At 60.9% G+C, this 57,671-nt stretch carries 47 protein-coding genes, 2 tRNA genes and 1 pseudogene (1 of these 50 only partly in view); 22 read left to right on the top strand and 28 right to left on the bottom strand.

All coding sequences use genetic code 11. The annotated features are described in order from the left end of the window. Positions 1-1,829, bottom strand: the 5' portion of a protein-coding gene (uvrA, locus tag HMPREF2690_RS11215) for an excinuclease ABC subunit UvrA (protein ID WP_070820934.1). 1,030 nt of this gene lie to the left of the window's left edge; the window shows 1,829 of its 2,859 coding nt (coding positions 1-1,829); the start codon lies at positions 1,827-1,829; its stop codon lies off the left edge, out of view. An 83-nt stretch (positions 1,830-1,912) separates the two neighbouring features. On the opposite strand from uvrA, the gene HMPREF2690_RS11210 reads away from it, so the two are divergent. The 3 genes from HMPREF2690_RS11210 (at position 1,913) to HMPREF2690_RS11200 (ending at position 5,906) form a co-directional block, all read left to right on the top strand. Beyond that, complete coding sequence (locus tag HMPREF2690_RS11210; protein ID WP_070820913.1) at positions 1,913-2,515, top strand: MBL fold metallo-hydrolase; 603 nt, start codon at positions 1,913-1,915, stop codon at positions 2,513-2,515. Positions 2,516-2,612: 97 nt separating this feature from the next. Next, positions 2,613-3,641, top strand: coding sequence for a DoxX family protein (locus HMPREF2690_RS11205; protein WP_070422920.1), 1,029 nt, complete (start codon positions 2,613-2,615; stop codon positions 3,639-3,641). Between the two features lie 75 nt (positions 3,642-3,716). Next, positions 3,717-5,906: a HelD family protein gene (locus tag HMPREF2690_RS11200; protein ID WP_070422921.1), complete on the top strand. Its 2,190-nt coding sequence runs from the start codon at positions 3,717-3,719 to the stop codon at positions 5,904-5,906. 12 nt (positions 5,907-5,918) lie between these two features. Here HMPREF2690_RS11200 and HMPREF2690_RS11195 read toward each other — a convergent pair whose 3' ends face one another. Genes HMPREF2690_RS11195 through uvrB form a run of 3 tightly spaced genes read right to left on the bottom strand, consistent with a single transcriptional unit; the run spans position 5,919 to position 9,002 of the window. Continuing rightward, positions 5,919-6,365, bottom strand: coding sequence for a universal stress protein (locus tag HMPREF2690_RS11195; RefSeq protein ID WP_070422922.1), 447 nt, complete (start codon positions 6,363-6,365; stop codon positions 5,919-5,921). 60 nt (positions 6,366-6,425) lie between these two features. Further along, complete coding sequence (locus HMPREF2690_RS11190; protein ID WP_070422923.1) at positions 6,426-6,884, bottom strand: universal stress protein; 459 nt, start codon at positions 6,882-6,884, stop codon at positions 6,426-6,428. A gap of 18 nt (positions 6,885-6,902) precedes the next feature. Next, positions 6,903-9,002 (bottom strand): excinuclease ABC subunit UvrB, encoded by a 2,100-nt coding sequence (uvrB, locus tag HMPREF2690_RS11185; protein WP_070820912.1) that lies wholly within the window; start codon positions 9,000-9,002, stop codon positions 6,903-6,905. Positions 9,003-9,150: 148 nt separating this feature from the next. On the opposite strand from uvrB, the gene HMPREF2690_RS11180 reads away from it, so the two are divergent. From HMPREF2690_RS11180 to HMPREF2690_RS11160, 5 genes are read left to right on the top strand one after another with little or no spacing between them, the layout of a single operon-like run. Then, the gene (locus HMPREF2690_RS11180) at positions 9,151-10,695 is read left to right on the top strand and encodes an ABC transporter substrate-binding protein (protein WP_246815387.1); all 1,545 of its coding nucleotides are present in this window, start codon (positions 9,151-9,153) and stop codon (positions 10,693-10,695) included. A gap of 6 nt (positions 10,696-10,701) precedes the next feature. Then, entirely contained in the window at positions 10,702-11,649 is a 948-nt protein-coding gene (locus tag HMPREF2690_RS11175) for an ABC transporter permease (RefSeq protein ID WP_070422926.1), read from the top strand. Beyond that, positions 11,649-12,638, top strand: a complete 990-nt coding sequence (locus tag HMPREF2690_RS11170; RefSeq protein ID WP_070422927.1) for an ABC transporter permease — start codon at positions 11,649-11,651, stop codon at positions 12,636-12,638. Before HMPREF2690_RS11175 ends, HMPREF2690_RS11170 begins: the two co-directional genes overlap by 1 nt. 19 nt (positions 12,639-12,657) lie before the next feature. Next, complete coding sequence (locus tag HMPREF2690_RS11165) at positions 12,658-14,307, top strand: ABC transporter ATP-binding protein (protein ID WP_070820911.1); 1,650 nt, start codon at positions 12,658-12,660, stop codon at positions 14,305-14,307. Between the two features lie 24 nt (positions 14,308-14,331). Next, complete coding sequence (locus tag HMPREF2690_RS11160; RefSeq protein WP_083320386.1) at positions 14,332-16,068, top strand: choline/carnitine O-acyltransferase; 1,737 nt, start codon at positions 14,332-14,334, stop codon at positions 16,066-16,068. Positions 16,069-16,074: 6 nt separating this feature from the next. On the opposite strand, the gene HMPREF2690_RS11155 is transcribed toward HMPREF2690_RS11160, so the two are convergent. The 3 genes from HMPREF2690_RS11155 to rpsA form a co-directional block, all read right to left on the bottom strand. After that, positions 16,075-16,428 carry a DUF4259 domain-containing protein gene (locus HMPREF2690_RS11155; protein WP_070483611.1) on the bottom strand — a complete coding sequence of 118 codons (354 nt, stop codon included), beginning with the start codon at positions 16,426-16,428 and terminating at the stop codon, positions 16,075-16,077. 77 nt (positions 16,429-16,505) lie between these two features. Further along, entirely contained in the window at positions 16,506-17,099 is a 594-nt protein-coding gene (gene coaE, locus HMPREF2690_RS11150) for a dephospho-CoA kinase (protein WP_070820910.1), read from the bottom strand. A 100-nt stretch (positions 17,100-17,199) separates the two neighbouring features. Beyond that, positions 17,200-18,663, bottom strand: a complete 1,464-nt coding sequence (rpsA, locus tag HMPREF2690_RS11145; protein WP_070422931.1) for a 30S ribosomal protein S1 — start codon at positions 18,661-18,663, stop codon at positions 17,200-17,202. A gap of 290 nt (positions 18,664-18,953) precedes the next feature. Between rpsA and HMPREF2690_RS11140 the strand changes: the two genes are divergently transcribed. Further along, positions 18,954-20,186, top strand: a complete 1,233-nt coding sequence (locus HMPREF2690_RS11140) for a YkvI family membrane protein (protein ID WP_070820909.1) — start codon at positions 18,954-18,956, stop codon at positions 20,184-20,186. A 435-nt stretch (positions 20,187-20,621) separates the two neighbouring features. Here the strand turns inward: HMPREF2690_RS11140 and polA are convergent, their stop codons facing one another. After that, complete coding sequence (gene polA, locus HMPREF2690_RS11135) at positions 20,622-23,225, bottom strand: DNA polymerase I (protein ID WP_070820932.1); 2,604 nt, start codon at positions 23,223-23,225, stop codon at positions 20,622-20,624. A 152-nt stretch (positions 23,226-23,377) separates the two neighbouring features. Here polA and HMPREF2690_RS11130 point away from each other — a divergent pair. Next, a tRNA-Leu gene (locus tag HMPREF2690_RS11130) sits at positions 23,378-23,454 on the top strand. 558 nt (positions 23,455-24,012) lie between these two features. On the opposite strand, the gene HMPREF2690_RS11120 is transcribed toward HMPREF2690_RS11130, so the two are convergent. Together HMPREF2690_RS11120 and HMPREF2690_RS11115 are read right to left on the bottom strand one after the other, a co-directional pair. Continuing rightward, complete coding sequence (locus tag HMPREF2690_RS11120; RefSeq protein WP_070820907.1) at positions 24,013-24,444, bottom strand: hypothetical protein; 432 nt, start codon at positions 24,442-24,444, stop codon at positions 24,013-24,015. Between the two features lie 91 nt (positions 24,445-24,535). Continuing rightward, positions 24,536-26,158 carry an SWIM zinc finger family protein gene (locus tag HMPREF2690_RS11115; protein ID WP_141761248.1) on the bottom strand — a complete coding sequence of 541 codons (1,623 nt, stop codon included), beginning with the start codon at positions 26,156-26,158 and terminating at the stop codon, positions 24,536-24,538. A gap of 70 nt (positions 26,159-26,228) precedes the next feature. Between HMPREF2690_RS11115 and HMPREF2690_RS11110 the strand changes: the two genes are divergently transcribed. The 4 genes from HMPREF2690_RS11110 (at position 26,229) to HMPREF2690_RS11095 (ending at position 29,592) form a co-directional block, all read left to right on the top strand. Further along, entirely contained in the window at positions 26,229-26,852 is a 624-nt protein-coding gene (locus tag HMPREF2690_RS11110; protein ID WP_070422942.1) for a hypothetical protein, read from the top strand. Between the two features lie 90 nt (positions 26,853-26,942). Then, positions 26,943-27,851 carry an ABC transporter substrate-binding protein gene (locus HMPREF2690_RS11105; protein ID WP_070422943.1) on the top strand — a complete coding sequence of 303 codons (909 nt, stop codon included), beginning with the start codon at positions 26,943-26,945 and terminating at the stop codon, positions 27,849-27,851. Between the two features lie 2 nt (positions 27,852-27,853). Continuing rightward, the gene (locus tag HMPREF2690_RS11100) at positions 27,854-28,819 is read left to right on the top strand and encodes an amino acid ABC transporter permease (RefSeq protein ID WP_070422944.1); all 966 of its coding nucleotides are present in this window, start codon (positions 27,854-27,856) and stop codon (positions 28,817-28,819) included. Positions 28,820-28,839: 20 nt separating this feature from the next. Then, positions 28,840-29,592: an amino acid ABC transporter ATP-binding protein gene (locus HMPREF2690_RS11095; protein ID WP_101733305.1), complete on the top strand. Its 753-nt coding sequence runs from the start codon at positions 28,840-28,842 to the stop codon at positions 29,590-29,592. Positions 29,593-29,642: 50 nt separating this feature from the next. Here the strand turns inward: HMPREF2690_RS11095 and HMPREF2690_RS11090 are convergent, their stop codons facing one another. From HMPREF2690_RS11090 to HMPREF2690_RS11060, 7 genes are read right to left on the bottom strand one after another with little or no spacing between them, the layout of a single operon-like run. Next, positions 29,643-30,386, bottom strand: coding sequence for a sulfite exporter TauE/SafE family protein (locus HMPREF2690_RS11090; protein WP_371326036.1), 744 nt, complete (start codon positions 30,384-30,386; stop codon positions 29,643-29,645). A gap of 2 nt (positions 30,387-30,388) precedes the next feature. Beyond that, on the bottom strand, positions 30,389-30,868 hold the full coding sequence (gene coaD, locus HMPREF2690_RS11085; protein WP_070820904.1) for a pantetheine-phosphate adenylyltransferase: 480 nt from the start codon (positions 30,866-30,868) through the stop codon (positions 30,389-30,391). A gap of 1 nt (position 30,869) precedes the next feature. Then, entirely contained in the window at positions 30,870-31,451 is a 582-nt protein-coding gene (gene rsmD, locus HMPREF2690_RS11080) for a 16S rRNA (guanine(966)-N(2))-methyltransferase RsmD (RefSeq protein ID WP_180949979.1), read from the bottom strand. An 18-nt stretch (positions 31,452-31,469) separates the two neighbouring features. Beyond that, positions 31,470-33,572: an ATP-dependent DNA helicase RecG gene (locus HMPREF2690_RS11075; RefSeq protein ID WP_070569253.1), complete on the bottom strand. Its 2,103-nt coding sequence runs from the start codon at positions 33,570-33,572 to the stop codon at positions 31,470-31,472. After that, entirely contained in the window at positions 33,573-35,225 is a 1,653-nt protein-coding gene (locus HMPREF2690_RS11070) for a DAK2 domain-containing protein (protein WP_083279494.1), read from the bottom strand. It lies immediately after the preceding gene. A 24-nt stretch (positions 35,226-35,249) separates the two neighbouring features. Further along, the gene (locus HMPREF2690_RS11065) at positions 35,250-35,891 is read right to left on the bottom strand and encodes a uracil-DNA glycosylase (RefSeq protein ID WP_070422949.1); all 642 of its coding nucleotides are present in this window, start codon (positions 35,889-35,891) and stop codon (positions 35,250-35,252) included. Continuing rightward, a complete protein-coding gene (locus HMPREF2690_RS11060; RefSeq protein WP_070820903.1) occupies positions 35,892-36,854 on the bottom strand; it encodes a thiamine-phosphate kinase in 963 nt (320 codons plus the stop codon). It abuts the gene before it with no gap. A gap of 34 nt (positions 36,855-36,888) precedes the next feature. On the opposite strand from HMPREF2690_RS11060, the gene HMPREF2690_RS11055 reads away from it, so the two are divergent. Further along, entirely contained in the window at positions 36,889-37,815 is a 927-nt protein-coding gene (locus HMPREF2690_RS11055) for a DUF3515 domain-containing protein (protein WP_070820930.1), read from the top strand. A gap of 35 nt (positions 37,816-37,850) precedes the next feature. Here the strand turns inward: HMPREF2690_RS11055 and HMPREF2690_RS11050 are convergent, their stop codons facing one another. Then, positions 37,851-38,900, bottom strand: coding sequence for a D-alanine--D-alanine ligase family protein (locus tag HMPREF2690_RS11050; protein WP_167594520.1), 1,050 nt, complete (start codon positions 38,898-38,900; stop codon positions 37,851-37,853). A gap of 25 nt (positions 38,901-38,925) precedes the next feature. After that, on the bottom strand, positions 38,926-39,924 hold the full coding sequence (locus HMPREF2690_RS11045; protein ID WP_070820902.1) for an NAD(P)H-dependent glycerol-3-phosphate dehydrogenase: 999 nt from the start codon (positions 39,922-39,924) through the stop codon (positions 38,926-38,928). A gap of 104 nt (positions 39,925-40,028) precedes the next feature. Here HMPREF2690_RS11045 and HMPREF2690_RS11040 point away from each other — a divergent pair, with 104 nt between their 5' ends. From HMPREF2690_RS11040 to HMPREF2690_RS11030, 3 genes are read left to right on the top strand one after another with little or no spacing between them, the layout of a single operon-like run. Beyond that, positions 40,029-41,060: an NUDIX hydrolase gene (locus HMPREF2690_RS11040; RefSeq protein ID WP_092102430.1), complete on the top strand. Its 1,032-nt coding sequence runs from the start codon at positions 40,029-40,031 to the stop codon at positions 41,058-41,060. A 26-nt stretch (positions 41,061-41,086) separates the two neighbouring features. Beyond that, the gene (locus tag HMPREF2690_RS11035) at positions 41,087-41,581 is read left to right on the top strand and encodes a YbjN domain-containing protein (RefSeq protein WP_070450041.1); all 495 of its coding nucleotides are present in this window, start codon (positions 41,087-41,089) and stop codon (positions 41,579-41,581) included. Between the two features lie 3 nt (positions 41,582-41,584). Then, positions 41,585-42,031: a hypothetical protein gene (locus tag HMPREF2690_RS11030; protein ID WP_070450044.1), complete on the top strand. Its 447-nt coding sequence runs from the start codon at positions 41,585-41,587 to the stop codon at positions 42,029-42,031. Positions 42,032-42,062: 31 nt separating this feature from the next. Here the strand turns inward: HMPREF2690_RS11030 and leuD are convergent, their stop codons facing one another. Next, positions 42,063-42,656: a 3-isopropylmalate dehydratase small subunit gene (gene leuD, locus HMPREF2690_RS11025; protein ID WP_070820901.1), complete on the bottom strand. Its 594-nt coding sequence runs from the start codon at positions 42,654-42,656 to the stop codon at positions 42,063-42,065. 12 nt (positions 42,657-42,668) lie between these two features. After that, complete coding sequence (gene leuC / locus HMPREF2690_RS11020; RefSeq protein WP_070484211.1) at positions 42,669-44,090, bottom strand: 3-isopropylmalate dehydratase large subunit; 1,422 nt, start codon at positions 44,088-44,090, stop codon at positions 42,669-42,671. Positions 44,091-44,150: 60 nt separating this feature from the next. Here leuC and HMPREF2690_RS11015 point away from each other — a divergent pair, with 60 nt between their 5' ends. After that, positions 44,151-44,837, top strand: coding sequence for an IclR family transcriptional regulator (locus HMPREF2690_RS11015; RefSeq protein ID WP_070450053.1), 687 nt, complete (start codon positions 44,151-44,153; stop codon positions 44,835-44,837). 74 nt (positions 44,838-44,911) lie between these two features. Here HMPREF2690_RS11015 and HMPREF2690_RS11800 read toward each other — a convergent pair. Continuing rightward, a pseudogene (locus tag HMPREF2690_RS11800) lies at positions 44,912-45,267 on the bottom strand (diaminopimelate decarboxylase); the annotation flags it as partial. Positions 45,268-45,418: 151 nt separating this feature from the next. On the opposite strand from HMPREF2690_RS11800, the gene HMPREF2690_RS11005 reads away from it, so the two are divergent. Both HMPREF2690_RS11005 and HMPREF2690_RS11000 read left to right on the top strand, forming a co-directional pair. Next, positions 45,419-48,010, top strand: coding sequence for a YhgE/Pip domain-containing protein (locus HMPREF2690_RS11005; RefSeq protein ID WP_168167300.1), 2,592 nt, complete (start codon positions 45,419-45,421; stop codon positions 48,008-48,010). Beyond that, positions 48,007-50,196 carry a YhgE/Pip domain-containing protein gene (locus HMPREF2690_RS11000; RefSeq protein WP_070820899.1) on the top strand — a complete coding sequence of 730 codons (2,190 nt, stop codon included), beginning with the start codon at positions 48,007-48,009 and terminating at the stop codon, positions 50,194-50,196. The genes HMPREF2690_RS11005 and HMPREF2690_RS11000 overlap by 4 nt, the downstream gene beginning before the upstream one ends. Before the next feature lie 85 nt (positions 50,197-50,281). Here HMPREF2690_RS11000 and HMPREF2690_RS10995 read toward each other — a convergent pair whose 3' ends face one another. Further along, positions 50,282-51,976, bottom strand: coding sequence for an alkaline phosphatase D family protein (locus HMPREF2690_RS10995; RefSeq protein ID WP_070820898.1), 1,695 nt, complete (start codon positions 51,974-51,976; stop codon positions 50,282-50,284). Between the two features lie 136 nt (positions 51,977-52,112). On the opposite strand from HMPREF2690_RS10995, the gene HMPREF2690_RS10990 reads away from it, so the two are divergent. Next, on the top strand, positions 52,113-53,891 hold the full coding sequence (locus HMPREF2690_RS10990; protein WP_141761247.1) for a purple acid phosphatase family protein: 1,779 nt from the start codon (positions 52,113-52,115) through the stop codon (positions 53,889-53,891). A gap of 3 nt (positions 53,892-53,894) precedes the next feature. Here the strand turns inward: HMPREF2690_RS10990 and HMPREF2690_RS10985 are convergent, their stop codons facing one another. The 5 genes from HMPREF2690_RS10985 to HMPREF2690_RS10965 form a co-directional block, all read right to left on the bottom strand. Then, positions 53,895-55,319, bottom strand: coding sequence for an FAD/NAD(P)-binding protein (locus HMPREF2690_RS10985; protein WP_070820896.1), 1,425 nt, complete (start codon positions 55,317-55,319; stop codon positions 53,895-53,897). A gap of 120 nt (positions 55,320-55,439) precedes the next feature. Then, a complete protein-coding gene (locus HMPREF2690_RS10980; RefSeq protein WP_070820895.1) occupies positions 55,440-56,018 on the bottom strand; it encodes an HD domain-containing protein in 579 nt (192 codons plus the stop codon). A gap of 81 nt (positions 56,019-56,099) precedes the next feature. Beyond that, positions 56,100-56,921 carry a PhzF family phenazine biosynthesis protein gene (locus HMPREF2690_RS10975; protein WP_070820894.1) on the bottom strand — a complete coding sequence of 274 codons (822 nt, stop codon included), beginning with the start codon at positions 56,919-56,921 and terminating at the stop codon, positions 56,100-56,102. Between the two features lie 63 nt (positions 56,922-56,984). After that, a tRNA-Glu gene (locus HMPREF2690_RS10970) sits at positions 56,985-57,057 on the bottom strand. Between the two features lie 77 nt (positions 57,058-57,134). After that, positions 57,135-57,671: alpha/beta hydrolase-fold protein (locus HMPREF2690_RS10965; protein ID WP_246818872.1), on the bottom strand; the 537-nt coding region annotated here is incomplete at its 5' end.

The following is a 57,671-nucleotide window of genomic DNA, read 5'->3' as shown; positions in this document are numbered from 1 at the left end:
ACCTCAATCTTCTTACGTCCCGCCAGGTAATCACCAGTGAGCGAGTCCTTCGCCTTCAGGATGCCCGCCGGATCTCCCTGGTAGACCACCTCACCGCCATACTCGCCAGCCTTGGGTCCGATATCGACGAGCCAGTCGGCCTCACGGATCGTGTCCTCGTCGTGCTCGACAACAACGAGCGTGTTGCCGAGGTCGCGCAGCTTCTTCAGCGTTGCGATCAGGCGCTGGTTGTCTCGCTGGTGCAGTCCAATGGACGGCTCGTCAAGCACGTACAGGACGCCGGCCAAACCGGAACCGATTTGCGTCGCCAAGCGAATGCGCTGTGCTTCACCACCGGACAGCGTGCCGGCAGAGCGCGCGAGCGTCAGATAGTTCAGGCCGACGTCGAGCAGGAAGTGCAAGCGCGCCTGGATTTCTCGCAGCACTGCGCCAGCAATCATTTCCTCGCGGTAGCCCAACACCAGGTTGTCCAGGTACTCGGACGCATCCTCGATGGACAATTCCGTCAGCCCTGCGATGGACTTCTCCCCGTGCGTCGTTGATGCGAGACGCACTGCGAGGATCTCCGGCTTCAGGCGGGCACCCTTACAGGTCGGGCACGGCACCTCGCGGGTAAACGCAAGGAGGCGCTCTTTTTGCGTATCCGATTCGGCCTGTTCAAGCTTGCGCTCGATGTAGCCCACAATGCCCTCGTAGGCGGCGGTGTAGGAACGTTGACGGCCGAAGCGGTTCTTGTACCGGACGTTGATCTTGGTCGACGAGCCGTGAATCAGGTGTTTTTGCTGCGTCTTGGTCAGCGAGCTCAGCGGTGCGTTCGCATCAAAACCTTCTTCCTTCGCCAGCGCTTCGATGAGTTTGGTGAAGTACTTCTTGTTCGGGCTCGAGTTCCACGGCTGGAACGCGTCAACCGCAGGCGCATCTGGGTCGGGAATAATCAGGTCAACGTCGATCTCCTTGCGCATACCGAGACCGTCGCAGGCCGGGCAAGCGCCGAAAGGCGAGTTGAACGAGAAGGCACGTGGCTCATACTCCTCCACGTTGAGCTTGTGCCCGTTCGGGCAGGCCATCTTCTCGGAGAAGATCTGCACGCGCTCCGGATCGTCGGCGTCAAGATCGACAAAGTCGAACCCTACAAGGCCGTCCGCCAGCTTCAGCGCTGTCTCCACGGAGTCAGTGAGACGCTGCTTTTGGCTCGCCTTGACCATCAAGCGGTCCACCACAACGTCGATGTTGTGCTTGATCTGCTTTTCCAATTTCGGCGGGTCGGTGAGTTGGTAGGTCTCCCCGTCCACGTTCACACGCGCATAACCCTGGGCGGCGAGGTCTGCAAACAGGTCCTGGAACTCACCCTTACGCTTGCGCACGATCGGCGCAAGCACCTGGAATTTCGTGCGCTCTTCGTACTCCAGGATCCGGTCAACGATCTGCTGTGGGGTCTGTCGCTCAATCACAGCGTCACATTCCGGACAGTGGGCGGTACCCGCACGCGAGTACAGCAAACGCAGGTAGTCGTAGATCTCAGTAATCGTGCCTACCGTCGAGCGCGGGTTGCGGTTGGTTGACTTCTGGTCAATGGACACCGCTGGGCTTAACCCATCGATGTAGTCGACGTCGGGCTTGTCCATCTGCCCCAGGAACATGCGGGCATAGGACGACAGCGACTCAACGTAGCGGCGCTGGCCTTCGGCGAAGATGGTATCGAAGGCCAGCGAGGACTTGCCCGAGCCCGACAGTCCGGTGAACACCGCCATTTTGTCGCGGGGCAACTCGACATCTACGCCCTTGAGGTTGTGTTCCCGAGCACCACGCACAATAAGTTTGTCGGCCACGTCTTCGCCTTTCGTCGATTCGTACTCCCAAGAAACTACCAACGTCGCGCGCTATACAAACATTCCTTACTACTGTGGCGGGCATGAGTACTTCGCTGAAGCTGCACCAGGTTTCCGTATCCGCCATGGACAACAACTGCTACCTTCTCTCTTCCGGGGAGCAAGGTTTGCTTATCGACGCCGCCGATGAGCCCGACACCCTCCACGCCATGGCCCGCGACGCCAGCGTGGAAATTACCGCGGTTCTCACAACACACCGCCACCACGACCACACCCGCGCTCTGGAAGCAGTGCTGGAGGCAACCGGCGCCACACACTACGCACCGTTTTTGGATGCCCCGGCACTTCCCGTCGCCCCCGATGTGGAACTGCGCGACGGTGACACCATCGAGTTCGCCGGCCATCGCATTCCTGTGGGTATCTTGCGCGGGCACACTCCCGGCGGCGCATTTATCGCGATAGACATCGACGGCACCCCGAACCTTTTCGTGGGCGACTCCCTATTCCCGGGGGGCTTGGGCAAAACCCAGTCCGAGGGTGATTTCGTGCGACTCTTCAACGATGTGAAACAGAAGCTTTTCGACGCCTTCCCCGACGACGCAATCGTTCGCCCTGGCCACGGAAAACCCACCACGCTGGGCGCAGAACGGCCGCACCTTGACGAGTGGTGGGAGCGTCGCTGGTAAGTGGCGTTGTGCAATAGGACACAGCTGGCCTGGCGCAAAATCGCTACACTCGGTGGGAGCACAATCAGCTACAAAACGTAAGGATTTGGGTACATATATGATTCGCAAAATCGCACGCCCAATGCTGGCATCGGTCTACGTGATCGACGGCGTTGAGACGTTGTTGAACCCGGCAGCCCACAAGGACTCCGCAAATACTGTCCTGAAGAAGCTGCGCACCGCTGTTCCAGCCGAGTACCGCGGCTTCGTTCCGGAGGATCCGGAATCCGCCGCAAAGATTGTCGGCGGCGTTAAGGCTGGCGCTGGCTCCCTGTTCGCAATCGGCAAGTTCCCGCGCCTGTCCGCCACCCTGCTGGCTGCAACCGCGATCCCGACGGTGATTGGCCGCCACGCATTCTGGGAGGCCGACAGCGAGGAAGAGAAGGCTCGTCGTCGCAGTGGCGCCCTGACCGACCTCGGTCTTGCTGGTGGCGTGCTGCTGGCAACTGTTGATACGGCTGGCAAGCCGAACATGAAGTGGCGTGCACAGAACGCCGCTTCCGTTGCGCAGAAGAACATCAAGCAGGCGCTGCCGACCAAGTCTGAGACCGAGAAGGCCTTTGACAAGGCTGGTGACTGGTTCTCTGACCGCACCGACCAGGTTGCCGATTACATCGACGACAACAAGGGCGACTGGAAGAAGGCCGCTTCCAAGGCCGGCGATACCGCTAGCGACTGGTTCGACGACGCTAAGAAGCAGGCTTCGAGCTTCCTTTCCGACGCTGGTGACTGGCTCGATGACGCTGCAGACAAGGCAGAGGGCAAGGTCGATGACCTGAAGCCGTCGAAGATCCAGCAGTTCAAGGCGAAGCGCAAGGTCAACAGCGTTGTTGGTGACCTGCAGGATCAGCTCAACGATCTGCAGCCGTCTACTCTGGACAAGTTCAAGGCGAAGCGCAAGGTCAACAAAGCAACCGCGAAGGCTCAGGACAAGGCGCAGGGTGCCATCGACAAGCTGGAGAAGGCTTGGGACAAGCTCGATGCTGACCCGTCCTGGATCACCAAGCTGAAGTGGAAGCGTAAGGCCAAGAAGGCTGAGAAGCGCGCGAAGAAGCTGGTGAAGAAGGCTCAGAAGAAGCTCAGCTAAGCACTGAACTTAGTTGAACGTTACGGCCCCGAGGCGTTGGGAATATTTCCCGCCTCGGGGTTGTTTGTTTTGGGGATGCAGGATTTACAGCACAATCTTTCACCTGACCCCGTCGCCGACGAGCAGTCTCACGCGGATACGTTGTTCGCACACCTCGACGCCGAGGTGGCTCGTGCCCGTGCGAGGCTCGAAGAGGTTCAGCGTGATGTTGACCCGGACAACCCGGATTCGGACGCTCTTGTGCGGCGAGAAACTGAGTACCACGGCCTCAATGCCAAATTGGACACGCTTGGCGTTGCTGAAGCCGGGCTTGTCTTTGGGCGCATTGACGTTGCAGACGATGAGCCCGAAAATCCAGTGCCGGGGCGTGAGGATTTGGACCGGCGCTACATTGGTCGACTCGGCATTGACGACCGCGAGGATAACTACCGCACGTTGTTGCTCGATTGGCGTGCCCCGCTCGCACGCCCCTTCTACCTTGCGACGACCGCCCACCCAGAGGGCGTGGAGACGCGCCGAAATATCCGCATGCGGGGGCGCAAGGTTACTGCGGTAGATGACGAGGTGCTGTCCGGCGACAACGCAGACACATCGGTGGCCGGGGTTGGCTCTGAGGCTGCGCTTCGCCGTGCGATGAATGAAGCGCGCACGGGTCATATGCGCTCAATCGTGGAGACGATCCAGCGCGAGCAGGACGAGATCATCCGCGATCCAACCCGCGGCGTGATGGTTGTACAGGGCGGTCCGGGTACGGGCAAGACTGCGGTTGCCCTGCACCGTATTGCCTATTTGATGTACACGTGGCGCGAGCAGCTCAGCCGCACCGGCGTGCTTATCGTGGGTCCGAACCCGGCGTTTTTGGAGTACATCTCCCGTGTGTTGCCGGAGCTCGGCGAGACTGGCGTAGTGCTTTCCACTGCTGATCAACTCGTCCCTGGGTTTACGCCTACGGGCAGCGATTCGATCGCGGCTCGGGAGGTGAAGGGGTCGGAGGAGATGGTGACGATTCTCAAGCGCGCCGTGCAAGCCTACGAAACTGTTCCCGACAAGCCGGTCGTGCTGACGATTGATTCAGTAGCCATTGAGGCCACGCCCGCCATGATCAAGGCCGCGCGCACTCGCGCACGTCGCTCCCGCCGGCCGCACAATCAGGCGCGTCCGTTCTTCGCAGAACACCTCACCCAATCGCTGGCGGAGGCTTTGGCCCAAAAGATTGGTGAAGATCCCCTCGGTGGTGCCAACCTGCTGTCTGCTGCAGACGTAGATCAGCTCCACGATGACCTCGCCGATGAGCCACAGGTGCTAGCGCTTATCGACGAGCACTTCCCCGAGCTCGACCCCACCGACCTACTCGGTGAGTTCCTCACCGATGAGGATGCGATTGCGCACGCTGCTTACGACTACGACGACTACACACGTGCGGCGCTGCTGCGCTCCCCGGAGGAGGACTTCTCCCCCGCCGATACTGCACTTGTGGACGAACTGGCGGTGCTGATCGGCACCGTCGATCCGGAAGAAGCCCGCCGCAAGGAAGAAGCCGAGTGGCGCGAACTCGTGGAGGAGGCCGAAGACGCGCTGGATATCCTTGCCTCGTCCGAGTCCACCGATAACGATGACGACCAGTTTGAGGCGGAGATTCTTTCTGCGGCTGACGTGATCGACGCAGAGACGCTCGCTGCTCGTCAGCGGGTCACTGATAATCGTTCTACCGCGCAGCGCGCCAGTGCGGATCAAACATGGGCCTATGGACACATCATCGTCGACGAGGCGCAGGAGTTATCCCCAATGGAATGGCGCATGGTGTTTCGCCGGTGCCCGGCAAGGTGGATGACCCTTGTCGGAGATACCGCGCAGACTTCCTCGCCAGCGGGCGTGGACGATTGGACCGCAGCACTCGAACGCTTTGTGGGTCAGCGCTTCCGTCTCCACGAGCTGACGGTGAACTACCGCACGCCGAAGGAAATCTCAGATTATGCGGCGGAAGTTCTGACACAAATTGATCCGGAGGCGACTGCACCGACGGCAATCCGATCCACCGGCATTCCGGTTGATTTTCTTCCGGCAGGTGCGGAGGTCGTCGACAAGCGGGATGGGTTGCATGCGGTGATCGATGTGCACAACGTCGACGAGATGAAAGGCCTCGAATTCGACCACGTCACCGTGGTGGAGCCACAAAAAATCGTAGAGGCCTCGCCACAAGGGTGGCAAGACCTCTACGTCGCTGTCACCCGCGCCACGCAGACGCTGACGGTGATCGGGAACTAAGCGGGAAACCGCTTAGTTCACGGTGTGGACGATCATGACGTCGCAGTTGGACTGACGCGCGACATCAGCCGGCACCGAACCGAGCAGACGGCCGGTCAGCGAGTTGATGCCACGGTTACCGACGATGAGCAGGTCAGCGTTGTTGTCGTTGACGATCGCCATGAGCGCCTCAACCGGGGTACCCGGACGGGTCGCGGTCTGGACGTCGGGTGCACCGAAGGAACGTGCGTGCTCAGCGGCACCCTCAAGGTTCTCTAGAGCCTTCTGGTCACCGAGGATGGTCACGGAGTCCTGGCGCAGGGCCTTGGCAGCCTCATCCTCGTTCTCGTAGTAGGCGGTGCCGATAACGAGGGTGGAGCCGAATGCAGCAGCCAACTTAGCGGCACGCTCTACGGCCAGGAGGGACGACTTGGACCCGTCGGAGCCAACAACAATGGTCTTGTACGGGGAATCGGCCATGTGGAAATCACCTTTCAAGATTACGGCGCGGATATCGGGGACATTCTACCCACGAAGGATTTAATTGTGTCCCTCAGACCGGGTATCGACGAGCATGACATCCACCGGCGCCTTCTTCGCCACGTTGCCCGGGATATTGCCGAAGATCCGGCCCGCCATGGAACGCATGCCCTTGTTACCTACAACGAGCAGATCAACGTCATATTCCTGCACCGATTCCACCAGCACGGTCGCGGGTTGGCCGCCTGAGGAGACCAGGTTGATTTCCTTCGCCTGCTCCTCTTCAGCAATCTTCTTTGCCTCAGCCAAAATGTTGCGCGCGTTCGTCTCCGTCACGATGTCGACACGGCTGAGCTCCGCGTTGGTGGAGTTCAGCATCGACCCAGACGCCGTGTAGTGCGCGCAGATAATCGTGAGTTTCGCGTCGTACACGCGTGCAAGGCTTGCGGCGGCACGCACGGCGACCATGGAAGTCGGTGAACCGTCAGTACCGACGGCGATAGAAGTGTAGGTGTGCATGAGGATTCTGTCCTTTCGCTAATTTCCTGTGTCTTTAATACCACGCAGTTCGCGTTTGAGGTCAGCGATCTCATCCCTGAGGCGTCCCGCCAGCTCAAACTTCAGTTCCCGAGCGGCGTCGCGCATCTGGACGGTGAGGTCGTCGATAAGCTTTTGCACCTCGTCAGAGGCCATGTTCGCCACATCTGGCTTCTCCACGACAGCGGTGTCTGAACTCAGCGACGCTGGCGCGTCCGCATCCGCGTTCTCGTAGACCTGATCCAAAATGTCGGCGATAGCCTTGCGCAGTGGCTGCGGGTCGATGCCGTGTTCCTTGTTATATGCGATTTGTTTTTCGCGGCGACGCTCGGTCTCGTCGATTGCTTCCTGCATCGATTCGGTGATCTGGTCCGCGTACATGATGACCTCGCCGGAGACGTTTCGGGCTGCACGACCGATCGTCTGGATGAGCGACTTCGTCGACCGCAGGAAACCTTCCTTATCGGCGTCGAGGATGGCGACGAGCGAAACTTCAGGCAGGTCGAGGCCCTCACGCAGGAGGTTAATGCCGACCAAGACGTCGAACTCGCCAAGGCGCAGCTGGCGTAGCAGTTCGACACGCTGCAGGGTATCAATGTCCGAGTGCAGGTAGCGGACCTTGATGCCGTTATCCAGCAGGTAATCGGTGAGATCCTCGGCCATGCGCTTTGTCAGTGTGGTCACAAGCACGCGTTCGTTTTTGTCCGTGCGGCCGCGGATTTCGTCGATAAGGTCATCGATCTGTCCCTTCGTCGGCTTCACGGTGACCTTCGGGTCTACCAGGCCAGTCGGGCGGATGACCTGCTCGACGAACTCGCCTTGCGCTGCCTCAAGCTCGTAGTCGCCCGGGGTCGCGGACATGTAGACCGTCTGGCCGACGCGCGCTTCGAACTCATCAAACGTCAGCGGGCGGTTATCCACCGCGGACGGCAAACGGAACCCGAACTCCACCAGGTTACGCTTTCGCGACATATCACCCTCGAACATGCCACCGATCTGTGGGACGGTGACGTGCGACTCGTCGATAATGGTGAGGAAGTCTTCCGGGAAGTAGTCGATCAGTGTCGCCGGCGCAGAGCCCGCGGGGCGACCATCCATGTGGCGCGAGTAGTTCTCAATGCCGGAGCAGAACCCGACCTGCTGGATCATCTCCAGGTCATACTCAGTGCGCATACGCAGGCGCTGAGCCTCCAACAACTTTCCTTTGTTCTCCAACTCCTCGAGGCGGTCTGCAAGCTCTTCTTTAATCGCCTCGATCGCCTTTTCCATGCGCTCGTCAGTGGCCACATAGTGCGTTGCCGGGAAGATCCGGACCTCGTCTTCCTGGCTGAGCACATCGCCCGTCAACGGGTGGATGTAGTAAAGCGAATCCACTTCGTCGCCAAAGAACTCCACACGCACCGCGACTTCTTCGTAGGCCGGAATAATGTCCACGGTGTCGCCTTTGACGCGGAAGGTACCGCGCTTGAAGTCGATGTCGTTGCGTTCATATTGGACGTCGACAAGCAGGCGGAGGAAGCGATCACGTTCCACCTCTTCCCCGACGCGCAGGACAACGGAGCGATCCAGGTACGACTGCGGGGTACCCAAGCCATAGATGCAGGACACCGAGGACACCACGACGACGTCGCGGCGCGACAACAATGCGGAGGTTGCGGAGTGACGGAGGCGCTCGACGTCGTCGTTAATGGACGAATCCTTTTCAATGTAGGTATCCGTCTGCGCGATGTAGGCCTCCGGTTGGTAGTAGTCGTAGTACGACACGAAGTACTCCACCGCATTGTTCGGCAGCAGTTGGCGAAGCTCGTTGGCCAACTGCGCAGCCAACGTCTTGTTCGGCGCCATCACAAGGGTGGGGCGCTGTTGCTTTTCGATCAGCCATGCCGCAGTTGCGGACTTACCGGTACCGGTCGCACCCAGTAGCACGACATCGCGCTCGCCGCGGTTGAGGCGTTCATCCAACTCGGCAATGGCGCGCGGCTGGTCGCCAGAGGGTTGGAACTCTGACACCACCTCGAATGGTTTTTCGCGCCGCTCAATCTCACCGACAGGGCGAAACTCGGACTGCGCGAGGACTGGATGTTCAGCAGCAAAAGCCATGCTCGCCAGTGTATCGACGAAACCAAAAACTGGATCTATAAGTAAATCTGCTTGCAGGCAATCACTAAAGACAATACCTTTGTACTTATAGATTTAACAGCGCACTACCAGCGCACGTCGGAAAGTACAGGTGAAGCGTTCTATGCAGATGACTCGAAGACAGATGCTGCGGGCGACCGTGCTGGGTGGAGCGACCCTTGCCTTGGCGTCGTGTACCACCGCCCCCGTCGAGGAGATAAACACCTCTGGTCCACCTCGTCGCGGCGGCAGGCTCCGGGTGGGGCTCGTCGGAGGTTCTTCCACCGACACCGTAGATGCGCACATTCCAACGAGTGCTTCTGACGGCACGCGTTTGATCAACATGTACGACTCGCTCGTACGCTACGACTCCAACTACGACCTGCAGTACCGCCTCGCCACGGCTATTGAGCCAAACGACGACGCGACGGTGTGGACCATCACGCTGCGCGATGGTGTGCAGTTCTCAGACGGTCGACCGGTGCGCCCTGAGGACGTCATATTCTCCTACGACCGTATTCGCGATCCCGACAACCCGAAGTCCGGTGCTGCATCGATCAACCACATCGAATCGATGGAGGTCACCGGACCGAATGAGTTGCGCATCTACCTCAATGCCCCGGACGCGACGCTCATTGACAGTCTTGCCGAGTATCAAATGGGCATCGTGCCGGAGGACTACGATCCCAAGAACCCGATCGGCAGCGGCCCTTTCAAGCTTGAGCACTTCTCCCCCGGCCAGTCGACGAAGATGGTGCGCAACGAGAACTTCTGGGGAGAGACTCCCTACCTAGACAGCGTTGTCATCATCGACTTCCAGGAGGAGGACGCCATGCTCAACGCATTGCTGTCTTCCCAGGTTGACGCAATCGGCAGCCTGAACCACTCGCTTGCACGTGTGATCGATGCAGACCCGCGCTTGGACACCCTCATTTCGCAGACCGGCATGTGGTTGCCGCTGACGATGCGCGTGGACGTTGCACCGTTTGATGATGTCCGCGTGCGCCGCGCCATGCGCCTTGCCGCGGACCGCCCGCAATTGGTGGACCAGGTCTACTCCGGCGAAGGTCAAGTGGGCAACGACATGTTCAGCCCGTACGACCCCGCCTACCCGGAGGACATTCCCCAGCGTGGGCAGAATATCGAGGAGGCCAAGCGTCTTCTCGCGGAGGCGGGCTACCCGGACGGTATCGATGTCACCCTCAACGCCGCTGAAATCCAGACCGGCGCGTTACGTAGCGCCCAGGTATACGCAGAGCAGGTCCGTCCTGCTGGCATCAACGTAACTATTAACCAGGTTGATTCCTCGACATTCTTCGCCGACGGCAACTACCTGGAGTACCCGTTCGCGTTGTCGTTCTACTACACGCGAAACTTCCTCCAGCAGGTCAACCAGTGTGCAACGGCGGATTCACCGTTTAACGAGACCCACTGGGTGGACCCGGAGTTCACTGCGTTGGCCAACAAGGCCCGAACGATTGTCGACGACGAAAAACGCAGCGAAATGATCCACGAGCTGCAGCAGCGTCTCTACGACGACGGCGGCTACATCATCTGGGGCTTTGCCAACCAGATTGACGCGTACCACAAATACGTGGTGGGGCTTCAAACCCACCCCGGCGGTATGCCGCTGGGCCAGGCCATGTTCGAGCGAGTTTGGATTGCGGAGGCATAAGCACACATGGGCAAGTTCATTCTTCGCAGGCTCGGGGTGAGTGTCTTCATCCTGTTCGCTGTATCCGTCATCATTTTCTGCGCGACGTTGCTTCTGCCTGGCTCGCCGGCTACGGCAATTTTGGGCCAGCAGGCAACGCCGGAACGTATCGCGGCGCTCGAGGCAGAAATGAATCTCGACCAGCCTCCGGTCACCCGCTACTTGCTGTGGCTGGGAGGCATTTTCACCGGTGACTTGGGCACATCGACGTCCACCGGTGGCCCAGTTTCTGAACTGCTTGGCGAGCCACTGGTGAATTCGCTGGTACTCATGCTGCTCGCCGCGGCAATTTCGATCCCTGTCGGCGTGCTCCTGGGTGTGTATGCGGCGTGGTGGCGCGGTTACAAGCGCGATTCGGCGATCACCTGGGTGACGTTGATTCTCGCTGCGCTGCCGGAGTTCGTCATCGGTATCGCACTGGTCACGTTGTTCGCTACCTCGGTGTTCCAAATTTTGCCGGCAGTGACCATGTCACCTCCGGGCAGTCGTGTGTGGGAGTTCCCAATGCAGCTGGTGTTGCCAACCTTGACTCTCGCGTTCGTCGTCACGCCTTATGTGGCGCGTATGACTCGCGCAACGATGATCGAGGCACTGGAATCGGGCTACGTCGAGATGGCGCGACTGAAAGGCGTGCCCGAGCGTCGCGTGGTGTTCCGTCATGCGCTGCCCCACGCGGTCGGGCCCATTGCACAGGTCGTCGCAATCCAGCTCGCGTGGCTGGCTGGCGGCATTGTGGTCGTCGAGTATCTGTTCCGCTACCCCGGCCTCGGCGTCGCGCTCATCGATGCGGTGAACTACCGCGACGTACAAGTTGTTCAGGCTGTCTCACTGCTGATCGCCGCGGTATATGTCGTGGTCAACCTACTGGCGGATCTTGTCAGCATTGCGGCTAACCCGAAGTTGAGGAGTAACTGATGTCTGCACCAGTACACCCCCAAGAACCAGGGAAAACCCCGAAACCCGTGGTCGACGATTCTGAACTGAAAACGTCGGTGTCCAAGCCGGAACCATTGCTGTCCCGAATTTGGGCACAGTCCGAAGGCAAGGTCGGACTCGTCTTGACGGGGCTTGTCATCGCGTTGGCGGTCGTCGGGTATTTCTTCGCCGAGCAGATCACCGGTCGCAGCACAACGGAGTTCATCGGCCTGCCATTTACGGACATCGGAGTGTTTGGCACCGATAACCTTGGCCGTTCGGTGCTGTCTCGCTTCGTTGCCGGTGGCCTCATCCTGTTGGTGACCGCGTTTTTGGCCACGGTCCTCGGCATGGTTGTCGGCACCATCATCGGCATGATTGCGGGATACGCAGGTGGCAAAGTCGATTCGGTGCTGATGCGGCTCAACGACGTGATTTTGGCGTTCCCACAGCTAATTTTTGCCATGTTGGCCATCGTTATTTTTGGCCCCTCAGCAACCGTGCTCGTCCTGGTCATTGGTTTGACGCACGCGCCTCGCATTGCCCGTGTGGCACGTGCTGCGACGATGTCCGTGACAAACGAGGACTACATCCGCGCCGCCCAGATGTATTCGGTGCCGCACTGGAGAATTCTCATCCAGGAGATCGCGCCCAACATCACCGGCCCGCTGGCTGTGGAGGCGGGTCTGCGTCTGACCTACTCCATTGGTTCGATTGCCTCGCTGTCCTTCCTTGGCCTTGGCATCCAGCCGCCGGCTGCGGACTGGGGTTTGATGATCAACGAGAACCGCATCGCACTATCGCTGCAGCCGTGGGGCGTGCTTCTGCCGGTGGCTGCGGTTGCTGTGCTGACTATCGGCACCAACATGTTGGCCGACGCCACAGCGCGCGCCACCGCAACCACTGCTACACCGCCAAAGCGCGGCCGCAACCAGACCATCGACCCGGAACGGGTGCCGAAGCACGAGCCCATCCGCCACAACGGATAGCAGCAAAGGGGAATGACGAATGACTACCGCGATATCCGCGAACCAAGACGGCAACACCAAGTCGTCAGATGATTCTGTGCTCAGCGTGAGCGACCTTCGCCTGGGCACGTTGGAAGGCGCTGAGATCCTCCACGGTGTGGACTACACGCTGAAACGGGGCGAGATTGTCTGTCTAGTCGGCGAGTCCGGCTCGGGCAAAACTACTGCCGGTTTGGCTGCTATGGGTCATCTTCGCCCGGGACTGATGCTTTTCGACGGCACCGTGACCCTCCATTCCGCAAACGGAACCGACTATGACGTCCTCAACCTCAGCGAAGCTGATCTGCGGGAACTTCGCGGCAGCCGCATCGCGTATGTGCCGCAGGATCCGGCACTGAGTTTGAACCCGACGATGCGTATCGGTGAACAGATCCGTGAAGTGCTCGACGTGCACTCCTTCGATGGCGATGCTGGTGCTCGTGTCCGCGAAGTCATGCGCGACGTGGATTTGCCGGACACCGACGAATACTTGGCCCGTTGGCCGCACCAGCTCTCTGGTGGCCAACAGCAGCGCGTCGGTATCGCAATGGCGTTCGCCATGTACCCGGACGTGCTGATTCTCGACGAGCCTACGACCGGCCTCGACGTATCCACCCAAGCCCACGTGCTGGACACCGTGCGCGAGATGACGCACAAGAACGACATCGCTTCGTTGTACATCACGCACGATCTTGCAGTGGTGGCTGAGTTGGCGGACCGTGTCGTGGTTATGCTGCGCGGTGACATCGTCGAAGAAGGCCCTGCGCAGGCGGTGCTGTACAACCCACAGCACCCGTATACTCAAAAGCTTCTCGCCGCGATTCCAGATTTGCCGGGTCGAAAGAACATCACCGGCCACGGCATCGCCTCTGCCGTCCAGGTTGAGGAGCGCGATAGCGCTGCCCCGCTGCTGCAGGTGAACAATCTGGAGATGGCCTACGGCGACAACAAGGTCCTCCACGGCATTGATCTCACGCTCGAGGAGGGTGAGTCGATTCTTCTGCTCGGCGAGTCTGGCTCCGGCAAGACAACGTTGGCTCGATCAATCGCAGGTCTCAACCCTGGCTACACCGGAGAGGTGCGCCTGCGGGGCGAACTGCTTGAGCACGGCAGCCGCGAGCGCACCGTGGATCAGCGTCAGTACGTTCAGTACATCTTCCAGTCGCCGTTTTCCTCGTTGAACCCGCGGCGCACGATCGGTGAGTCGCTGAGCGTGCCACTTGTCATGTCGGGCAAGTTGTCGCGGAAGGAGCACCGCAGGGTCGTCGAGGACGTCTTGGAAGCTGTCCAGCTCGACCGGAGTTTCTACGACCGTCGCCCGGGTGATCTGTCCGGTGGTGAGCGCCAACGCGCTGCGATTGGGCGTGCGCTCGTGAATGCTCCTGACGTGTTGGTGTGCGACGAGATCACGTCGGCTCTCGATGTGTCGGTCCAGGCATCGATCCTCGAGCTTCTTGCAGACCTTCGCGCAGAGCGCGGTCTATCGATGCTGTTTGTCACCCATAACATTGCGCTGGCACGTCACACCGCCACGCGTATTGCGGTGCTGAACAAGGGCGTTATCGTGGACGAAGGGCCAGTCGATGATGTTCTTGAGCGGCCAACGCACGAGTACACCAAGTCCTTGTTAGCAAATATCCCGGAACTTTAACTCTCTTTGAAGAAAGGCTTTTAAGTGCCCATTACTCCGCACCCGTTGACGCGCGATCTGAAAGCTTTGCCAGTTCCGGATCTTTCGTCCACGCTCGAGGCTTACATTCATGCGCTTGAGGCGGTTCTCGACGAGACCGAGCTTGCAGAAGCGAAGGCGATCGTCGCTGACTTCGCGCAGTCGCAAGCCCCGCGTCTCGACGAGGCACTGCGGCAGCGCGCAGCAACCCGTGAGGCCGAAGGCACGAACTGGCTTTCCGACGAGTGGTATTCGAGCTACCTGGCAACCCGTGGGCCACTGACACTGACGACGAACGTGGGTTTTCAGCTGGCGCTGCCATCTGAGGAGACTGGCTTGGACCGTGTGGTTGACGGCATCCGGCGAGCGCTGGTTGTTCACTTCCAAGCTGCGGGAGATGACTTGCCGGACTACGTGGACGCGCGCGGCAACCGCATTACCCAAGACCAGTGGTTTGTCTTTGGCGGAGGGCTGCGCCACCCGAGTGCCGGTGAGGATGAGATCATCGTCGCCACCGCAGGCACTGCCAACCGCGAGATCGGCGTGTTTGTCGATGGGCACCTTTACGCAGTACCCGTGACCGACGAGGCTGGCGAGCCGATTGCAGCTCCGAACCTGCGAAACGCGCTTGAGACGGTTCTGGACGCCCCGCGCAAGCAGAGCGTGGACTTCAACGCGGCATCGCTGCTCGGCTCCGAAACGCTTGCAGAAGTACTGCCGGACATGTTGGCACAGGGCGACAACGGCGATGTGTACAAACGTCTGCAGGAGTTCCTCTTCACCGTCGACCTGATCGACTACGGAGTAACCACACACGCTTCCGACGAGGAGCGGATCAACGAACTGACCTTCCTCCCCCGTGGTGCATGGACGTACAAGCCGCTGAGCTACCAGTTCAGCCTGACAGATCCCTGGAGTGCAGTGCACGTTGAGCACTCGTGCCAGGACGGCGGAACCCTCGTTACCGCGATCACGCGCATGCAAGAAGCGGAGATCGGTGTCGGCGCAGATTTCGTCGCAAAGCCGCAGGAACTGCGCTGGGATCTCGATAACGCGCTCACCACGCGCATCGAGAAGAGCGTTGCCGAGGTTGCGGGCGCGGCGGAGAAATTGCGTACCCGCATCGTGCACGTGCCGTTTGACCAGCCTGCGGACCTGCCGTTGAAGTTCAGCCGCGATGCTTCAGCGCAGTTAATGATGACTATCGCGCAGCAACTGACCTACGGCCGAGTACGCGCGGCATATGAGGCCGTTGACATGCGTGAGTTCCGTGCCGGACGCACGGAGTGCTTGCGCGCCGCCACACCCGAGGCTGCTGCTTTTGCGCGAGCGCTTGTGGAGGGTACGGCTGAACAGGCTGGCCTCGAGGACGCCATCAACGCGCATCGGGCATGGGTGAAGCGGTGCAAGTCTGGCAACGGCTTCGACCGACATATCCAGATGATGGCGACTATCGACGACACTCACGCATTCTTCAACGACACGCGTGTAACCGCTGCTCGTCGCGATTTCTTATCCACGACCTCGATCGGCGGCGCTGCTCAGATCGTTCGCTACTGCTTCGCACCGGCGTTGCCAGAAGGGTTCGGCATCGCGTATACCCCGCTGCACGACGATACGGAGTATTGCGTCTCCTGGAACGCAGCGACTGCCGAACAGCCGGAAGAGTTCCTGGCCAACCTGACAAAGGCCGGCGAGTTGCTCTGGCAGTTCTGCGCTACGTTGAGCACAAACGCTGAGTAGGGACAGTCAGACGGCGTACTTTCGCACTTCGGCAAGCCACTGGTCAAGTTCGCCTGCGTCCTCCCACATGGAGTAGAGCTCCGAGCCACCTGGTCGAAGAATCGAACGGGCGCGCCGTCTGATCCACTGCCGATCGTCGAATGTGAACGGCGAATCGACGCCGGCACCACTATGTCGCTCGGGGAGATGTCCGTTAAGCATGGCAGCAAGCGCGATGACGGATGCAGCCTCATCAGTTCCCAGCGACCCAAGCCCACAATCGAAACGGAATTGGGCAATGTCGAATGTGCCGTTGACCACTGCGTCAACCGCTTCGATTGCGGGGTCGTTATCAAACGGCCCTGTATCCCAAGTTCCCATACCGCGTCACGCTAAAAGGCGTAGGTAAATCAATGATTGCCATAGAGTGAATTTCCGCGGTATTTCCAGTGAGAAACTCACGCGTCAATCATCCGTACGACCTTTTCTACCTGTGCTGCAAGTGCCTCGAGCGGCCCGTTGTTATCCACAACGATGTCGGCTGCCGCCCGTCGGGTGTCGTCGTCAACCTGCTGCGCGATGCGCGCCCGCGCGTCCGCTTCAGTGAGCCCCCGCTTGTCGACGAGCCTGCGTACCCGCTCGTCCACATCAACATCGACGACGACCGTCATGTCCATGTCGTGGTGTAGGCCGAGATCCACAAGCAACGGCATGTCGTAAATCACCGCGCGAGCGCCTGCCTTCTCTGCCTCATCGAATCGCCGGTTGGATTCAGCGCGGATGGCCGGGTGCGTTAAAGCGTTCAATTTCTCCGTTTGCTCCGTCGAAGAGAAAGCGCGTTTCGCCAGCTCTGCGCGGTTTAAGGCGCCGGTGTCGTCGATAAGATCCTCGCCAAAAACCTCCGCGACCTGTGCGAGCACCGGTGAGCCTGGTTCCATGATCTCTCGTGCGATCTGGTCGGCGTCCACGACCGGGAAACCTTCCTTCCCTAGCATTCGCGCAACTGTGGATTTGCCGCTGCCGATTCCGCCCGTGAGTCCAACTTTCTTCATGCATGTGAAGATAGCAAAGCGCCCCGCCCACCATGACGGTGATGCGGGGCGCTAACGCTGATTACTTAAGGGCAATCCCTAAGCACGAACTCGTCGTGGCTTAGTTGCCAGCAAGCTTGTCGCGCAGAGCAGCGAGCTGCTCGTCGGAAGCCAGCGAGCCGATGTTCTCCTCAGCCTGGTCAGCTGCCGGAGCTGCAGCTGCAGACTCAGAGGAGTAGTTGGCCTGATCGCCAGCCTGCTCTGCAGCCTCGGCTGCAGCGGCGCGGTGACGCTCGATCTGGGCAGCGTGTGCCTGGTGGCGACGCTCTGCTTCGGCGTAACGAGCCTCCCACTGCTGGCGAGCCTCGTCGTAGCCTTCCATCCACTCGTTGGTCTCCGGGTCGAAGCCCTCCGGGAAGATGTAGTTGCCCTGCTCGTCGTAGGAGTCGGCCATGCCGTAGCGAGACGGATCGAACTCTTCGACGAAGTCCTCGTCAGCCTGCTTGAGCGACAGGGAGATACGACGACGGTCCAGGTCGATGTCGATGACCTTGACCATGACCTCTTCGTTGACGTTCACAACCTGGTCCGGAACCTCGACGTGGCGCTGAGCCAGCTCGGAGATGTGGACGAGGCCCTCGATGCCCTCTTCGACGCGAACGAACGCACCGAACGGAACCAGCTTGGTGACCTTGCCCGGAACGATCTGGCCCACAGCGTGGGTGCGGGCGAAGACGCGCCACGGATCCTCCTGGGTCGCCTTCAGCGACAGGGAGACACGCTCGCGGTCGAGATCGACGTCGAGCACCTCGACGGTGACCTCGTCGCCAACTGCGACAACCTCGGACGGGTGGTCGATGTGCTTCCAGGACAGCTCAGAGACGTGGACGAGGCCGTCAACGCCGCCGAGGTCAACGAATGCACCGAAGTTGACGATGGAGGACACAACGCCCTTGCGGACCTGGCCCTTCTGCAGCTGGTGCAGGAAGTCGGAGCGGACCGCAGACTGGGTCTCCTCCAGGTAAGCGCGGCGGGACAGGACCACGTTGTTGCGGTGCTTGTCCAGCTCGATGATCTTTGCCTCGAGCTCCTGGCCGATGTACGGATCCAGGTCGCGGACGCGACGCATCTCAACCAGCGATGCCGGCAGGAAGCCACGCAGGCCGATGTCGAGGATGAGGCCGCCCTTGACGACCTCGATGACGGTACCGGTAACCGGCTGGTCGTTGGCCTGCAGCTCCTCGATGGTGCCCCAAGCACGCTCGTACTGAGCACGCTTCTTGGACAGCATCAGGCGGCCTTCCTTGTCCTCCTTGGTCAGGACAAGCGCGTCGATCTCATCGCCGACCTCGACCACGTCCTCCGGGTCAACGTCGTGCTTGATGGAGAGCTCGCGGGTGAGGATGATGCCCTCGGTCTTGTAGCCGATGTCGAGCAGGACCTCGTCGTGGTCAACCTTGACCACGGTGCCGGTGACGATGTCACCGTCATTGAAGTACTTGATGGTCTCGTCGACTGCGGCGAGGAATTCCTCAGGGCCACCGATGTCGTTGATGGCAACCTGGGGTGCGTTGGTAGTGCGCATAAGTAGTATGTGCTCCGAAAAAATAGGAGATCGTGATTGGACAGAAGCGTCTCTCTCAGCAGCGTAAGCGCCGAAACGCTCGCGGTTGCTGATCTCGCAGCGGGCTGGTCGCCACACCCTCCTATTACGATGGACGCCAAGCTCGCGCGTAGACACGCCCGCACGAGTGTAGACACTTTCCGCAGCTAGAGCAAATGATCTGGACCCCGGGCACTGCAACGCAGTTTATAAGCAAGGGACTACCATGACGTAAGTCCATAACTCTACAACTCAGAAAGTGTGTTCACCCTATGTGGAAACGCAGCCTTGCCGTCGCAGCATCGTTCGTCGGCATCGTCGTCGGAGCGGGTTTTGCCTCCGGCATGGAAGCACTCCAATACTTCGTCGCCTACGGCACCCAGGGCTTTTGGGGTGTAATCGTTGCTGGCGTGACCATGCTGCTAGCCGCCACCGCGTTTGTCACATTCGGGTCGTATTTCCTCGCCGACGAACACAATGAAGTCTTCTACAAGGTGGCATCGAAGCCTGCCGCGTTCCTCATGGACTGGTCTGCGGTTATCTGCATGTTCTCCGTTGGCTTCGTCATGTTTGCTGGCGCAGGCTCGAACCTGAACCAAGCATTCGACTGGCAGATTTGGGTGGGCGCGGTACTCATGCTTGCACTGATGCTTATCGTCGGCCGATTCGACGTTGACCGCGTCGCCTCTGTCATCGCTTGGGCAACTCCCCTGCTGGTGATCTTTGTGCTCATCGGCGCGATCTATTCGTTCACCCAGATCAGCGTCGACTGGTCTGAGGTGGATAACTTTGCGCGCAACGAAGTAAACCGCGCTGACGGCACCCCGTACTGGTTCTTGGGTGCACTCAACCACACGGGACTAAACGCCCTATGCGGTGTCTCGATGGCGATCGTGATGGCCGGTGATGAGTTTGACACTAAGAGCACGCGGATTGGCGGAGTCCTTGGTGGACTCATTTACGTGGCACTTCTTGCCCTTCTTGTAGCCGCGCTGCTCATGCAGGTCGAGGCAGTAAACGGCCACGACATGCCACTTTTGACCGTGCTGGATAACGTCCACCCAGTCCTGGGCTTCATCATGACCTGGGTGATCTTCCTCATGGTGTTCAACACCTGTTTGGGCATGTTCTACGCGCTGGCAAAGCGACTCACCAGAAAGAACCCAGAGCGCTTCTACCCGGTCTATGCCATCGCCTGCATTGTCGGTTTTGGCCTTTCCTTCGCCGGCTTCCAGCCGCTCGTTTCCAACCTGTACCCGATCCTGGGCTACCTCGGCCTGTTCGTGATGACAGTGATGACCGTCGTCTACTTCCGCCACCGCACCCGCCTGAAAGAAGAAGGCGAGCGCCGCGCTCAAGCTGTTGAGGCCGCGCTTGACGACGACACCTCGGACGAGGTTGAAGATCTCGCTGAAGACTCCAATCTCGAGGAGGATGAATTCAAAGAAGCAGTTGAAGACGCAGTCGAGGATGCCTCCGACGAGAAAGCCGTCAGTGACGTGTAGGCCAATCAGGCCTCGCTAACACCCCAGCGGGGGTAGGTGTCGGGGGTAGGATTTTGGCACTTACCCCCACGTAACTAAAGGATCCAAAAAGCCGTTCACCTGTCCACATAAGCTGCGACTTATTAGACATTCCGTCACATGCTTAACAGTTACTGTGTATTGCTTGTGCGCCCGCTCAGTAGCAATTAAGGTTTTACCTGGTTCTTGAGGAATAGCCCCAGAACAGAGTGAAATCTAAGCACTGCCTGAGGCTCGGTACCTAATCGAGAACCCCGCCGCTAGGTGGTAACAAAATAGAAAGAGGAAATGGCCTGGGGGGTTGGGCCACGTCGGGGGATACGGTAACTGGGGACGCCGTACTCGAGGCGGGCATCAGATGAAGTTTGCGTGCTTCACGTGATGCCCGCCTCGTGCTTTCCCGAAACGTACTCGCGGCTAGTGCGCCGCCTCTTCCCAGTTTGCGCCAGTACCTGCAGACACCTCTAGCGGGACGAGGAGTTCGATTGCCTTGTCCATTTCGCGCTCCACGATCGCTTGGACGGCGTCTAGCTCGCCCGGGGCAACCTCGAGCACCAACTCATCGTGCACCTGCAGGAGGACACGTGATGCGTAGTCGCGCAAGGCGTCGTCGACACGAAGCATCGCAACCTTGATGATGTCCGCAGCAGTGCCCTGGATCGGGGCGTTCAGCGCCGCACGCTCGGCGTTCTCCCGCGCGATTCGGTTGTCACTTGTGAGTTCCGGCAAGTAGCGGCGGCGACCGAACACCGTCGAGGTGTAGCCGTCGCGACGCGCCTGCTCGACGACCTCATCAAGGTAGCGCTTTACCCCGCCGAATCGTTCGAAGTAGTTCTCCATAATGCCCTTCGCCTCACCGGCAGAGATCGACAACTGTTGCGACAGGCCGTAGGCAGACAAGCCGTAGACGAGGCCGTAGGACATTGCCTTGACCCGGCGACGTAGCTCTGGCGTGACCTGATCGATCGGAACATCAAACACGCGGGAGCCAACGAAGTTGTGCAGGTCCTCCCCCGCCCGGTACGCCTCGATCAGGCCCTCGTCTTGGCTGAGGTGCGCCATCACACGCATCTCAATCTGCGAGTAGTCGGCGGTAAGCAGGCATTCGTAGCCCTCGCCAACTACAAATGCAGAGCGGATCTTGCGCCCGGCCTCAGTACGCACCGGAATGTTCTGCAGGTTCGGCTCCGCCGAGCTGAGACGCCCCGTCGAGGCCACAGTCTGATTAAACGTGGTGTGGATCCGGCCATCCGGCTGCACCGTCTTAATCAAGCCTTCCACCGTGGACTTCATCTTCTGGTGCTCACGGTGCGCGAGCAGATAATCAAGGAACGGGTGCGGATTCTTCTCTGCGAGTGCTTCGATCTCAGCCGCAGCAGTCGAGTAACCCGTTTTCGTCTTCTTCGTCTTCGGCAGCGCAAGCTTGTCAAAGAGCACGACAGAGAGCTGCTTCGGGCTAGATAGGTTCAGGTCCGGCTCGTCGACCAGCTGGCGCGCCTGCTCTTCCACCTGCTCAACCTTGTGTGTCAAGTCCTTGCGCAGCCCCTCCAGAACGTCCAGATCAACGGCGATGCCAATGTGCTCCATTTCCGCGAGCACCGTGACCAGTGGCAGTTCGAGGTCCGCGTACAACTCGTAGGAGTTGATCTCGCGCAGGTCCTTGGACAACTCTGCGGCAAGCTCCAGAATCGCCGCAGCCGCATCCACGTCGCCCGAATCATCCAGCAAGCTCAGCTGATCAGAGCTGGTGCTGAGCTGGCGCTGCAGGTGACGCTGGTACACATCCTCGAGCGCATACGTGCGCTGGCCGGGACGCAGCAGATACGCCGCGATCGCAGTGTCGTGTGCGATACCGCGCAACTCGATGCCGCGGCCACGCAGCATGTGATAGGCAGCCTTGGCTTCGTGCAGGAACTTCGGGTCATCCGACTCGAGCCAGGTCTTCAGCGCCTTGTCCTCATCAGCCGACAGATCGGCGGCAAGTTTCGCAATGCCGTGGCGCTGCTTATCGACGATAGCCAGCGCCGTCAGATCACCAGATCCAGGCGTCGCCGTACCGGAAAGGTACAGGGCAAGGCCTTGACCTTCATGGGACCTCAGCCAGGTGTCCAGCGACTCGTTATCAACCGTCACGTCAGCCAGCTCCACCGTCTCAGGTTCGGGTGCGCTGCCATCGGTCGGTACAGCGGCGAGCACGCGTTCGCGCAGATTCACGCCGAACTCGAGGTCGTCGAAACGCGCCGCAACCTGGGCGACATCGGCTGGCTTGAGTTCGAGATCACCCGGCGCCACGGGCAGTTCCACATCGGTGACCATCGCAGTAAGTTCACGGTTCAACCGCACCTGATCAATGCGCTCGCGGAAGTTGTTGGCTGCTTGCCCCTTTAACTCGTCCGCATGCTCGATAAGCCCCTCGAGTGTGCCGTACTGCGTAATCCACTTGGTGGCGGTCTTCTCCCCCACTTTCGGCACATTCGGCAGGTTGTCTGACGGGTCGCCACGCAGGGCCGCGAAGTCAGGGTACTGCTCAGGCGTCAGGCCGTATTTCTTCTCCACCTCCGCCGGGTTAAAGCGCGTCATCGTAGACACGCCACGCATTGGGTACAGGAGGGTCGTGGTGTCGTCGACAAGCTGGATGTAGTCGCGATCACCACTGACCAGAACAATCTCGTAGTCACCATCTGCACGAGCCTGGGTCACAAGCGTGGCGACGATATCGTCCGCCTCAAAGTTCTCCTTGCTCAAGGTCACAATGCCGAGATCCCCCAGCACGTCCTCAATCAGCGGAACCTGGCCCTTGAACTCGGGCGGAGTAGCCTCACGCTGCGCCTTGTACTCCGGGAAACGCTCCGTACGGAACGTCTTTCGGCCCACATCGAACGCGACAGCAGCGTGCGTCGGTTTTTCGTCGGAAAGAATATTGGCAAACATGGACAAGAATCCGTACACCGCATTCGTGTGCTGCCCACCCGACGTGGAGAAGTTCTCCGCAGGCAACGCATAGAACGCGCGGAAGGCCATCGAGTGGCCGTCGATCAACAGCAAACGCTTGGATTTTTCCGATGTTGTAGTCACGGTCAGCCAGTCTAGCGGGCGCCACGACACGACCTTCCGCACCTAATCCACCTGCGATTTCACACATCGGGGTGAACTGCGATACACTTTCGCGCGTCGCCCCAGTAGCCCAATTGGCAGAGGCAACGGATTCAAAACCCGTCCAGTGTGAGTTCGAGTCTCACCTGGGGCACCACTCGGGAGGGGGGTTCGGAAAAATTTTCCGAAACCCCATCCCCTTTCGTTATCAGCAAGAAGTGACACGGCCTGCTGGTAAACATCGCTTTCCTAAACCTCAAAACCCGGAAATTCACCACCAGGCCGAGTCGGAAGCAAGCAACGACACGTTGACGGCAGCACAGGAGATCGCGGTCGCCAATGGTGGTCCGGCCCCGCCCCGCATGAGGCGAACCAAGAGCGCTATAGAGAATTAGCGGAGGTAATCGAGTACCAGCTCACTGAGACGAAAACGGCATAAGCGAAAGGAAGAACGAGCGGAACGAAGGCACCTATAGCAATACAGACCGCAAGCAAGCCGACGGACTTAAGTCCACCTTTGAGCTCTGTAGATGACACAACGAGAAGCACTGTCGGTATGGCAACGACGAAAAGAAGAGCGATGAGCAGAAGAGCAGGCGCCCCGTGTAAATACCCCGCAAGAAGAGTCCCGATGCCCGCGCAAATCCACAAGAGCTTTTGCAGGCTCACAATTCGTACCTCCGGCTATTTGTTAGGCGTATTTGCACGAGCTTAGTTAACCCTTCTTTTCCTTCTTGCGGGCTTCTCTGCGTTCGCGGCGTCGAGCGCGTTTGGCTTTGCGGATATCGACGACCCACCGAGGCACAAACGGCCACGGAAGTAGAATCCCGAACGCGCCCGTAAAACCAATGATTCCGATGCCCCCGGCAGCCATGCATAAAACAAGCAACACCGTTTCAACAGGCTCGGGAAGGTTCATAATTCCGAACAAAACGAAGGCACTGGCAGTACCAATAACCAGCGATCCGTAGGGATAGACGAAGAGCGCGCCATCGCTCTCTGAACCGTTTACATCGCCCTCGTCGTACCATTCCTCCGTTTTGGGCGCCCTTCGCACGCCCTGGATGTAGAAGGTCCAGCAGGCGATCATCAACAGGACTCCACCGATACAGACCAGCAGCACAGTAATATCAAGATCCCTGCTCATAGAGTATGACCTCCAAGGCTTGAGTGTCAGGTACCAAACAAGCTACCAGCGTCTGATCAAGCAAGCTCGGGAGCAATTTGAAGGTTCGCGGCTAGTTGATCAGGCCGTAGCTGCGCCAAATCTTGAGCATCTTGGGCCGGTTTTTGTAACGGATGGCTAGCTCTTCCATCTTTTCCAGCACTGCCTTACGCGCGACTGGATCGGCCGGGAAGCAGTCGATGATTTGCGTCGCCGATGCGGCAGCCTGCTTGTACGCCCTGTCGCCACTTGCCCGAGCAATGTGCTCAGGTTCCCTGAGCATGATTTCAAGTGCACGTTCCGGGTCGTGACTGGATAGCACTGAACGGGCGAATTCAAATGCAGAGTGAACGTCGGCCTCGTCGCCATCTACCACCGACAGGCCCAATTCCGGATCGTTGAATCTCATTGCCGCATGCATGAGCATCATGTCCCTGCCCGGGATGCCCTCTGGGATGAGGTCGATCACGTCTTCGGTCACCCCCGGTCCATGGATCACGCGGTCAAATGTCACTGTTCCCGGGTTTTCTTTGAACTTCTCAATGCGGTAGTCCAACAACGCTTTGTCTCCCAGGTAGGCGCGCAATCGGTTTTCAAAGAAATCGATTTCGTTCCAGTGGATCGGTGTATCCCACTTCGAAAGGACTGCTTTGACCTCATCTTTCCTGCCCCGTGACTCATAGAACTCGATGAGGTCCTTCACGGAGTTACCGTCGAGCAGCATTGATTCGATCTGGTCGTCGTCGCCACGCAAGAATGCAACATCGAGGAAGAGCGCCTTGGCACCGTACTTCGGTGGATTCGCCTCAAAGGCTGCGGCGATTGATTCGACCGCATCAGCGCCGAGAAGTCCCGCGTAGGCCCTCAGATCAGGCTCAACAAACGGCGCTTCCAGTGTCTCCTTCACCAACCACTTGGCAAGTTTTTGTTGGTCCTCAACGCCGTCAGCGCATGCTCGCGCGTGCAGGTCGAAGCATCGATGCAGCTCGTCACCGAGCATCCCGGAAGAATCATCCGCACGTCCCAAAACCGCATTCAACCTCGTGATCGCACGCTCAATTTGGGGGCGTACTGCGACGCCACGGTGCTCATCAACGTACGCCTCCACCACGTCAAGGGCATCGCTCCAGTGCCGTGCGAGTTCCATACTTTGCCAATAATCCCGAAATCCACTGCTCTTCCGCGATGCAGCGGTGATCGCCGATTTCACGTGTTCACGGACTTGTTTGTCATCGCCCGAACTCTTCAAGGCGTTAAACTCCAGCATCTCTTCGACCTCTGGAATCTGCCGCAGATGGTGAATGAGTCGCCGCAGTTCATCTGGGCTGGCAGAATCCAAGTAGGTGTCCACCGCGTCTGGAGCCGACTCGTTGGAGGTAGCAGACGAATCGGTAACCGCGGAATCGTCGAACGAGAGCTCGTTCGGGATGAGCAGCGCAAGTGCGACTGCCACCGCGTGTTTACACCATTGCGTGCCCACCGGGCAGTCGCACGTAGTGCCAACCCGATCCCCTTGCACAAACAATGTCGTTCGGTATGTCCACGTCCCTTGGACTGCGGCCTGAACTTCAGATTCAGTATCGCTAAGGATGGTGACATCTGCGGAGGAGATTTTTTTCCCTCGGTTAAATGCTCCTGAACCTGCGGCGTCTTCGATGGTTTCTTCTGTCAGCCAGCCCAAAATGGTGGTAGTCATTTCGCCAGTCTAACGCAGGTAGAGAAGAGCAACATGGGCATTAGGCGATGGCTTGGTTAGACTACGGCGCATGCGCCAGACCTATATCGCCGGCTTTGTCGCCGGAGCACTCATGTTGACCACGCTGACGGTTCCCGCACATGCACAGGAAGGGGCAGCGCAAGAGGACGCTCCAGTCTCCCCGAGCAACGCGCTGAAGGACACCATCGATTCGTTTGCTGCGCTGTCTGACGCGACCAGCTCGGCAAAGAAGGACGCTGAGAGCAACAAGGACAGCACAGACGGCAAGGACTCCAAGGACAAGCCGAAGGGGCTCATCGAGGCTCTTGAGCCGAACCCGGAGAAGGATCCGATGTACATCGATCCGGAGAAAAACCCGCTGAAGAAGGTGTCTAGCTCCGAGATGTTTACCGAGTGGACCGACGACATGGAAGAAGGCGAAGGCAAGGAGGTCGTCCAAGCTTGGGCAAGGGGCTCTTCCATCCCGGATACTGCTAACCCGGTTGAGCTGTGGAAGATGGAAGCCCAGGGCTCCGCAAAGATGGGCAAAGGGCTTTTCACCGGCGATTTCGCCCTGAGCTCAGAAGGATCCAGCCAGCGTACTTCCGTGTGGATCCCGGTCGTCCTCGGCATGATGGTCATTGGCCAGATCATTGAGCTGGCTATGCGTGGTATTCGTATGGCAACACAGTAGTTTCTACTGCTCGGGCGGTGCGTTTTATCATCCCGCATTCGGCGCGTAATATACGGGACTACGCAAGTATTCATCGTATGCGGGAGACCAATGCATTACCCACCCCACGCAAAGCGGCGTCTTTTCGCCGCTGTGCTCGCCGCGGCCCTGCCGCTCGCGGGCTGCGTTACTAACACAGAGGGCGGCAACCCGGACGGCTGGGAGCCGATCGTTCCGGACGCCGTACCTGAGATTGCGGCGATGGTGCCGCCAGAAATTGCCGCAGACGGCGTGCTCAACGTCGGCGCGAACCCACCGTTCGCCCCGTTCGAGTTCAAAGACTCCACCGGGCAGGTCATCGGTGTGGAGATGGACATTGCCCGTGCACTCGCTGGTGTCATGGGGATGGACTTCGATGTTGCAGACATGGACTTCTCGATGATCCTGCCCGCTGTCTCCAGTGGCAGCCTCGACGCCGGTGCTTCAGGTTTTACCGATAACGAGGAACGCCGCCAGACCTTCGACTTCATCAATTTCCTCTACGCGGGTATTCAGTGGGCTGCCGCTCCTGGCGCCGACGTGGATCCGAATGATGCGTGCGGTTTGACGGTCTCGGTGCAGCGTACGACGGTTTCGGAGACCGACGACGTTCGTCCGAAGTCAGAAGCCTGCGAAGCAGCGGGCAAGGACCCGATTACTGTGCTTGCCTTCGACACAGCAGACAACGCAGCGCTTGCAACGCTTGTCGGGCGCGCCGATGCTTACAGCGCCGACTCCCCTGTTACCGCGTGGGCTGTGGAGCGCTCCGACGGCAAGATGGAAATGATCGGCGACATGTTTGACGCCGCGCCGTACGGCATTGCTGTGCCGAAGGGTTCTGCGCTTGCGCCGGCGATGGCTGCCGCGATGCAGCACCTCATCGATACCGGCGATTACCAGCGCATCCTTGCGCAATGGAATATCTCGACAGGTCTGCTCGACCAGGCTTTGATTAACGAACAACCAGTGGGAGAACACTAAGCATGAGCACCCCATATTCCCAGTACGTCGCCTCTCAGGGCGAACGCAAGCGTCCTGAGCGTATCGAGGCGAAACCGCTGCGCCACCCTGGACGGTGGACGCTCGCAGTGATTCTTGTACTGCTTGTGGTCTGGTTTGTCATCGGCGCGGCCCGAAACGAGGCTTACGGCTGGGACATCTACTTCCAGTACCTGCTGGATACCCGCATCGCTATGGCGGCCCTGCACACCATTGCAATCACGGTGTTGGCGATGCTGCTCGGCGTTGTCGGCGGTGTGCTGTTGGCCGTCATGCGCATGAGCCCGAACCCGGTGTTCAAGACGGTGGCGTGGGTGTTCCTGTGGATCTTCCGTGGTACCCCGGTCTACGTCCAGTTGATGTTCTGGGGCTTGATTGGCGCGATCTACGACTCGATCAACGTCGGCTTCGCCCAGATTCCGCTTGAGCCGTTTACCTCTTCTGCGTTTACCCTGGCCGTTGTTGGCCTTGGTTTGAATGAGGCCGCCTACATGGCAGAGATTGTCCGCTCTGGTGTCTCCGCTGTGCCGGAAGGCCAGGTTGAGGCCTCCAAGGCGTTGGGTATGAGCTGGGGGCAGACGATGACCCGTACGGTGTTACCGCAAGCAATGCGCATCATCATTCCGCCGACCGGCAACGAATTCATCTCCTTGCTCAAGACATCTTCGCTCGTCGTTGCTGTGCCGTACTCGCTTGAGCTTTACGGCCGCTCGATGGATATCGCCGCCGCCCTGTTCCAGCCAGTACCGCTCCTTCTGGTGGCTGCGACCTGGTACCTGGTGATCACGTCGTTGCTCATGGTCGCCCAGCACTACCTGGAGCGCTACTTCGACCGCGGCGCCACCCGCCAGCTCACTGCTCGCCAGCTCGCCAGCCTGGCTGACGCCGAGGGCACCATTCCGAACAACGTTGAAATTGTCGAAGAACCGCAGAAGAAGGGACAGCGCTAATGACCGTCAAGGAAACTCCTATGATCCAGGCGGTAGATGTCTGGAAGTCCTTCGGCAGCCTCGACGTGCTCAAGGGCATCGACCTTGAGGTCGCCCCCGGCGAGGTGACGTGCCTGATCGGCCCGTCCGGCTCTGGTAAGTCCACGCTGCTGCGTTGTGTGAACCACTTGGAAAAGGTCAACGCGGGTCGTCTGTACGTCGACGGCGAGTTGATCGGCTACAAGGAGCGCGACGGCGCACTCTACGAGATGAGTGAGAAGGACGCCGCCAAGCAGCGTCGCGATATTGGCATGGTGTTCCAAAACTTCAACCTGTTTGGCCACCGCACGGTGCTGGACAACATCATCGAAGCCCCGGTGCACGTCAAAGGCCAGCCGGTTGCAGAGGCCACTGCGCGCGCGAAGGAGCTGCTTGCGATGGTCGGTCTTGAGTCGAAGGCTGACGCGTACCCGATCCAGCTCTCCGGTGGCCAGCAGCAGCGTGTGGCAATTGCCCGTGCGGTTGCAATGGATCCGAAGCTGATGCTTTTCGACGAGCCCACCTCCGCCCTCGACCCCGAACTCGTTGGCGAAGTGCTGCGTGTGATGCGCAAGCTCGCCGATGATGGCATGACCATGCTGGTGGTCACTCACGAACTGTCGTTTGCCCGCGAGGTCGCAGACAAGGTCGCGTTCATGGATGGTGGCCAGATCATCGAGTACGGCACACCGGAACAGGTGCTGGATAACCCGCAACACGAGCGCACGAAGTCGTTCGTCTCCACGCTGTTCTAGCAGGACACTCCCTTACACGAAACGGCCGCCCACATCCGGGCGGCCGTTTTTCATCCATACAACAAGCCTGCGAGGCCGCGGACTAGTGTGGTGGCGCCTCCGAAGAACGCAAGCCCGAGCGCGATGCGGTAGGCCTTCGCGGACGGTACGTGCGGGGCCAGCCGCTTTCCCGCGGTGATTCCGAGAAGCATGCCGCCAAAGGAGGCGACCCACAGCCAGGGGTTGATCGAGGAAATATCCGCCGCACCAGAGAGTTCCTTTGCCCCGAACGACAGTGCGCCGGCGACGAAGAACAACGGCTGCAAGGTGGCGGCATAGATGCGCTGTGGCCAACGTGCCGCGTGCGCGTAAACGGTAAATGCCGGCCCGGCAACACCCGCCAAGGTGTTCATGAACCCGCCGACGGCGCCAGCGGCAGCTGCAGGAACCACACCTTCGATCTGGGGCACGTAGCGCTTGCCCAACGTCACCACTGACAGGGCGATGAGTAACAGGGCACCGACGATGATGAGCAGGGCGCTCGTCGATACGCGAGAGACCACCCACACCCCGGGAAGCACGCCGATGATGAGCGCGCCTGCGATCGGCCAGAACTTAGACCAATCGATGTCGCGGCGCATCCCCCAGGTGTTAAACACCGCATTGACCATGGCGATGACGTTGATCATGAGCACGCCAACCACAGGTCCCAACAGCAATGAGAGCACAGGACCGGTGATCAGACCCAGTCCCATGCCGGAAATGCGCTGCAGCCCAGCGCCCATCACAACTGCGAGCGCGACGGCGATCAACACGATCAATTGCTGAATTTCTCCCGAATCGCGTCGTGGACGCTATCCGGCACGAGTCCGGAAATGTCACCGCCGTACTTCGCAACCTCTTTGGTTAGCGAGGACGAGATGTAGCCGTACTTCTCATCCGTCAGCAGGAAGTAGGTATCCACGCCGGTCAGGCGTCGGTTCATCTGTGCCATCGGCAGTTCGTACTCGTAATCGAGCGAGGAGCGCAAGCCCTTGATCAGCGCGCTGATGTCGTGCTGGGTGGTGTAATCGACCAATAGGCCCGCCCAGCTATCCACGCGAACGCCCTCAAGGTGTGAGGTGGCTTCGCGGATGAGGTCGACGCGCTCGTCGATAGTAAACAGCCCCGACGTCTTCGTAGGGTTGCCTGTGACCAGCACGATCACTTCGTCGAAATGACGAAGGGCACGGGTGACAATGTCGAGGTGCCCGTTCGTGATCGGGTCGAACGAGCCAGGGCAGACTGCGATGGTCAATTTAGTTGTCCTCTGCTTCCGGGTCGGCGTAGACCGCCATATCCATACGTGCAATACCGTAGATGCGACGCTTGAGCTTCTGGCCGGTCGGGGTGAACTCCGCAGGCCATGCAGTCTCCGGGCTTTCGCGGTGGCGTTCAACGACAACCACTGCCCCATCCGCCAGCGCAGGTTTGAGGGCCTCGACCATCTCTGCGACCGCCTCGTCGGCTAGTTCGTATGGAGGGTCTGCCAGCACCATGTCGAAGTGTTTCTTCGGCGCCGATGCAACGTAGGTCGACGCCTTCATCTGGTGGATGTGCACGTTGGGGTGCTTGACCACGCCTGCGTTGTATTCGATGATTTTCGCTGCCTCAGGGTCGCTCTCCACCAGCACGACCTCTGCCGCACCACGCGACGCGGCCTCGAGCCCGAGCGCACCCGAGCCTGCAAACAGGTCGAGCACATGCTTATCGACGAACCCGAAACGCACCTGCAACGACGAAAACAGCCCCTCGCGGGCCCGGTCGGATGTAGGTCGCGTTCCTGCCGGCGGCACTTTGATCTTCCGGCCGCGGGCTTCTCCCGAAATGATGCGGTTCATTCCCATAACTTTAACCAGCTAACTCTTGTCCAAATATTCGAAGTCTTCTGCCACAAACCCGGCGGTGGCTGCCCTGGCGAACTCGGGTTGGTTTGCTACCAAGGTGGCGGCGTCGTCGTAGGCACGTTTAACGATGTCGTAGTCCTCAACCAAGTTAATCAACCGCAGCGTGCGTTTGATGCCGGACTGGCCTGTGCCAAGCACGTCACCTTCGCCGCGGTTAAGCAGGTCAAGCTCCGCGAGCGCGAACCCGTCCGCTGTCGCCGCTACCTGGGATACGCGGGTGAAGCCGGGGCTGCCTTCCTCCGCGAGCGTGTGGAACAGACACAGCGACTGGTTGCCGCCACGCCCAACTCGGCCGCGCAGCTGGTGCAACTGGGAGACACCGAAATGCTCCGACTCGCGCACGACCATCACCGTGGCATTCGGCACATCCACGCCGACCTCGATCACCGTCGTGGACACCAGCACGTCGATGCCGCCTTTGGCGAAGTCCGCCATGACGTTGTCTTTCTCGTCGCCTTTGAGGCGTCCGTGCAGGATGCCGACGGTCAGGTCCGCAAACTCCGTTGCGGCGAGATGCTCGGCAACCTCAAGTACGCCGCCTTCGCCGTCGATACGCGGACACACAATGTAGGCCTGGTGCCCGGCTGCAACTTCTTCGCGGATCTTCTCCCAAGCGCGCTCCACCCAGCGCGGTTTGAATTCCGGGACCACCGCAGACTGGATCGGTTTGCGCCCACCGGGAAGTTCGCGCAGCGTGGATACTTCCAAGTCGCCGAACACCGTGATCGCAATGGTGCGTGGGATCGGCGTTGCCGTCATCACCAGCAAATGCGGTGTGGTCTCCCCCGCTTTGGCACGCAGGGCGTCGCGTTGCTCTACGCCGAAGCGGTGTTGTTCGTCGACAACGACAAGCCCCAGGTTGAAAAAGTCCACGCCCTCTTGGAGCAGGGCGTGCGTACCGACGACAATGTCGGCCTCCCCGGAAACAATCTTCAGCAGTGCCTCTTGGCGCTGCGCGACCGTCATCGATCCTGTCAGCGCAACCACTCGGGTGGGGAGACCCGCACGCATGAGAGTGAACGTTAGCGAACGCGCGTGTTGCAGCACGAGAACTTCCGTCGGAGCAAGCAATGCCGCCTGCGCGCCGTTATCGACGGCCTGGAGCATCGCCATCAGCGACACCACCGTCTTTCCGGAGCCAACCTCGCCTTGGAGCAGGCGACTCATCGGCACCGTCTTGGACATATCAGCCGTGATGTCCGTGATCACTTCCTTCTGGCCGCGGGTCAGCGGGAACGGCAGACCGTCCAGCAGCTTGTCCTCATCGCCCCCCTTCACATAGGGCATCTCGGGCGCCCTGTGAGCGGAGGTGTCGATGCGTCGCACACCCATCGCCAGCGCGACCGAGAGCGCCTCGTCGTACTTCAGTCGCTCCTTCGCCCGTGCAGGGCCTTCCGCACCAGGCTCGTGAATCTGGCGGACCGCTGCATTGAGGGGTAGCAGGCCGATGGGGGTGAAGCCAAGGGGCTCGTCGATACGCGGCAGCGATTTCAACACCGCATGCACAGCCCCCATAATCGTCCACGTGCTGACCTGCTTCGACGCCGGATACAGGGGAAGCCACTGGCGGCCACGCAGCATTTCTTCCAGATCGCCGAAGTGAGACAGCTGACGCATGGAACCGGTCGCCTCAGTAGGACCGTCCATGAGCACGAAGTCAGGGTGCTGCAGCTGAGGCTGATTACGGTAGAAATCCAACTTGCCCGTCAGCATCGCGCGCCGACCCGGCTTCAGCACCCGTTGGGCATATTGGGAGCCGAAGAAGGTGGCTTGGAACTCCGTACGCCCATCGTGGATCATCACCTTGGTAATCGGCCGCTTGGGCGTCTTTTTGGTGTAAAACGTGTTGGCGTCGACGACCTCGCCGATCACGGTGATAGTATCGCCTGCTTCGACCCCGGTCAGGTCAGCACCGGTGCCGTAGTGCAGGTAGCGTCGCGGATAGTGCCGAAGCAGCTCGCCACACGTGGAAATGTTGAGGTGTTTCTCAATCGCCCGTGCCTGCTTCGCAGGAATAACCTCAGTCAGTGGCCGATTGTCCTCAAACCCCAGCATTTACTCCACCCCGATCTCCGCACATGCTTGCAATCCATCTGCAGGATAAACCATGACCTGGACGCCGAGCTCAGTGTTCAGCGTGCGAAGCTCCTCCTCCGACAGCTCAGCTGGGTCAAACAGCACCGTGACTTGCTCCCCGCCGTGTTCGAGCAGGCGTTTGCATGCCCGCTTCACAGCATCGAGCGGGTCCTCGGCGATAAGCAGCGTCTCCCCACGTGCGGTGACCACCACATCACCCTTGGCAACCGCGCCGCTGAGTGTCAGCGCGCCCTTCTTTGCGCGGTGAGCCACTGCCGTACGCATCTCGCCAGCCGCCTCAGACATGGAAAACGCGGCGGTAGCCAGCGGCTGGTTCGGATCGTGCACAGACAGCGCTGCAATACCGGAGACTAACCGGACTGTAGGAAGCAGTGTGATCGTCTGTTCCAGCGCTCGGGTTGCTTTCTCCACGGCAGCGAGATTCCGGTTACTGAGCAGCCCATTCGGCAGCACGATGATCTCGTTGCTGCCCGAACGCCGAATCACGGAGAGCATGTCCGAGATCACCTCGTCGCCCGGGGCAACAGTGACCACACCTGCTTCCTTATACAGCTCTGTCAGGGAGCCGGGAGGAGTCACGGCCACAATCAAGCGATCGGGGTTTCGCACCACTGGGGCACCCGGGAGCACTTCAAGGCGCAGGTTTTGGACCTTGCCGAGGCGATACGCCGTCTCAATCACAGCACCTGCATCGAGCGTGTGAATGTGCACAGTGGCTTCCGTATCAGATAGCCGAGCGATGACCAGGCTGTCGCCCAAGGTGCGCAGCTCGGTTTCCAACTCCGCAATATCGCCCAGAAACCCAAAGAGCACCTCAAGGGAGTGCTCCCGACCCGACGGCCCCGCATGCGCCATGTCAACGTGCACGTCGCGGTCTGCCCCTTCAGCAGGTGCCGGGGTGCTTTCTGCGCTGGCTTCTGTGCTGCTTTCTGCGCTGCGTACGGCGCTCTCTTGGACATCACCATCGGGTGCCGTTGCGGGACTATCCTCTACCTCTTCCAACAGCGCCTCGAGCAGAATCACCACACCGGTGCCGCCGGCATCGACCACGCCTGCCTCGCGTAGCACTGGCAGCTGCGACGGCGTGTTGGCCAAGGCCACCCTGGCCGCGGATGTCGCAGGTGCTGCGACATCGAGCAAGCTCAACGGACGCCCAATGTCCTCTACCGCTTGTTGGGCAGCCACAGACGCCGCTCGGAGCACCGTAATCACGGTGCCTTCCACCGGATCCGCAATGGCTTGGTCCACAAACTTCACGGCATGCGCCAATGCGTCCGCGACCATCTCCCCGTCCGAAGCATCGTCTTTGACAGACTGCGCGATTCCGCGCATCACCTGGGACAACACCACACCTGAGTTGCCGCGTGCTCCACGTACAGCGCCGACGGCCAGGGCTTCGGCGACATCGACGGCGCTGGCGTCGTCGCCAAGCAAAGCTGCTTGCTCGCAGGCTGAACGCATCGTGTGCGCCATGTTGGAGCCCGTATCGGAGTCCGGCACGGGAAAGACGTTGAGGCTGTTGATCTCCACTCGGCGCCGCTCCAGCTCGGCGGAGGCGCGTTGGGCCCACGCACGCAACCCTGCGGCGTCGATAAGCGGAGTGACAGACATGAAGCGAAAGCTTACAGGGAGCTGTTACAGACTCCAGTCGATGGGATTCGCACCCTGTGCTTGAAGCGCTTCATTTGCACGCGAGAACGGGCGCGAACCGAAGAAACCGCGCGATGCTGATAACGGCGACGGATGCGGCGACTCAATCCGGGGAGTATCCCCCAAAAATCTCGCAGCTGTCTGTGCGTCACGGCCCCACAAGATAGCTACGAGTGGCGCATCTCGGCGGACAAGCGCCTCAATTGCGGCCTGGGTAACCTCTTCCCAGCCTTTGCCACGGTGTGACGCGGGCTTTCTCGGACGCACGGTAAGCACCCTGTTGAGCAGCAAAATGCCTTGCGACGACCACGACGACAGGTCCCCATCCGCCCGGGGCGGGATACCCAGATCAGCCTGCAGCTCTTTGTAGATATTCACCAGCGACCTTGGCGCCGCCACCCCAGGCTGGGTGGAAAACGCGAGCCCCATCGGGTGTCCTGGGGTCGGATACGGGTCTTGGCCCAGGATGAGGACCCGAACATCGTCGAACGGATCCGCAAAAGCCCGCAAAATATCGTGGCCACGCGGCAGATAGTCGTCCTCTGTGCGCAAAAACTGCCCCATTGCGTGGATGCGATCTTCCACCGGAGCGAGCGGTTCCTGCCAAGATTCGTGCACGGGCAACATTTAGAAACTCTCCCATCCGGTGGTCAATTCTGGGGCCTCGCCGTCGATGCGCACCCCGGGCTTGCGAGTGACTGCGCCAATCGAGCGGAACCCAACCGGTGCGGACCCATCGATCGTGCCGATGAGGGTGTGGTCCTCCCCACCTGTGAGCACCCACTCCCACGGGTCGACGCCAAGGAGTTCTCCCGCAGCCTGCAAGGTCGCATCCGGGCGCAGCGCCACCTTTGACAGTTCGATGCCTACCGAAGATGCCTTTGCCAGCGTTGTCACATCCCGGATGAGCCCATCCGAGTTGTCCGTCATCGCGGTCGCGCCTGCTGCGCGCGCCACCACGCCACGCCCCGGGGTAAGCACCGGGGCCTGATGCGCCTTCACAAGCACCTCGAGCTCCTCCGGCACATCAATCCCGGCCTGCAGCAGCGCGAACCCTGCGGCTGAATAACCGATATTGCCGTGCGCGACCACTCGCTGACCGGGGCGTGCCGCGTCTAGCGTCAGCGGCGGACGATTACCACCAAGCGAGCCGATTGCGGTTACGGAGACCACAAGTTCTTGCCCGTCGGTCAGATCCCCGCCGACGAGTTCACAGCCATACTCCCCGGCCATATCCCCAATGCCGCGGGCGATCTCTTCGACCCATGCTGCCGGCGCATCGCGGGAGACAGACACCCCCATCAGTGCTGCAATCGGGCGCGCGCCCATTGCCTCGATATCCGCGAAGTTTTGCACCGTCGCCTTGCGGCCCAAAAGGTACGGAGTTGTGGTCGCACGAGTGAAGTGGTGGCCTTCCACCAACATGTCGGTGCCTGCGACAACTCTCGAGTTTGGCACTGAGGGGGTAAGTACTGCTGCGTCGTCGCCGTTGAGGGCAGACGGTGCGGCAGCGCGAATCGCGGCGATAACCGCTCGCTCGCCGACCTGCGCAAGCGTCGGACCATCAGTGGGAAATCCGGTGGTGATCACGGGTTGGGCAGCCCTTTCGTTAGACTATTTCGCCATGGCAACCACGGCGCACGAACCTCAGGTTAATCGCACAACAATTTTGGTCAGTCTTGGCCTCGCAGTCTTTCTCGTCCTCGGAGCCGTTATTGGCGCTCGTGTGTTCTTCCAACGTGTGGCGCTGCAGCCGGTCGCGATGGCTGATCTTCCTGCCCCGATGGCCGATAGCCCGGAGTGCGCATCGCTTATCGACGGCCTCCCCGACCGGTTCGCTGGCCTTCCCCGTGCCGAACTCGCAGAACCGGCACCACAAGGTGCCGCCGCCTGGCGCAAGTCCACCGATGACCGCGTCACCCTGCGCTGCGGTGTAGACATGCCGGCGCAGTACACGGATTACGCCGTCACTGAAACTCTCGGCAATGCAACGTGGATGCGTATCGACGACATTACGCCCCAGTCCAACCTGGCCACCTGGTACACCGTGGACCGCTCCCCTGTGATCGCCGTGACCGGTGATGCGCAAGTGCTCCACGACTCAAAGAAATCCATTGGACGCTTGGGCGCCGATGGGCTGCCGTCGAAGGATCAGCCCCACAACCCCGCGCCTTTGTCCATGTTGGAAAGCGCGGACGCATCGAAGTGCGACGCGCTGCTCCAGGCCGCACCGGATGCTATCGCCGAGGGCTACACCCGGACAGAGCCTGCGTCCGAAAACACCGTCGCATGGCGTGCTGAGGGACGTGATCCGATCGTTCTGCGCTGCGGTGTCGCCCCATCGCCGAATTACGCACCGGGTGCACAACTTGCCCAGGTCAATGACATTCCGTGGTTCGAGGATGTGCTGTTGGCAAACGGCACCACGGCATCGACGTGGTACGCATTGGGGCGCGACAGCGGTATCGCAGTCTCTTTGCCGCAGGCGGAGAGCAACGAGGCGATTACGAACCTGACTGAACTGATCGCCGAGCACACCGCTGCGCTTTAACGCTGCGCCTTAACGCTGTGCTTTAACGCTGTGCTTTAACGCAGCGCGGTCCGCACCAGCGTGTCCAGCAGTTCCGGGTAGTCCACTCCGGTGGCTGCCCACACCTGCGGGTACATCGAAATCGCGGTGAATCCAGGCATGGTGTTGACCTCGTTGAGCACCGGGCCGTCCTTGGTGACGAAGAAGTCCACACGTGCGAGCGACTTACAGTTCAGCGCCTTGAAACACGTCACCGCCATGTCTTGAAGTTGCGCGGTTGTTGCCTCGTCGAACGGTGCCGGAATCGTTGCCGTAACGCCCTCTTCGAGGTATTTCGTTTCAAACCCGTAGAAGCCTTCCTCGGAGTCTTCGGTGCCGTTGAGCTTCGCTGGCAGAGATGCCGCAATGGTCCCGTCGGGTCGTTCGAGGACTCCCACCTCAACCTCGTCGCCGACAAGTTCCGCTTCCACAATCACCTTGGAATCGGATTCGTGCGCAAGGTCGTACGCCGCCGGGAAGTCGTCCCAGGAGCTCACTTTGGACACACCGATCGATGACCCACCGTTGGCGGGTTTCACGAACACTGGTAGACCGAGGTAGTCACGCTCGTCGTCGTCAAGCACTGCCCGACCGTCGAGGATCACTTCCCTGGTGATCGCAATGTTTTCAGCCGCGACGAGCTTCTTCGTGTACTCCTTGTCCATGCCACAGGCGGATGCAAGCACCCCTGGGCCAACGTACGGGACACCAGCAAGTTCGAGCAGTCCTTGCACTGTGCCGTCTTCGCCGTATTTGCCGTGCAGCACCGGGAAGACAACATCGACGCAAGCGATACTTTCGCCGGTTGCTACATCGAAGATCTGCCCCTTGCGCGTCGGGTTGATGGAGAGTGCAACTTCGCGGCCAGCGGGCACCTCAGGCAGCGCGACGCCGTTTACTGGGTCTGTTGTGCCTTCAACCCATACGCCGTCACGGGTGATACCGATGGGAAACACCTCGTAGTCAGCCGGCATGTGTTGCATCACCGACGCTGCGGAAATGCAGGAAATGGAGTGCTCGGTGGACATGCCACCATAAAGAACTGCTACGCGAATCACGCTGACCAATCTACCGCGTAGCCATGGCGCAGTTTTACTCTGCCTTCTTGCTGCGCCCCATCAGTGTCGCGATCGTGTCCGCAACTTTGAAGTTGTCGTGGCAAATGGCAAACACTGCCTGGGTAATCGGCATCTCCACGCCATGCTTTTCGGCGAGCTGGAAAATGCTTCTCGACGACACCACGCCCTCCGCAACCTGGCCCTTCGTCGCAGCCTTCGCCTCTTCCATCGTCGCACCTTGCCCCAAAGCGGAGCCAAATGTGCGGTTACGCGACAGCGGCGAAGCACACGTGGCCACGAGGTCTCCCATACCGGCAAGACCTGCAAACGTGCGGGGATCCGCGCCGAGCGCGTTGCCCAGACGAGTGGTCTCTGCAAGGCCACGGGTGATCAGGGATGCCAGGGTGTTGTCACCAAGGCCCTGGCCGGAAGCCATACCGCAGGCAAGCGCAATGACATTTTTCGTCGCGCCGCCGATTTCGCAGCCCACAACATCGGTGTTGGTGTACGGCCTCAAATAGTTAGTCGCACACGCGGCTTGGACGAGTTTTGCGCGGTTCTCGTCGGCGCATGCAATCACGGTGGCGGCAGGTTGTTCGAGCGCAATCTCGCGCGACAGGTTGGGCCCGCTGAGCACTGCGATCCGGTTCGGGTCCGCTCCGGTGACCTCTGCAATAACTTCACTCATGCGCAGATGCGTTCCTGTTTCCACGCCCTTTGAGATGGACAGCATCGTCGCATCAGCCGGGATCATGGGTGCCCAACGCGCGACGTTTTCCCGCATGGTCTGGCTGGGTACGCCAAAGACGACGATGGTCGCGTCTTGCAGCGCGTATTGCTCGTTCGAGGTGGCTTCGATCGCATCCGGGAGTGTGATGCCGGGAAGGTACTCCGGGTTTTCCCGCGTGGTCTGTATGGTGCGGGCAAGGTTGTCCCGACGCGCCCACAGCGTGACCCTGTTGCCGGCGTCCGCGAACACCTTCGCCAGGGTTGTACCCCAGGAGCCTGCCCCCAGTACCGCAACGTTGACCATATTTTTCCGAATCCTCCCAGCCGATTGTTCCGGTTTAACCTACCACCGGCCGTGGCGCGTGGCGTGTCCGGCGTGAGTGGGTTACTTGGGACACAATGGAGGACATGCCTACTCACGCATCCAAGACACCAGGAAACAGCGGGAAGCTCTCCGAGCAAGATAAGGACGCCTTGGGTGAGAAGTTTCTCACTGGCAGGCTTCAGGCTATTCCGCTAAAACCGCAGAAGGAGTTCGAGCGCACCACGCTTGCTGCGGGTGCGGTGCTGTGGCGCGGTGACGTTACGCAACCCGACACCATTGAGGTTGCGTGCATTCACCGTCCTCATTACGACGACTGGTCGCTGGCCAAGGGCAAGGTCGACCCTGATGAGTCGCTTGTACAAACCGCAGTACGTGAAATCAAGGAGGAAACGGGCTACGACGTTCGCCTGGGCAAGTTGCTGGGCAAGACGGTCTACCCGGTAAAGAAGACCACCAAGGTGGTCTATTACTGGACCGGCGAGGTCGTCGGTGGCGAGTTCGTACCCAACAACGAGGTCGACGAGATCCGCTGGCTGCCACTCAATGAAGCGCTTGAGTTGATGACGTACGACCTCGACCGCGAGGTGCTCCAGAAGGCCCAGAAGCGCTTTAACACGCCCGCAGATGCACGCATCCTCTATGTCCGACATGCCCGCGCCCACGACCGCAACAAATGGTCCGGCGACGACAACTTGCGTCCTCTGGATAAGAAGGGCCGCCGCCAATCCGAGATGCTCGTTCCCCTGCTCAGTGCGTTCGCGCCGGAACGTATTTACTCGGCGGTTCCGGAGCGCTGCCAGCACACGGTTGCGCCGCTGGCGGATGAGATGGGGTGTGAGGTTGTCGTCGATAAGCAGTTTGGCGACGATGCCTGGATCGCCGACATGGTTGGCGCCAAGCACGCATTCAAGGACGTGATTGAGGCCGGCGGAACCAGCGTGGTGTGCGCGCAAGGTGGGATCATCCCCGGCATAATCGCGTGGCTCTCGGCGCAAGGGACACTGCCTATCGACGAAGAAATCCGCGCGAAGAAAGCCTCCGTATGGGTGCTGACGTTCCACGACGGCAAGCTCATCGGCGCGGACTACATCCCCTCCCCACTTCCAGTTCTGTAACCCCACCACGACGAAAGGCCCAGACCATGGCAGCTCCTACCGCCATTTCCCAAGACCGCATCGCGGCCACCCTGAAATCAATGGGGGTGCAGTACTTCCGAGAAGACAGCGGCGAGGTTCGCACCGCATTTCCCAGCCTGATGGTGTTCTTCGAGGTAGCCGAGGGTGGTTTCAAGGCCACCGCACGCTGGCTCGGCATCATTGAGGGCGACGATATTGAGACGCTGCGTCTGCGCTGCAACGAGATCAACCGGACGATGCCCCTTGTGCGCGTACACCCGGTACGTCGTGAGGACGATGCCGTCGTGCTGATCGACGCGCCGTTCTTCTCCAACGAAGGCTTCACCGACGAGCAGGTGCGTGCAATGTTGGACTACTACTTCTCCGCAATCCATCACGTGGTGAACCTGCTGCGCGAGGCCTTGCCAGATACCAGCGAGCTCTTGTCGACGAGCGGCCCGAAAACCTTCACCACCGAAGCAAACACCGAAGCCAACGCCGAAGCTAACCAGGAGGACTAGGACATGACTTCTGCAACCAGCAACCTCAGCATCGACCGTGTCATCGCCTTGTTTGACAAGGAAGGCTGGAAGTACGAAAAGGCACCGCTTGGCCCTGCGCTGCGCACCGGTTTTTCCGGTATTGGTCTGGAAATCAACATGATCGAGCCGAATCTCAACGTGCTGACCACCGTCGCTGTGGATTCGGTGAAGGCCGCGCAGTTTAATGAGGTGCTCGAGTGGGTGGAGCGATACAACATTGAGAAGGCTTACCCCACCGTGACCGCAGTGAAGGACGAACAGCGCGGCATCACCGCGCTTGCCGTGACCTACTCTCTGCCGGGTTACTGGGAGCGCAGCGACCAGCAGTTTTCCGACGAGATCAAGACCGGTATCCAAGGCGTCGTTGTCGCTGCGCGTGAGTTCCTGGAGGCGTTCGCCCCGGGCGTCGTCGACCAGTTGGGCAAATAACCAGCCCGAGGGCGCTATCGCCGTCCGGGGTCTAACCCGCGACGGACGGCTTGAACGCTGGACGCGTTGCTTCGAATCGTTCGATAGCGGGCTCGTCGCGAAGCGTCAGCCCAATATCGTCGAGGCCTTCCATGAGCCGCCAGCGGGTGTAATCGTCGATCTCGAAGGTAAAGGTGTTGCCGCCGACGGTGACGGTGCAGTCTTCGAGCGAGACGATCGCCTCATCACTTGGGTGCTGCTCAAGGTGCTTCCAGATCAGCTCGATATCGGAGTGGCTCATGATGCCCGCGAGCAGGCCAGCTTTGCCGGCGTTTCCTCGGAAGATATCCGCGAATCGAGGGCTGAACACGGCGCGGAAGCCGTAGTCCATGAGCGCCCAGACAGCGTGTTCACGCGAGGAGCCTGTGCCAAAGTCCTCGCCGGCGAACAGCACGGAGCCGTCTTTGAACGCGTCCTGATTGAGGACGAATGTGGCTTCGTTTTCACGCCAATTAGAAAATAGGCCGTCCTCGAAACCGGTGCGGGTCACACGCTTGAGGTAGCGCGCGGGGATGATCTGGTCGGTATCAACGTTGGTGCGGGTCAGCGGAACGCCGACGCCGGTGTGAGTGGTGAACTTTTCCATGATCGGGCTCCTTTACAGATCTGCCGGGCTTGCGAGGTGGCCGGTCACCGCAGTTGCTGCTGCAACCAGCGGGGATACGAGGTGGGTACGGCCACCCGGGCCTTGGCGGCCTTCGAAATTGCGGTTGCTTGTGGAGGCACTGCGCTCCCCCGGTCGCAACTGGTCTGGGTTCATGCCGAGGCACATGGAGCAGCCCGCGGTCCGCCATTCTGCGCCGAACTCTGTGAAGATCGCGTCGAGGCCTTCTTCTTCGGCCTGCTGCTTCACAAGTGTGGAGCTCGGTACGACGAGCATGCGTGTACCTTCGGCGATGCGGCGGCCCTTGACAACGTCGGCGGCTGCACGCAGATCCTCGATGCGCGCGTTGGTGCAGGAGCCGAGGAAGACCGTATCGATGGTGATGTCGCGCAGCGGCATGCCCGGGGTCAAGCCCATGTATTCGATGGCCTTCGCAGCAGATGCCTTCGTGTTGTCGTCGGTGAAGTCCTCCGGGTCGGGAACGTTTTCGCCGAGCGGCAGACCTTGGCCTGGGTTGGTACCCCAGGTGACAAACGGTGTCAGTGCTGCACCGTCGATTTCCACGACGGTATCGAACTTTGCGCCTTCATCGGTCGGCAGCGTCTTCCAATACTCCACGGCTGCATCCCAGTCCTCGCCCTTCGGCGCGTACTCGCGGCCCTCGACGTAGTCGAAGGTGGTCTGATCCGGCGCGACCATGCCGGCGCGGGCACCGGCTTCAATGGACATGTTGCACAGCGTCATGCGCGCTTCCATCGACATTTTCTCGATGGCCTCGCCGCGGTACTCGATAATGTGGCCCTGGCCGCCGCCGGTGCCGATCTTGGCGATGATCGCCAAGATCAGGTCCTTGGCCGTCACGCCGTCCTGCAGCTCGCCGGTGACCTCGATGGCCATGGTCTTGAAGGGTTTCAGCGGCAGGGTCTGGGTGGCCATGACGTGCTCCACCTCAGAGGTGCCGATGCCCATGGCAATCGAGCCGAACGCGCCGTGCGTCGAGGTGTGCGAGTCGCCGCAGACAATGGTCATTCCGGGCTGTGTAATGCCCAGCTGCGGGCCGACGGTGTGCACGATGCCCTGCTGGATATCGCCCATCGGGTGCAGCTTCACACCAAACTCGGCGCAGTTGTCGCGCAGGGTGGCTACCTGGGTGCGCGAGGTAGGCTCGGTGATCTCGACGAGGTCACCGCTGGTAATACCCGTGGTGGGCACGTTGTGGTCCTCCGTTGCCAAATGCAACTCGGGGTGGCGCATGGTGCGTCCGTTCATCCGCAGACCGTCAAACGCCTGTGGCGAGGTCACTTCGTGCAGGAGCTGGAAATCGATAAAGATGAGGTCAGGCTCGCCGTTTTCCCCCTTCGTTACCACGTGGTCGCGCCACACTTTCTCCGCTAATGTCAACGGTGGCTGAGTCATCCGGTCCTCCTTCATACGGGCTCCCAACATCCCACACTATGAGATGCTAGGATTCGAACTGTGAGACAGTATAACGAAGGTTCCGGGATTAAAGTCCTCGACCGCGCAGTTGCCATCACACGCTCGGTTGGTGCGGGTGATAAAACACTCGCAGAACTTAGCGACGACACCGGCCTGCCACGCGCAACCGCCCACCGCATTGCCACTGCGCTGGAACTGCACCATGTGCTTTCCCGCAACGAACACGGCGAATGGACACTCGGCCCAGCACTGACCGGTCTTGCCACGGGGCTTCCCTCCGCGCTGCTTCCGGCAGCCGCGCCGGTTATGCGAGACCTGGTTGCACAGACCGGGGAATCCGCACAGCTTTACCAACTGACGGGATCGACCCGCACCTGCATCGCTGCCGAAGAACCGGAAAGCGGACTCCACAACGTAGTGCCGGTTGGCTCCAGGCTCACACTATCGGCCGGTTCTGCCGCCCGCGTGTTTGCTGCCCACTGCCCGATCGACTCCCCGTTTGATGCAGCGGACCTCGAACAGGTACGCAAGGTCGGCTACGCCGAGTCTGTCTCCGAGCGCGAGGTTGGCCTGGCGAGCGTGTCCACCCCGGTGTTCCAGCCCGACGGCACCTTAGTCGCGGTCCTGTCTGTGTCGGGTCCCGCCGAGCGCTTGAAGCCCTCCCCCGGCGCAACATGCGGCGAGGCGCTCAAGAACGCCACCGCTCGGCTGAGCGCCGAGCTCTAGCCGAGCTCCGGCCCGGCACTGGGGGCGCCAACGGGCGTCAGCGAACGTCGATGTCGTCCAAGCGCCTCGCGGGCCACACCGCGGGGGAAGCGGATCTTCCGCCGCAGGATCAGTTCGTCCTCGATGCAGTAGGCGCCGACCAAGAACGCCTCGATCTCCTCACTCGGCGGGGTCCGCTTGACCAGGTAGGGGTCGATGAGGAAGTTATCCGAGGTCGTGCGGCACCGGGTGCGGTTCATGGCTAGGCCAACAGGGGCACGCCGTCGGAACGCGTCTTGGTGAAGGCGACTTCGGCAAGGGTTAGCCCGCAGCCGTCGACAAGCGAGCGCCCCGGCTCAAGATACAGACGCAACCCGCGCTCGCGCAGCGCTTCTGCGACGCCGCCGGAGAGTACCTCGGTGAGCCACGCGCCGCGCGTCGGCTCCTGCCAGTCCCGGGCCGAGCACGCCGCGCTCGAGGGCGTCGGCGACGAGGGCGCGGGCTGTGCGGTCCTTGGCGCTACCGCCGGGGTTGAAGGACTCGAGTTTGGCCCAGACCCGGGGTGTTTCCCCCAACGCTCCATTCGAGGGTACGCTCGCCACGTGAGCAAGAGCGGGCAGATTCTTGGACGGGACATTCGTCGCCTGCTGCGCGTTCCCCGGGCCTTCATCATCATCGTCGGCGTGCTCATCACCCCCGCGCTCTACGCGTGGTTCAACATCAACGCCTTCTGGGACCCCTACGCCCACACCCAGAACATCCGCATCGCGGTGGTCAACAACGACCGCGGCGCCTCCGCCGAGCGCGTCGGCGAGGTCGACGTCGGCGAGCAGATCACCGAGCAGCTCAAGGCCAACGACAAGATCGGGTGGGTGTTTCTCCCCGAGGACGAGGCACGCGACGGTCTCATGCGCGGCGACTACTACGCCATGTTCCTCATCCCTCCCGAGTTCAGCGAGGACCTGCTGAGCCTCGTCAGCGGCACCTACACGCAGCCGGTGTTGGAGTACTACGTCAACGAGAAGAGCAACGGCGTCACCCCCTCGATTACCGACGCCGGCGCCTCCGCCGTCGACACGGCCGTGTCCGAGGCCTTCAAGAAGAAGGTCGGCGAGGCCGCGGCGACCGAGCTGCGCAACAAGGGGTTCGCGGCGCGCGATGACGCCGAGGAGGCCCGAGGCAAAGCCTCCGGGAGCTTCGGCCAGATCGCCGCCGACCTCGACGCCGCCCAGGGGCGGGTGGCCACGATGAAGCAGAGCATCAGCGGTGCGCGCCCGGTTGTCGCCGAGCTGAACACCCTCGTCGGCTCCGTCGACGACACCCTCCGGTCCGTGGACTCCTCTCTCGGCGAGGCCGAGGGGATCATCGCCGAGCTGCAGAAGTCCTCCGCCGGTTTCAGCGCCGACACATCGACCGCGCTCGTCGAGTCCACCAACGCGCTCAGCCTCGGCGCCGCCTCCGCCAACGCCTCCATCGCGGAGGCGACGGGCCAGCTCGGCACCGCCCAGGGGCGGGTGCGCTCCGCCGTCGGCGAGGTCGACGGCGTGGTCAAGCAGGGCGAATCCGCCGCCGCGCAGCTGCGCGCCATGTCGGCCGGGGCGGCCCTATCGCCTGAGGTCCGCGCTCAGCTCGACGCCGCGGCTAGCGCGCTGGAGGAGCGTACCGCCGCCTCCCACGCCGTCCTCGACGGCCTGAACAACGTGGACCGCAGCGCGAGCGCCGCGCTGGCGTCGATAGGCGAGCTCGGCGATTCCCTCGAGGCCACGGCCGCCGACTCCAACGCCGCAGCGCGCGACGCGAGCACGCAGCTCGGCGAGTCCGTGCCCGCGATCAACGCCTCGCTCGCGCAGGCCTCCGGCAGCGTCGCCTCCGTGCGCGGCGCGCTGAGCAGCCAGCGTGCCCTGCGCGAGGAAACGACCTCCCTGCTCGCCGGGGTGGACAACCAGCTCGCGGCCAGCCTCGGCATCCTCGACGAGGTCTCGGGCAACCTCGGCACGCTTGCCGACGGCGCCCGCGCCGCCCAGTCCGACATCAACGCCCTCCTGGCCACCTCCGACTCGGAGGCCCTCAACACTGTCACGAACCTCAACTCCGCGAAGATCGGCGAGTACATCTCCTCGCCCGTCACCGTCGAGCAGCAGGCCGTCTTCCCCTCGGAGAACTACGGCAGCTCCATGGCCTCCTTCTTCACCAACCTGGCCCTGTGGATCGGCGCGTTCGTGCTGACGATCATCTTCCGCGTCGAGGTCGACACCGAGGGCTTCCGCCGCCTCACCGTCGGCCAGGCCTACCTCGGTCGCTTCCTCCTCTTCGCCACGCTCTCGGTGCTCCAGGCCGTCGTGGTGACGCTCGGCAACGTGGCCTTCGGGGTGCAGATGCAGTCCGTCACGGCCTTTCTCGTCACCGCAATCGCCATCGGGGTTGCCTACACGGGGATCATCTACTCCATCGTCTCCGCGCTCGGCCACATTGGCCGCGGCATCGCCGTCTTCCTCGTCGTCATCCAGATCCCGGGCGCGTCGGGCCTCTACCCCATCGAGCTCATGCCCGACTTCTTCCGCCGCATCTACCCCTTCCTCCCCTTCCGCTACGGCATCGACGCGATGCGCGAGACCGTCGCCGGGTTCTACGGCCACCACTACCTCCGCTTCATGGCGGCGCTTCTCGCCATGTCCGCCGCGGCCTTCGCCCTGGGGTGGCTGTTCCGACTCACCTCCTCGCACGCCAACCTCCTGTTCAACCGCCAGCTCGCGCGCACGAACCTGATCACCAACGAGAAGGTGGAGGTCATGGGCTCGCCCTACCGCGCGTCCGACATCATGGCCGCCCTGTCGGACCGGGATGAGTTCCGCGGTGGCGTCGAGAAGCGGGCGCGGATGCTGCGGGAGAACTACCGCACCCTCATTTTCGGCGGGATCGGCGCGGGCGTTGTCGGCATCGCCATCATCACCCTGCTCACCATGCTCCTGCCCACCGACAAGACGATCATGCTGGCCATCGTCGTCGCCTGGTCGCTGCTGGTCGTCCTCTACCTCGGCGCGGTGGAGTACTTCACGCAGAGCCTCGTCGACGCCGAACAGGTCTCGCGCCTCGGCGAGGCCGAGCTGCGCGACGCCGTAATCCACCGCCACGACTCCGCCGGCACCAGCGTCACCATCGGGCCCGCGGATGCCGAAAGCGAGGACACCAAGTGAGAACCGTCTTCTCCATCGCCTACAACGACCTGCGCCGTCTCTACACCAACGTCATGGCGGGCATCGTCATGGTCGGCCTCATCGCCATCCCCTGCCTCTTCGCCTGGTTCAACGTGCTGGCCACGTGGAACCCCTTCGCCAACACAGAGCGCCTCGAGGTGGCGGTGGCCAACACCGACCGCGGCCACACGAGCGACCTCACCCCGCTGGCCGTCAACGTCGGCGACATGGTCCTCTCCCAGCTCTACCGCGACGACTCGATGGACTGGGTCATCACCGACGCCGACGATGCCATCGAGGGCGCGAAATCCGGCGAGTACTACGCCGCCATCGTCCTGCCGCCCACGCTGAGCGACGACATGTTCACCTTCTACGCCGGCGACGCCGAACCCAGCCGGATCGACCTCTACATCAACGAGAAGAAGAACCCCATCTCCCCGCTGCTCATCTCCAACGGCACGCAGGGCGTCAGCGCCCAGATTAGCGCGTCGTTCACCAGGGCCCTCTCCGAGGTGTCATTCGGGCTGATCGAGACGGCCTCGGACTTCTTCAACGAGGCGGAGACCAAGCAAGCACTCGACTCCATCGAGACGCGCACTGCCAGCGCCCGCGACCAGCTGCTCTCCAGCGCCAGCACCGTCGACGCGCTCGCCTCGCTCACCGAGTCGAGCGTGCCGCTCGTCGACAGCGCCGAGCGGATCTCCGGGGCGCTGGGCGACTCTCTCGGGCAGGTCCACCCCGTCGACCTCGGAGCCACCGGGGCGGGCCTCGGCGGAGACGGCGCGGCGCTTGCGGCGGCGCTGGGGGCGACGTCGGAAAGCTTCGCCGCAGTGAGCGACCGCGTCGACCAGCTGATGGCGGACTCCTCCGCCACCTCCCAGGCCACCGCCGCGAACCTGACGGACATCGCCGCGCGCATCGATGTCCAGGTGAAGCAGTACACGGCCCTGCGCGACACCATCAACGACCAAGTCGCCCCGGCGCTTCCCCCCGACGCCCAACCGGCGGTGCGCGCGGTGGTCGGCGACCTCAACGACGCTATCGCCCGCCAGACGGCCGTGCGCGACCGACTCAACGACGCCGCCGCGCGCCTCACCGCCGGGCAGGGCAGCCGGGACGGGAAGAACGCGGACCGGCAGGAGATCAAGGACTCGATCGCCCGGGCCCGCGAGGCGATGGACTCGGCCAAGAATTCCTACGACACCGGGATCCGCCCGCGCCTCGAGGCGCTGTCGGGCTCGCTGGACAACGTCCGGGCGAACGTCGACAAGGCCCGCTCGGACATGGACGGCGTCTCCTCTGCCCTGGCCAATCGGCCCGGCTCGCTGCGCGACACCCTCGCAGCCTCCGGTGCGGACCTGCGCGACACGGCGGAATCCCTGCGCGCCAACGCGGCGAGGATGCAGGAGGCGCAGCAGTCGATCGCGCAGGCGCGCTCGAGCGGGGACCTGACGAAGCTGGCCGACCTCGTCTCCAGCCACCCGGAGGAGCTCGCCGACGCCCTCGTCGACCCAGTCAAGGTGGAGCGCAAGGAGGTCTTCCCCCGCGTCAGCTTCGGCGCCGGCATGGCCCCGCTTTACACGGTGCTCGCCCTGTGGGTGGGCGCCCTGTTGACGTCGGTGGCCGTGCGCACGGACGATCGCTCCATCGAACAGAACGTGGTCGATCCCGACCGCCTCACCGCGGGCCAGAAGTACTTTGGCCGCTACCTGACGTTCGTGACCACCGGTCTGGCCCAATCCACGCTCCTCATGGCGGGGCTCATCGTCTACGTGGGCATCGAGCCCGCGCACCCCTTCCTCCTCTTCATGGCGGGGTGGGTCTCGAGCCTGGTCTTCCACCTGATCTGCTACACGCTGGTGCTCTCCCTGAGCAACGCCGGCAAGGCCGTCGGCGTGCTCATCCTGGTGCTCCAGGTCTCGGCGGCGGGCGGCGCCTACCCGCTGCAGCTGCTGCCGGGCTGGGCGCAGGCGATCAGCCCCTGGCTGCCCGCGACCTACTCGATCCGCGCTATGCGCGCCGCGGTCTTCGGCACCTACGGCTGGGACTTCTGGCGAGCCCTCGGCAGCCTCGTCCTCTTCGTGCTGCCTTTCCTCTTCCTCGGCCTCTGGCTGCGCCACCGGCTGCACCACGCGATCAGCCGCATGGACGAGGCGGTTGCTCAGACCAAGGTGATGATGTCCTAGCCGCGCCTACAGGTCGATGGTGCCGCGCACGCGCGCGGTCACCAGCCCGCCCACCCAGATGTCGCGGCCGTCGTCGATAAGCAGATTATGCTTCGACGAACCCCTCGCCGATGCGCCACTGGCGCTTCTCGCCCAAGCTGACGGAAGCGTCCGGGTCCTCCACGTCCGAGACCCGGTAGTAGAGCATGTCCACATAGTCATAGTGGATGCTTGCGATGCCGTAGCCATGGGCATCGAAATCGATGTGGTTGACCCAGGGATTGGCATCGCGGATGGTCTTCTCCACCAGCAGCGACGTCGAGTTGTCTTCCGGGTGGTACGTCCCAAACACTGTGGTGAGGATTTCATCCACATTTGGTGCAGAAATTGAGGTTGTCACCATCTCGCAGCCGATCTCACCAAAGCCCGACGGGGAGGCAATCGAGTTCGCCCACTCTGAGTGGATGTCGCCGGTCAGGAACAAGGCGTTCGACTCCTGCTCGTCCAGCATGGTGAGCAGGCGGTCACGCTCGGCCGCATAGCCATCCCACTGATCCGAGTTCACCGCAATACCGGTAGCGCGCTCCCTCATGTAGCCCGTTGCAATATTGGCCTTCTCGTTGTCCTTGATGGTGACAAAGCGCATGGGCGACACCATCACGGAGTTACCCAGCACATCCCAGCGTGCGGTGGACTGTTGGAGTTGTTCTGCCACCCAGGCAAACTGCTCGTCGCCAAGCATTGTGCGCTCATCTTTGGCAAAGTAGTCGCTGGTGGTTTCCTCGTCGCGGAAGGTTCGCAGATCCATCATCGTCAGCTGCGCGAGGTTGCCAAACTGGAAGCTGCGGTAGATGCCTGGAGCCTCAATGAGCGCACTGCGACGTACCGGGAGCCATTCGAAGTACGCCTGCATCGCCACTGCTTCGCGTTGCTTCCACTGCCCTTCAACCCGGCCGTCCGTGTGGTTTTCGGCTCCTTCGCGCCAGCTGTTGTTGGCTGACTCGTGGTCGTCCCACACCACAATCCAAGGGCACGCCGCATGGGCCGCCTGCAGGTTCAAGTCGGTGCGGTAGCGGCCGTAACGTTGGCGGTAATCCTCCAACGTGGTGATTTCCCACTCCGGATGGTGCATCCTGGCCACACCACTTTTGCCTACGTACTCGCCGGTTGGATACTCATAGATGTAATCGCCGAGGAACACCACGTGGTCGATTTCGCCCGCACGCGCGCGCTGAGCCATGTCAGCGTAGGCGCTAAAGAATCCGGACTCCCAGTTCGCACATGATGCGATTGCGAGATTGAGCGTATCCAGGTCAGCGTCTACGGCTGGCGCAGTCAACGTACGCCCCACCGGGGAGAAAGAACCTGCGTGCTCACCCGATTTCACGATGAAACGGTAGAAGTACTCCGTATCTGGATCGAGCCCGTCCGGATCGACGTGCACCGTGTGGTCGGATTCCGCACGCGCAATCGCGCTTCCTGTCTTTGGGTGAGTGAAGTCTTCAGTGGTGTCGATCTGCCATTCCAGCTCGACATCGTCGCCAAGACCTGAGCCTGGCAACGCCTCGCGCGAGGGTGTCACACGGGTCCACAACACCACGCGATCCGGCAACGGGTCTCCCGACGCAACCCCGTGCAAAAATGGCAAGTCCCACTGATCCGCTGGCGTTGGCACCTCAGGAGTTGAGACAGTGCTGCGGCGCGCAGCAACAGCACCGCCAGTACCCAGTGCTACGGCTGCGACAGACGCGGCAACGGTTTGGAGAAATATACGACGATTGACACGGGGTTTCGAGCTCATGACGCCCACTTTCAACCAGCTCACAGGCGCGCGCAACGAGGAAACCGCCAAGTTTCCAAAAATTCACCCACACTTCACTGAGGTGACGATCCGCTAGTAACCCGCTGTTAAAACAACGTGACTTGTGTGGGTGGACATGACTGTTTCGCTTTCCCGTGCCCCTCGTTCCATTCGTCGCACCGCAATTTCTACGGCTGTCGTCGTGTCCCTGTTCGGCTCTGCCACGACGGCCGTCGCTGCGGATGCCCCTGCAGGTGCAATCAACACCCGTATCAGCCGCATCGTCCTCGGCATCGGATCCGACGCGACGGAAGCGAACTTGGCCTGGCAGTCGAAGACCAGCGAGACACAGTTCCTGGAGTACTGGCCGACTGCTGATCCAGCCAACATCACGCGCGTGGAATCGCCCCGTGGCCCGTACAACTCGGCTGTCTTCTACCCGCACGAAGCGACGATGACCGGCCTCGAGCCTGACACGGAGTACGCCTACCGGGTTGGAAGCGATCGTCGTGGCTATAGCGAGCAACGCACCTTTACCACCGGCACCGACGGAGATTCCTGGAGCTTCCTCGCCATGGCCGATGCGCAAATCGGTGTAGATACGAAAATCGCCGAGCAGTCCGCCGCATGGAACAAAGCGGTCAATACCGCAACCGGTGAACACCCCGACTCCGCGTTCATCATGCACCTGGGCGACCAGGTTGAGGGCTGGGGTGCCCCGGTCAAGCAGCTTGAGGAGTTCACCGCGCCAGAAAAACTCCAGGAGTACCGCCTTGCCGTACTGAAGGGCAATCACGAGACATACACGCTCGACCGTCACTTCCAGGACACGTACTTCCTGCCCAACGAAGTTGATGACACCGCGAACTACTTCTTCAACTACAACAACGTCTTGTTCATCGGGTTGGACGGCAACCGCGCATCCAAGGCCGACATCGACGTCCACGCGAAGTTTGTCAACGAAACGATCGCCGCACATGGTGCCGACGCTGACTGGGTGATCGTCGGTATCCACCACGCACCGTTCTCCCAGGGCACGCACTACACCGACAAGGATGTCGTCGAACTACGCAACTCCTTGACCCCAAAGTTGTCCGAAGCCGGTGTGGACCTGGTGCTTAGCGGCCACGACCACATTTACACTCGCACGCATCTGATGAACGGTGTCGCCCCTGTCATTCCCGCTGGCGCATCGAAGTCCGGCGACATTCTTATTCCGGAAGACAACGAGGTCCTCTACGTCACCTCCACCACGGCAACGGGTGGCAAGTACTACGACTTCCAGGACGAAAACGGCACAACCCACCCGAATGTCCGCGAAGAAAACGTTACTGACCTGGCACACAAGTCCACCGCACGCTGGCGCCAAGACTACAACCCGGACTACACCAGCATTGACGTCTCGCCTGAGTCGCTAAAACTGACGACGTACAACATCAACACCCCGTACGTGGTGGATCAGGTCACTCTACTGAAGAAGGACGCCACACAGGAGGACGCCCCGCAGGAAGAAGCACCGACGACGACTGAAAAACCAAGCGCGACCACGACGAGCGCCGCGAAGCCGACCACGCTCACTTCGGTGTCCACGGTGACGTTGACGGAAACCTCGACGATTACGTCCCCATCTCCCACCGTTGTGGAAACCACCAAGGTTGTCCCCACGACGGTGAAGCAAACCGTCACGCCCACCACAGAGAAATCCGGCGCCGACACCGGGAACACTCCGTCTGAGAACGACGCCAACAACGGCTCTCACGAGACCACTGAAACCGACGCGTCCGGCTCCAGCACGACCGGCATCGTCCTGACGGTGTTGGGCATCCTGTTCGGCCTCATCGCTGCCATTGTTGCGGTGCTGGTCAACCTGAACCCTCAGTTCGTCCAAGACATCCGCCACAAGTACGGGATCTAAGGGCTACTCCGCTGCACGGGCACTGACACGCTCAGCCCACCGATAGATAATGTTCTGTTTATCTCGGCGCAGCGTGTCGTGGCCGAGGACCAACCCCTCGTTCATCCGCCCTGCAGCAGCAAGGTGCTTCTGCCCCACCAATGTGCCGTCTGGGTGGATGTGCAGGGCGCTAGTGTCTGCATAACGCATCCCGACACCACGCTCGACGAGATCCCCAATGAGAGTCCCGTCGACGACTCCGGCAGGTGCGTTCACGGCGTCAATCACGACTGTTGCGCCGACCTCCTTGGCCACTTCGGTCAAATCGTCTTCGCCACGGTTGAAGACGTCGGTGCGGATCCGGTTGTCGTCGATAAGCGCGAGCATCTCCACCGCCGATTCAACAGGTGGGCCGGTAGCAACGCGCCCGAGTGTGCTCATGAAATCGTCGAACTCGGAGCCGCCAAGCGATTCTCGGCCGCCGAAGGACGCGCGCTGGATGAGCGCATCCTCGGTGTCGCGAAACGCCAGCGCCACAGCAAGCGCCGACGTCCATGGTCTCTCCCCTTTTGCAGCAGCGACGGATGTGCGAAATTCCGTCACTGGATCCCCGGTGAAGTCCTCACCGTTGATCACCGCTTGAATATCCTCACGCGCACCTTCCCCACCGACGATCGCGAGGATGGCTTCTGCTGACTCCGTCAGAATTTCCTTGAGCTCTTCAAGCGACTGGCACTGCAGAATCGCCCGGTCAGCTTCCGCAATAACGGGTTGGGCCTGGCGCGATTGCTCCTCGTCGAGGTAGGCCTTGACCTCCATAAAACGGCCCGATCGGGTCACTGGGTAAAACACTTTCGCCTTTGCGTAGCGCACGACATCGATAAAGGTCAGCGCTGCTCCGCGCACGAGCGCGATGTCATCGGATGTGACCGAATCCAGATTGCTTGCCGGATACGCCGGGGCGATTACACGAAGATCCCCGAGATCCTGATGAGCAAGCGAGCCTGGCCAATCATGCGCGTGCCCTGTCACCATGAGTACTTCGTCGAACTGCTCGCCGTCCACTTCAACGCCATTTCCCACAGGGGTTACGTCCTGTACTCGAGTGATGCGGAAATCAAGCGTGCACTTTGCTGGCAAGTTCGTCCGCAAGGCTTCCCACGAAGCATCCAAGTGCTCGCCTACGCGTCGTCGTGGAGGGAACTGCCCTTCTAACTCGTCGTTTGGATCTAAGGGCCCCAGGTGGGTCTCCACAATGGATTTTGGGGCGTTGAGGATCCACTGCTCCGGAACCGAGGCACCAAACGCTCCTGGTGCTGAAATTTCTTCCATCGGTGTCTCGTTAAACACCGTAAGTTCGATGGCTGCTCCACGCTGCCCCGCACGATCAATGAGCTCTTCTGCAGCCCACAGCCCACGGGGGCCTGCTCCGATGATGGCAACTTTCATTTCCTACGCCCCTTTGCGGAGTACTCGTCGAGCGTTGCTGCTGCCCACTCGAAATCGGCACGGCGTATGCCGCGACGCGCGTCGCATTCGCCAAAAGGTACGCCGGACATGTGCCCCACCTTAGGCGGTGCGGGCTTCCAATCGCTCGACTTGGCGACGAAGCTCCGCACCTAACTGATTGCCCGGCAAGCGTTCCTGAACCACATCGCACACTGAGCGGTACCCCCACACCTGCCGCTCTACAGGCGAATTGAAGCGTCCCCAGAGGTCATCCCCGATTGTGTCGAGGTCGGCATGAATGGAAAGCAGGTTGTGCAGTTTGTCTGCCGCTGCGATGAGAACACTGCCTTCCTCGGCTTCGCAAAGATGCGCAAGGTATGCGTCGGCGCGCCCCTGCCAGCTGCCGATGCTGTCGTCTTTGGTCACGCCTCGGACGAGCTCGACGACGCGTTCGCCGAAATCCGCAGCCATCTGCTCTGCGCTGTATTCCTCGGGGACATCTTCGAAAATGTCGTGGAATAGTGCACCGATGAGAACGTCCTCGTCGTCGGTGACTTGAGAAACGAAGTGCATCACGCCAAACACGTGCGATACGTAGGGAATGTCGGTGCCTTTGCGCACGTCATTGCGGTGCGCAAATGCGGCGACGTTGATAGCCCGAATGATTCGCGGTGATACAACCGGAATGTGTTCTGCCATGTACGGCTCCTTTCTGTCGGGAAACACGTCCCACTGTAAAGATGCCGCCGACACGAAAGACGGAACATTCGAACACTGCTGCTAATCGACGACAATCTGTCCCCGCACCCGTACCGTCACCGCTCCACCAACCCAGATGTCAGAGCCGTCGTCACTGATGGTCACACGGCCGTCCCGGCCGAGCGCAGTACCTTGGGAGACCGAGTAAGTTGCCGGCACGTCCCCGCGCGATCGCAGCCACTGCGCCATCGCACCGTTCGCGCTACCCGTCACCGGGTCTTCAAACGTCGGAGTAAAAGCGCGTAACACATACGCCGGATCCGTCCCACCCGTGAGAGCGGCGAACGCAACCTTGAGGTCGCTCGATGCCGGTCGTTGTAACGCGCGAAGGGTTTCTACGCTATCCAGCAGTGCCAACCGCCAGCCCGGCCCGTTGTCGCCCCACGCGGCGTCAACGAGCGAACTCTCCCCCACCCCGAACACGTCGCAGATCTCTGCACGTTCGCATGCCGTAAGAGGTGCAGAATTCTTCAGCGGTGGGGTTGCGAACGCGAGCATCGAGTCGCTGATACGCACCTGCACATTGCCAACACCGCACTCTTGGACGACGCCGTCTGAGGCCTTCGGCGTGTTACCCAACTCCAGCCACGCACGCGCCGTGCCCAAGGTCGGGTGCCCTGCGAAGGCGTATTCCTCGGTTGGGGTGAAGATTCGGACCCGGTAGTCGGCCTCGTCGTTAGTAGGTTCGAGCAGAAACGTCGTCTCCGAGAAGTTCGTCCAAGCTGCGATCCGCTGCATCTGCTCAGTGGTCAGATGGTCCGCCCCGCAGATCACCGCGAGAGGGTTTCCCGTGTAGGCACCGGTTGAGAACACGTCGAGTTCGAAGAAACTAAGGGAAGTCACTGAACCTACGCTACCAATGCGAAAACCTCCGACCCGGAATCCGGATCGGAGGTTTTCTCCTTGTACCCCGTACGGGATTTGAACCCGTGTTACCGCCGTGAGAGGGCGACGTCCTAGGCCGCTAGACGAACGGGGCGCGCTCGCTTTTTGCGACTTGCTAACAATAAAGGAAACTTCCCAATATCAACAAATCAGCACGTCAGACGCTAAAAACTACTCCACACCAAGCGCTGGTCCGAGCGTGTCCCAACTTGCCACTAACTCACGTCGGAACAAGCCGAAGTTGTGCGTCCCTTCCTTGAACTCGTACCAATCCGGGTCGATGCCATTGCGTCGTGCCTCTGCGATGAAGTGCAGCGAACACGCATACGCGAGTTGCTCATCAGGCACAAGAAGTGGCTCGGGCGAATCGACGACCTCAACGTCAAGCTCCGACGGCAAACCACGTGAGGCCGACAGAAAAATCTTCTTCCCCTTGAGCCCCTGAACATTGCGCACGGGCGAGTGGGCGGCCCACGCCGGATCCCAGGAGCTGCCCCACATCTGTGCTGGGTCGCCCTTATTAATGCGCACGGTGCCGCTGGCGAAGGCCTGTCCGACAAGCCCAGTTGTCGACGGGCAGGAGGAATATGTTCCCGCAGCGACAAACCTGTCTTCCAAGGTGGCGATGTGCAGGGCTGGCCCACCGGACATCGAAAGGCCTGCGATGGCGTCGCGGCCGGTGCCGTGGAAGTGCTCGTCGATAAGCGG

Source organism: Corynebacterium sp. HMSC034E11 (assembly GCF_001835905.1).
Lineage (GTDB): Bacteria > Actinomycetota > Actinomycetes > Mycobacteriales > Mycobacteriaceae > Corynebacterium > Corynebacterium coyleae.
The sequence above is the reverse complement of the archived record's forward strand: the minus strand, read 5'-3'. Positions and strand labels throughout refer to the sequence as shown.

Coding starts and splice junctions, on each gene's coding strand:
- HMPREF2690_RS11210 (WP_070820913.1), top strand. CDS start 1,913: ATGAGTACTTCGCTGAAGCTGCACCAGGTTTCCGTATCCGCCATGGAC.
- HMPREF2690_RS11205 (WP_070422920.1), top strand. CDS start 2,613: ATGATTCGCAAAATCGCACGCCCAATGCTGGCATCGGTCTACGTGATC.
- HMPREF2690_RS11200 (WP_070422921.1), top strand. CDS start 3,717: ATGCAGGATTTACAGCACAATCTTTCACCTGACCCCGTCGCCGACGAG.
- HMPREF2690_RS11195 (WP_070422922.1), bottom strand. CDS start 6,365: ATGGCCGATTCCCCGTACAAGACCATTGTTGTTGGCTCCGACGGGTCC.
- HMPREF2690_RS11190 (WP_070422923.1), bottom strand. CDS start 6,884: ATGCACACCTACACTTCTATCGCCGTCGGTACTGACGGTTCACCGACT.
- uvrB (WP_070820912.1), bottom strand. CDS start 9,002: ATGGCTTTTGCTGCTGAACATCCAGTCCTCGCGCAGTCCGAGTTTCGC.
- HMPREF2690_RS11180 (WP_246815387.1), top strand. CDS start 9,151: ATGACTCGAAGACAGATGCTGCGGGCGACCGTGCTGGGTGGAGCGACC.
- HMPREF2690_RS11175 (WP_070422926.1), top strand. CDS start 10,702: ATGGGCAAGTTCATTCTTCGCAGGCTCGGGGTGAGTGTCTTCATCCTG.
- HMPREF2690_RS11170 (WP_070422927.1), top strand. CDS start 11,649: ATGTCTGCACCAGTACACCCCCAAGAACCAGGGAAAACCCCGAAACCC.
- HMPREF2690_RS11165 (WP_070820911.1), top strand. CDS start 12,658: ATGACTACCGCGATATCCGCGAACCAAGACGGCAACACCAAGTCGTCA.
- HMPREF2690_RS11155 (WP_070483611.1), bottom strand. CDS start 16,428: ATGGGAACTTGGGATACAGGGCCGTTTGATAACGACCCCGCAATCGAA.
- coaE (WP_070820910.1), bottom strand. CDS start 17,099: ATGAAGAAAGTTGGACTCACGGGCGGAATCGGCAGCGGCAAATCCACA.
- rpsA (WP_070422931.1), bottom strand. CDS start 18,663: ATGCGCACTACCAACGCACCCCAGGTTGCCATCAACGACATCGGTGGC.
- HMPREF2690_RS11140 (WP_070820909.1), top strand. CDS start 18,954: ATGTGGAAACGCAGCCTTGCCGTCGCAGCATCGTTCGTCGGCATCGTC.
- polA (WP_070820932.1), bottom strand. CDS start 23,225: ATGGCCTTCCGCGCGTTCTATGCGTTGCCTGCGGAGAACTTCTCCACG.
- HMPREF2690_RS11120 (WP_070820907.1), bottom strand. CDS start 24,444: ATGAGCAGGGATCTTGATATTACTGTGCTGCTGGTCTGTATCGGTGGA.
- HMPREF2690_RS11115 (WP_141761248.1), bottom strand. CDS start 26,158: ATGACTACCACCATTTTGGGCTGGCTGACAGAAGAAACCATCGAAGAC.
- HMPREF2690_RS11110 (WP_070422942.1), top strand. CDS start 26,229: ATGCGCCAGACCTATATCGCCGGCTTTGTCGCCGGAGCACTCATGTTG.
- HMPREF2690_RS11105 (WP_070422943.1), top strand. CDS start 26,943: ATGCATTACCCACCCCACGCAAAGCGGCGTCTTTTCGCCGCTGTGCTC.
- HMPREF2690_RS11100 (WP_070422944.1), top strand. CDS start 27,854: ATGAGCACCCCATATTCCCAGTACGTCGCCTCTCAGGGCGAACGCAAG.
- HMPREF2690_RS11095 (WP_101733305.1), top strand. CDS start 28,840: ATGATCCAGGCGGTAGATGTCTGGAAGTCCTTCGGCAGCCTCGACGTG.
- rsmD (WP_180949979.1), bottom strand. CDS start 31,451: ATGAACCGCATCATTTCGGGAGAAGCCCGCGGCCGGAAGATCAAAGTG.
- HMPREF2690_RS11075 (WP_070569253.1), bottom strand. CDS start 33,572: ATGCTGGGGTTTGAGGACAATCGGCCACTGACTGAGGTTATTCCTGCG.
- HMPREF2690_RS11070 (WP_083279494.1), bottom strand. CDS start 35,225: ATGTCTGTCACTCCGCTTATCGACGCCGCAGGGTTGCGTGCGTGGGCC.
- HMPREF2690_RS11065 (WP_070422949.1), bottom strand. CDS start 35,891: ATGTTGCCCGTGCACGAATCTTGGCAGGAACCGCTCGCTCCGGTGGAA.
- HMPREF2690_RS11055 (WP_070820930.1), top strand. CDS start 36,889: ATGGCAACCACGGCGCACGAACCTCAGGTTAATCGCACAACAATTTTG.
- HMPREF2690_RS11045 (WP_070820902.1), bottom strand. CDS start 39,924: ATGGTCAACGTTGCGGTACTGGGGGCAGGCTCCTGGGGTACAACCCTG.
- HMPREF2690_RS11040 (WP_092102430.1), top strand. CDS start 40,029: ATGCCTACTCACGCATCCAAGACACCAGGAAACAGCGGGAAGCTCTCC.
- HMPREF2690_RS11035 (WP_070450041.1), top strand. CDS start 41,087: ATGGCAGCTCCTACCGCCATTTCCCAAGACCGCATCGCGGCCACCCTG.
- HMPREF2690_RS11030 (WP_070450044.1), top strand. CDS start 41,585: ATGACTTCTGCAACCAGCAACCTCAGCATCGACCGTGTCATCGCCTTG.
- leuD (WP_070820901.1), bottom strand. CDS start 42,656: ATGGAAAAGTTCACCACTCACACCGGCGTCGGCGTTCCGCTGACCCGC.
- leuC (WP_070484211.1), bottom strand. CDS start 44,090: ATGACTCAGCCACCGTTGACATTAGCGGAGAAAGTGTGGCGCGACCAC.
- HMPREF2690_RS10995 (WP_070820898.1), bottom strand. CDS start 51,976: ATGAGCTCGAAACCCCGTGTCAATCGTCGTATATTTCTCCAAACCGTT.
- HMPREF2690_RS10990 (WP_141761247.1), top strand. CDS start 52,113: ATGACTGTTTCGCTTTCCCGTGCCCCTCGTTCCATTCGTCGCACCGCA.
- HMPREF2690_RS10985 (WP_070820896.1), bottom strand. CDS start 55,319: ATGAAAGTTGCCATCATCGGAGCAGGCCCCCGTGGGCTGTGGGCTGCA.
- HMPREF2690_RS10980 (WP_070820895.1), bottom strand. CDS start 56,018: ATGGCAGAACACATTCCGGTTGTATCACCGCGAATCATTCGGGCTATC.